63 protein-coding genes and 2 pseudogenes (2 of these 65 running past the window's edge) are annotated in these 55732 nt (G+C 70.4%); 33 read left to right on the top strand and 32 right to left on the bottom strand.

Annotated features, from left to right (window positions below):
- The 3 genes from ACTWJ9_RS07140 to ACTWJ9_RS07150 all read left to right on the top strand — a co-directional run.
- On the top strand, positions 1–1656 hold the 3' portion of the coding sequence (locus ACTWJ9_RS07140; RefSeq protein WP_443295400.1) for a relaxase/mobilization nuclease domain-containing protein. The gene continues 66 nt to the left of window position 1, outside the view; only the last 1656 of its 1722 coding nucleotides appear in the window; its start codon lies off the left edge, out of view; its stop codon occupies positions 1654–1656.
- A 53-nt stretch (positions 1657–1709) separates the two neighbouring features.
- Entirely contained in the window at positions 1710–2186 is a 477-nt protein-coding gene (locus tag ACTWJ9_RS07145) for a hypothetical protein (RefSeq protein WP_443295401.1), read from the top strand.
- Positions 2187–2264: 78 nt separating this feature from the next.
- Entirely contained in the window at positions 2265–2402 is a 138-nt protein-coding gene (locus tag ACTWJ9_RS07150) for a hypothetical protein (RefSeq protein ID WP_443295402.1), read from the top strand.
- Between the two features lie 65 nt (positions 2403–2467).
- Here ACTWJ9_RS07150 and ACTWJ9_RS07155 read toward each other — a convergent pair whose 3' ends face one another.
- Positions 2468–2695: a hypothetical protein gene (locus ACTWJ9_RS07155; RefSeq protein ID WP_443295403.1), complete on the bottom strand. Its 228-nt coding sequence runs from the start codon at positions 2693–2695 to the stop codon at positions 2468–2470.
- Positions 2696–2780: 85 nt separating this feature from the next.
- Here ACTWJ9_RS07155 and ACTWJ9_RS07160 point away from each other — a divergent pair, with 85 nt between their 5' ends.
- Positions 2781–4187 (top strand): hypothetical protein, encoded by a 1407-nt coding sequence (locus ACTWJ9_RS07160; protein WP_443295404.1) that lies wholly within the window; start codon positions 2781–2783, stop codon positions 4185–4187.
- Positions 4188–4343: 156 nt separating this feature from the next.
- Positions 4344–4565 (top strand): annotated as a pseudogene (locus tag ACTWJ9_RS07165) (hypothetical protein); the annotation flags it as partial.
- An 86-nt stretch (positions 4566–4651) separates the two neighbouring features.
- On the opposite strand, the gene ACTWJ9_RS07170 reads toward ACTWJ9_RS07165, so the two are convergent.
- The 25 genes and pseudogenes from ACTWJ9_RS07170 to ACTWJ9_RS07290 all read right to left on the bottom strand — a co-directional run bounded on the left by ACTWJ9_RS07170 (position 4652) and on the right by ACTWJ9_RS07290 (position 25366).
- Entirely contained in the window at positions 4652–5068 is a 417-nt protein-coding gene (locus ACTWJ9_RS07170; protein ID WP_443295405.1) for a GFA family protein, read from the bottom strand.
- Between the two features lie 214 nt (positions 5069–5282).
- Positions 5283–6104, bottom strand: a complete 822-nt coding sequence (locus ACTWJ9_RS07175; RefSeq protein WP_443295406.1) for a DUF317 domain-containing protein — start codon at positions 6102–6104, stop codon at positions 5283–5285.
- Between the two features lie 16 nt (positions 6105–6120).
- Complete coding sequence (locus ACTWJ9_RS07180) at positions 6121–6411, bottom strand: hypothetical protein (protein ID WP_443295407.1); 291 nt, start codon at positions 6409–6411, stop codon at positions 6121–6123.
- 107 nt (positions 6412–6518) lie between these two features.
- On the bottom strand, positions 6519–6872 hold the full coding sequence (locus tag ACTWJ9_RS07185; RefSeq protein WP_443295408.1) for a DUF317 domain-containing protein: 354 nt from the start codon (positions 6870–6872) through the stop codon (positions 6519–6521).
- Positions 6873–7121: 249 nt separating this feature from the next.
- Entirely contained in the window at positions 7122–8780 is a 1659-nt protein-coding gene (locus ACTWJ9_RS07190) for a UvrD-helicase domain-containing protein (RefSeq protein WP_443295409.1), read from the bottom strand.
- A complete protein-coding gene (locus ACTWJ9_RS07195) occupies positions 8777–10708 on the bottom strand; it encodes a hypothetical protein (protein ID WP_443295410.1) in 1932 nt (643 codons plus the stop codon). Before ACTWJ9_RS07195 ends, ACTWJ9_RS07190 begins: the two co-directional genes overlap by 4 nt.
- Before the next feature lie 70 nt (positions 10709–10778).
- A complete protein-coding gene (locus ACTWJ9_RS07200) occupies positions 10779–11963 on the bottom strand; it encodes a hypothetical protein (protein ID WP_443295411.1) in 1185 nt (394 codons plus the stop codon).
- Positions 11960–12259, bottom strand: coding sequence for a hypothetical protein (locus ACTWJ9_RS07205; protein WP_443295412.1), 300 nt, complete (start codon positions 12257–12259; stop codon positions 11960–11962). The genes ACTWJ9_RS07200 and ACTWJ9_RS07205 overlap by 4 nt, the downstream gene beginning before the upstream one ends.
- Positions 12260–12428: 169 nt before the next feature.
- A pseudogene (locus ACTWJ9_RS07210) lies at positions 12429–13466 on the bottom strand (SpaA isopeptide-forming pilin-related protein).
- Positions 13467–13501: 35 nt separating this feature from the next.
- Positions 13502–13990, bottom strand: a complete 489-nt coding sequence (locus ACTWJ9_RS07215) for a hypothetical protein (RefSeq protein ID WP_443295413.1) — start codon at positions 13988–13990, stop codon at positions 13502–13504.
- Between the two features lie 30 nt (positions 13991–14020).
- Positions 14021–14887 (bottom strand): DUF317 domain-containing protein, encoded by an 867-nt coding sequence (locus tag ACTWJ9_RS07220; protein ID WP_443295414.1) that lies wholly within the window; start codon positions 14885–14887, stop codon positions 14021–14023.
- Positions 14888–14915: 28 nt separating this feature from the next.
- Positions 14916–15545 carry an HAD family hydrolase gene (locus tag ACTWJ9_RS07225; RefSeq protein ID WP_443295415.1) on the bottom strand — a complete coding sequence of 210 codons (630 nt, stop codon included), beginning with the start codon at positions 15543–15545 and terminating at the stop codon, positions 14916–14918.
- Positions 15542–16693, bottom strand: coding sequence for an MFS transporter (locus ACTWJ9_RS07230; protein ID WP_443295416.1), 1152 nt, complete (start codon positions 16691–16693; stop codon positions 15542–15544). The genes ACTWJ9_RS07225 and ACTWJ9_RS07230 overlap by 4 nt, the downstream gene beginning before the upstream one ends.
- Complete coding sequence (locus tag ACTWJ9_RS07235; RefSeq protein WP_443295863.1) at positions 16690–17916, bottom strand: ATP-grasp domain-containing protein; 1227 nt, start codon at positions 17914–17916, stop codon at positions 16690–16692. The genes ACTWJ9_RS07230 and ACTWJ9_RS07235 overlap by 4 nt, the downstream gene beginning before the upstream one ends.
- 255 nt (positions 17917–18171) lie before the next feature.
- On the bottom strand, positions 18172–19311 hold the full coding sequence (locus tag ACTWJ9_RS07240) for an MFS transporter (RefSeq protein WP_443295864.1): 1140 nt from the start codon (positions 19309–19311) through the stop codon (positions 18172–18174).
- 65 nt (positions 19312–19376) lie between these two features.
- Positions 19377–19853: a hypothetical protein gene (locus ACTWJ9_RS07245; RefSeq protein ID WP_443295417.1), complete on the bottom strand. Its 477-nt coding sequence runs from the start codon at positions 19851–19853 to the stop codon at positions 19377–19379.
- Positions 19850–20692, bottom strand: coding sequence for a winged helix-turn-helix transcriptional regulator (locus tag ACTWJ9_RS07250; RefSeq protein WP_443295418.1), 843 nt, complete (start codon positions 20690–20692; stop codon positions 19850–19852). Before ACTWJ9_RS07250 ends, ACTWJ9_RS07245 begins: the two co-directional genes overlap by 4 nt.
- A gap of 42 nt (positions 20693–20734) precedes the next feature.
- Positions 20735–21148, bottom strand: a complete 414-nt coding sequence (locus ACTWJ9_RS07255) for a hypothetical protein (RefSeq protein ID WP_443295419.1) — start codon at positions 21146–21148, stop codon at positions 20735–20737.
- A 13-nt stretch (positions 21149–21161) separates the two neighbouring features.
- Complete coding sequence (locus ACTWJ9_RS07260) at positions 21162–21611, bottom strand: hypothetical protein (protein ID WP_443295420.1); 450 nt, start codon at positions 21609–21611, stop codon at positions 21162–21164.
- On the bottom strand, positions 21608–22069 hold the full coding sequence (locus ACTWJ9_RS07265; RefSeq protein WP_443295421.1) for a hypothetical protein: 462 nt from the start codon (positions 22067–22069) through the stop codon (positions 21608–21610). The genes ACTWJ9_RS07260 and ACTWJ9_RS07265 overlap by 4 nt, the downstream gene beginning before the upstream one ends.
- 57 nt (positions 22070–22126) lie before the next feature.
- Entirely contained in the window at positions 22127–22474 is a 348-nt protein-coding gene (locus ACTWJ9_RS07270; protein WP_443295422.1) for an SH3 domain-containing protein, read from the bottom strand.
- A 151-nt stretch (positions 22475–22625) separates the two neighbouring features.
- Positions 22626–23345 carry a hypothetical protein gene (locus ACTWJ9_RS07275; RefSeq protein WP_443295423.1) on the bottom strand — a complete coding sequence of 240 codons (720 nt, stop codon included), beginning with the start codon at positions 23343–23345 and terminating at the stop codon, positions 22626–22628.
- 57 nt (positions 23346–23402) lie between these two features.
- Positions 23403–23885 carry a hypothetical protein gene (locus tag ACTWJ9_RS07280; RefSeq protein ID WP_443295424.1) on the bottom strand — a complete coding sequence of 161 codons (483 nt, stop codon included), beginning with the start codon at positions 23883–23885 and terminating at the stop codon, positions 23403–23405.
- Entirely contained in the window at positions 23882–24427 is a 546-nt protein-coding gene (locus ACTWJ9_RS07285; RefSeq protein ID WP_443295865.1) for a DUF4913 domain-containing protein, read from the bottom strand. Before ACTWJ9_RS07285 ends, ACTWJ9_RS07280 begins: the two co-directional genes overlap by 4 nt.
- Positions 24428–24610: 183 nt before the next feature.
- Positions 24611–25366 carry a DNA-methyltransferase gene (locus ACTWJ9_RS07290; protein ID WP_443295425.1) on the bottom strand — a complete coding sequence of 252 codons (756 nt, stop codon included), beginning with the start codon at positions 25364–25366 and terminating at the stop codon, positions 24611–24613.
- Positions 25367–25884: 518 nt separating this feature from the next.
- Between ACTWJ9_RS07290 and ACTWJ9_RS07295 the strand changes: the two genes are divergently transcribed.
- The 7 genes from ACTWJ9_RS07295 (at position 25885) to ACTWJ9_RS07325 (ending at position 33121) form a co-directional block, all read left to right on the top strand.
- On the top strand, positions 25885–27000 hold the full coding sequence (locus ACTWJ9_RS07295) for a C40 family peptidase (RefSeq protein WP_443295426.1): 1116 nt from the start codon (positions 25885–25887) through the stop codon (positions 26998–27000).
- An 81-nt stretch (positions 27001–27081) separates the two neighbouring features.
- On the top strand, positions 27082–27390 hold the full coding sequence (locus tag ACTWJ9_RS07300; RefSeq protein WP_055607579.1) for a DUF6112 family protein: 309 nt from the start codon (positions 27082–27084) through the stop codon (positions 27388–27390).
- On the top strand, positions 27390–28076 hold the full coding sequence (locus ACTWJ9_RS07305; RefSeq protein WP_443295427.1) for a hypothetical protein: 687 nt from the start codon (positions 27390–27392) through the stop codon (positions 28074–28076). The genes ACTWJ9_RS07300 and ACTWJ9_RS07305 overlap by 1 nt, the downstream gene beginning before the upstream one ends.
- A gap of 17 nt (positions 28077–28093) precedes the next feature.
- A complete protein-coding gene (locus ACTWJ9_RS07310) occupies positions 28094–29494 on the top strand; it encodes an SCO6881 family protein (RefSeq protein ID WP_443295428.1) in 1401 nt (466 codons plus the stop codon).
- A gap of 81 nt (positions 29495–29575) precedes the next feature.
- Positions 29576–31048, top strand: coding sequence for an SCO6880 family protein (locus ACTWJ9_RS07315; protein WP_443295429.1), 1473 nt, complete (start codon positions 29576–29578; stop codon positions 31046–31048).
- A 71-nt stretch (positions 31049–31119) separates the two neighbouring features.
- Positions 31120–31575 carry a DUF6238 family protein gene (locus ACTWJ9_RS07320; RefSeq protein ID WP_443295430.1) on the top strand — a complete coding sequence of 152 codons (456 nt, stop codon included), beginning with the start codon at positions 31120–31122 and terminating at the stop codon, positions 31573–31575.
- A gap of 31 nt (positions 31576–31606) precedes the next feature.
- Entirely contained in the window at positions 31607–33121 is a 1515-nt protein-coding gene (locus tag ACTWJ9_RS07325; RefSeq protein ID WP_443295431.1) for an ATP-binding protein, read from the top strand.
- A 122-nt stretch (positions 33122–33243) separates the two neighbouring features.
- On the opposite strand, the gene ACTWJ9_RS07330 is transcribed toward ACTWJ9_RS07325, so the two are convergent.
- The 4 genes from ACTWJ9_RS07330 to ACTWJ9_RS07345 all read right to left on the bottom strand — a co-directional run bounded on the left by ACTWJ9_RS07330 (position 33244) and on the right by ACTWJ9_RS07345 (position 37206).
- The gene (locus ACTWJ9_RS07330) at positions 33244–33939 is read right to left on the bottom strand and encodes a hypothetical protein (RefSeq protein WP_443295432.1); all 696 of its coding nucleotides are present in this window, start codon (positions 33937–33939) and stop codon (positions 33244–33246) included.
- Positions 33940–34041: 102 nt separating this feature from the next.
- Positions 34042–35799 carry a hypothetical protein gene (locus ACTWJ9_RS07335; protein ID WP_443295433.1) on the bottom strand — a complete coding sequence of 586 codons (1758 nt, stop codon included), beginning with the start codon at positions 35797–35799 and terminating at the stop codon, positions 34042–34044.
- Positions 35796–36122, bottom strand: coding sequence for a helix-turn-helix domain-containing protein (locus ACTWJ9_RS07340; RefSeq protein ID WP_443295434.1), 327 nt, complete (start codon positions 36120–36122; stop codon positions 35796–35798). The genes ACTWJ9_RS07335 and ACTWJ9_RS07340 overlap by 4 nt, the downstream gene beginning before the upstream one ends.
- Positions 36123–36126: 4 nt before the next feature.
- Entirely contained in the window at positions 36127–37206 is a 1080-nt protein-coding gene (locus ACTWJ9_RS07345) for a tyrosine-type recombinase/integrase (RefSeq protein ID WP_443295435.1), read from the bottom strand.
- Positions 37207–37698: 492 nt separating this feature from the next.
- Here ACTWJ9_RS07345 and ACTWJ9_RS07350 point away from each other — a divergent pair, with 492 nt between their 5' ends.
- From ACTWJ9_RS07350 to ACTWJ9_RS07390, 9 genes are all read left to right on the top strand, one after another.
- Positions 37699–38253 (top strand): hypothetical protein, encoded by a 555-nt coding sequence (locus ACTWJ9_RS07350; RefSeq protein WP_443295436.1) that lies wholly within the window; start codon positions 37699–37701, stop codon positions 38251–38253.
- Between the two features lie 319 nt (positions 38254–38572).
- On the top strand, positions 38573–39355 hold the full coding sequence (locus tag ACTWJ9_RS07355; RefSeq protein WP_443295438.1) for a hypothetical protein: 783 nt from the start codon (positions 38573–38575) through the stop codon (positions 39353–39355).
- Positions 39356–39363: 8 nt separating this feature from the next.
- A complete protein-coding gene (locus ACTWJ9_RS07360) occupies positions 39364–39912 on the top strand; it encodes a hypothetical protein (protein WP_443295439.1) in 549 nt (182 codons plus the stop codon).
- 77 nt (positions 39913–39989) lie between these two features.
- Complete coding sequence (locus ACTWJ9_RS07365; protein WP_443295441.1) at positions 39990–40220, top strand: hypothetical protein; 231 nt, start codon at positions 39990–39992, stop codon at positions 40218–40220.
- Positions 40213–41313, top strand: coding sequence for a hypothetical protein (locus tag ACTWJ9_RS07370; protein ID WP_443295442.1), 1101 nt, complete (start codon positions 40213–40215; stop codon positions 41311–41313). Before ACTWJ9_RS07365 ends, ACTWJ9_RS07370 begins: the two co-directional genes overlap by 8 nt.
- A 35-nt stretch (positions 41314–41348) precedes the next feature.
- Positions 41349–41804 (top strand): hypothetical protein, encoded by a 456-nt coding sequence (locus ACTWJ9_RS07375; protein WP_443295443.1) that lies wholly within the window; start codon positions 41349–41351, stop codon positions 41802–41804.
- Positions 41801–42133 carry a hypothetical protein gene (locus tag ACTWJ9_RS07380; protein WP_443295444.1) on the top strand — a complete coding sequence of 111 codons (333 nt, stop codon included), beginning with the start codon at positions 41801–41803 and terminating at the stop codon, positions 42131–42133. The genes ACTWJ9_RS07375 and ACTWJ9_RS07380 overlap by 4 nt, the downstream gene beginning before the upstream one ends.
- Before the next feature lie 112 nt (positions 42134–42245).
- Positions 42246–42743 carry a hypothetical protein gene (locus ACTWJ9_RS07385; protein WP_443295445.1) on the top strand — a complete coding sequence of 166 codons (498 nt, stop codon included), beginning with the start codon at positions 42246–42248 and terminating at the stop codon, positions 42741–42743.
- A 104-nt stretch (positions 42744–42847) separates the two neighbouring features.
- A complete protein-coding gene (locus ACTWJ9_RS07390) occupies positions 42848–43282 on the top strand; it encodes a hypothetical protein (protein ID WP_443295446.1) in 435 nt (144 codons plus the stop codon).
- A 280-nt stretch (positions 43283–43562) separates the two neighbouring features.
- On the opposite strand, the gene ACTWJ9_RS07395 is transcribed toward ACTWJ9_RS07390, so the two are convergent.
- Positions 43563–43775 (bottom strand): hypothetical protein, encoded by a 213-nt coding sequence (locus tag ACTWJ9_RS07395; protein WP_443295447.1) that lies wholly within the window; start codon positions 43773–43775, stop codon positions 43563–43565.
- Positions 43776–44178: 403 nt separating this feature from the next.
- Between ACTWJ9_RS07395 and ACTWJ9_RS07400 the strand changes: the two genes are divergently transcribed.
- The 12 genes from ACTWJ9_RS07400 to ACTWJ9_RS07455 all read left to right on the top strand — a co-directional run bounded on the left by ACTWJ9_RS07400 (position 44179) and on the right by ACTWJ9_RS07455 (position 55508).
- Positions 44179–44925, top strand: a complete 747-nt coding sequence (locus ACTWJ9_RS07400) for a hypothetical protein (RefSeq protein WP_443295448.1) — start codon at positions 44179–44181, stop codon at positions 44923–44925.
- A 116-nt stretch (positions 44926–45041) separates the two neighbouring features.
- Positions 45042–45425, top strand: a complete 384-nt coding sequence (locus ACTWJ9_RS07405) for a hypothetical protein (protein ID WP_443295449.1) — start codon at positions 45042–45044, stop codon at positions 45423–45425.
- On the top strand, positions 45422–46225 hold the full coding sequence (locus ACTWJ9_RS07410; RefSeq protein WP_443295450.1) for a DUF317 domain-containing protein: 804 nt from the start codon (positions 45422–45424) through the stop codon (positions 46223–46225). Before ACTWJ9_RS07405 ends, ACTWJ9_RS07410 begins: the two co-directional genes overlap by 4 nt.
- A gap of 31 nt (positions 46226–46256) precedes the next feature.
- Positions 46257–46613 (top strand): hypothetical protein, encoded by a 357-nt coding sequence (locus ACTWJ9_RS07415; protein WP_443295451.1) that lies wholly within the window; start codon positions 46257–46259, stop codon positions 46611–46613.
- On the top strand, positions 46610–47419 hold the full coding sequence (locus ACTWJ9_RS07420; RefSeq protein WP_443295452.1) for a DUF317 domain-containing protein: 810 nt from the start codon (positions 46610–46612) through the stop codon (positions 47417–47419). The genes ACTWJ9_RS07415 and ACTWJ9_RS07420 overlap by 4 nt, the downstream gene beginning before the upstream one ends.
- A complete protein-coding gene (locus ACTWJ9_RS07425; protein ID WP_443295453.1) occupies positions 47416–48045 on the top strand; it encodes a hypothetical protein in 630 nt (209 codons plus the stop codon). The genes ACTWJ9_RS07420 and ACTWJ9_RS07425 overlap by 4 nt, the downstream gene beginning before the upstream one ends.
- Positions 48046–48278: 233 nt before the next feature.
- A complete protein-coding gene (locus ACTWJ9_RS07430; RefSeq protein WP_443295454.1) occupies positions 48279–50066 on the top strand; it encodes a type IV secretory system conjugative DNA transfer family protein in 1788 nt (595 codons plus the stop codon).
- Positions 50063–51334 (top strand): DNA cytosine methyltransferase, encoded by a 1272-nt coding sequence (locus ACTWJ9_RS07435; RefSeq protein WP_443295455.1) that lies wholly within the window; start codon positions 50063–50065, stop codon positions 51332–51334. The genes ACTWJ9_RS07430 and ACTWJ9_RS07435 overlap by 4 nt, the downstream gene beginning before the upstream one ends.
- Positions 51334–52452, top strand: a complete 1119-nt coding sequence (locus tag ACTWJ9_RS07440; RefSeq protein ID WP_443295456.1) for a DnaB-like helicase N-terminal domain-containing protein — start codon at positions 51334–51336, stop codon at positions 52450–52452. Before ACTWJ9_RS07435 ends, ACTWJ9_RS07440 begins: the two co-directional genes overlap by 1 nt.
- Positions 52453–52517: 65 nt before the next feature.
- Positions 52518–53882, top strand: a complete 1365-nt coding sequence (locus ACTWJ9_RS07445; protein ID WP_443295457.1) for a DUF317 domain-containing protein — start codon at positions 52518–52520, stop codon at positions 53880–53882.
- Positions 53883–54126: 244 nt separating this feature from the next.
- Entirely contained in the window at positions 54127–55350 is a 1224-nt protein-coding gene (locus ACTWJ9_RS07450; protein ID WP_443295866.1) for an IS701 family transposase, read from the top strand.
- Positions 55347–55508 carry a hypothetical protein gene (locus ACTWJ9_RS07455; RefSeq protein ID WP_443295458.1) on the top strand — a complete coding sequence of 54 codons (162 nt, stop codon included), beginning with the start codon at positions 55347–55349 and terminating at the stop codon, positions 55506–55508. The genes ACTWJ9_RS07450 and ACTWJ9_RS07455 overlap by 4 nt, the downstream gene beginning before the upstream one ends.
- A 17-nt stretch (positions 55509–55525) precedes the next feature.
- On the opposite strand, the gene ACTWJ9_RS07460 is transcribed toward ACTWJ9_RS07455, so the two are convergent.
- Positions 55526–55732, bottom strand: partial view of a MarR family winged helix-turn-helix transcriptional regulator gene (locus ACTWJ9_RS07460; RefSeq protein ID WP_443295459.1) — the final stretch only. The gene runs 252 nt beyond the window's last position; 207 of the gene's 459 nt are visible here — the last part of the coding sequence; its start codon lies beyond the right edge, outside the window; it ends in the stop codon at positions 55526–55528.

Here is a 55732-nt window from a genome sequence, read left to right on the forward strand (position 1 = left end):
GGCAAGCACGAGGAGCACACCGACCCCCACCTCGTGGCCTCCTTCGACGGCATGTCCCCCGACCCCGGCCGCGACCCGAAAGCCACCCTCAAGGACCTCCAGCAGCTCCTCGACCAGCCCGTCCAGGCTCTCCCCGAACACGCACGTCCTGCCAAGCACGTCTGGCACACCTCCGTGCGCGCGACCGCCGACGACCGGATTCTCACCGATGAGGAGTGGGGCGACATCGCCCGACGCATCGTGGCCGCCACCGGCATCGACCCCGGTGACGGACGGACCGGCTGCCGGTGGGCCGCCGTACGCCACGCCGAGGATCACATCCACATCGTCGCCACCCTGGTGTGCGAGGACGGCAGCCGCCCCGACGACTTCCGCTCCGGCAAGCGTGCTCAGGCCGAATGCCGCCTCATCGAGAAGGAACTCGGCCTCCACCAGGTCGCGCCGGGAGACGGCACCGCCGCCCAGAGACCCACCAGCGCCGAACGTCACAAAGCCGAGCGCCAGGGCCGCGAGCGCACCGCACGGGAGGAGCTACGCGAGACCGTCCGGCGCGCGGTGGCCGGCGCGACCAGCGAGGAGGAGTTCTTCGACCGGCTGGCCGCCGCCGGCCTGCTGATCCGCAAGCGGGTCGCCCCCTCTGGGGACCTGCTCGGCTACAAGGTCGCTCTACCCAACGACCGTAACGCCCAGGACGAGCCGGTGTTCTACCCCGGTGCGCGTCTCGCGCCGGACCTGTCCCTGCCCCGGATCCGAGAACGCTGGTCCGCCGAAAGCCACGACCAGGACGCCGTGCCGGCCGATGCGAAGGTACGTACGGCGCCGAGCGGACCGTCCGTCGCCCGTCGACGTACTGCCTCCGCGGCCTGGCAGGCGGTGCACGTCATCGAGCGCGGCGGTGACGCGGTCGCCGCCGCCTACATCGCCTCGGCTGGTGAGGTCCTGGACGCGCTGGCGAAGACGTCCGCCGCGCACACCCGCCGCGAATTGCGTGACGCCGCCTTCGCGTTCGAGCGCGCCTCCCGCTCCCACGTCCGCGCCGAACGCGGCCACGACCGGGCACTGCGACAGGCCGCCCGCGACCTCGTCCAAAGCGGCCCCTCCCTCGGCCGGGGCGAAGACGGCGCGTCGACCGCCATGGCGATCGACATGCTGTTCTTCCTCATCACCGCCGCCGTCCACTGGCATGCGAAGAAGGGCCACGCCCAGCAGGCCGCCGCCGCGCGCCGGGCCGCCGCACATCTGCGCGCCGCCTACCAGTTGGCTGCCGCCCAGCCGCTCGGCGCCCTCTACCAGCGCGGCCGGCGCCTGGGCCGCCCCCTCCTCCAGCGGCAGACAAGGGCACTGCGCGAGGCGCTGCCGGAACTGGCGGAGCAGATCCTTGCCGAGCCCGGCTGGTACGCGCTCGCCGCCACCCTCGCCGACGCCGAAGCCGCCGGCCACGATCCCGCTGCCCTGCTTACCGACGCCGTCGGGCGACGGGAACTCGACACGGCAGAGTCCGTCAGCGACGTCCTGGTGTGGCGACTGCGCCGGACCGCGGACCTGCCCGCCGATACCAGCGACATGGTCGGCAACGCCCCCGGGGCGGGCCAGGCCGCACGCCGTGCGGGCCAGCAGGCACCGCAGCGGTCCGGGTCCCGGACCAGACGGGCGTGACTGTGGAGTTTGTGAATTGAAGCAGGTCGGGGCCCAGGGCACGATCATGACGCGTGCAGGACGAGACGAGGGAGAACGTCAGGGTGTTCCAACGGATACGCCGCCGTCGCGGAGCGGAGATCAGCGAGATGCGCCATCTCCACGAGACGATGAGGGCTCGACTGGACGGCTTGGTGCCGTCGGAAGTGGAACGGATACGGGGCGCGATGCGGGCCGACGAACCTGTCCCGGTGGTGGACGACTTCCTCCCGCCGGAATTGCGTGTCCCGAGCCACGATCAGCTCGACGGCCGGATGATGCCCTGGCCCTGGCCGATCGTCCTCGACGGCGAGATGGTCGACTGTGCCACATGCGGCGCATACCGTGACTGGCTTGTCCTCTCCACCCACGACCAGGTCTGGCTGCGCTGCCGAGCAGGCCACCAGCAGCACGAGAGGCGTCTCGACACCGTCTGGTACAACCGGCACGCCGGGCCGGCGGACGCGACGCACGCCACCTTCGAGGACTGCCTGCGACACCTCGGCCACTGACCCCCACTCCTACGACCCCACCGGGCCCGCGGGCCCGCACTGACCACTCGTCGCCTAGCACCAAGGGCTCAGTCCGACATGCGCGTTCGCATCGCCGCCACCGCTCTCGGCCTCGTCACCGTCGCGTCCCTTGCCCTCCCCACCGACACCAGCGAGCCGAAGCCCGCCGCATCATCTTCCGCCCACCTCGAGCGCACCGCGAAGCTCCCACGCTGACCCGTCGCACACAGCACGACGGGCCCGCCCAGCGCTGTGGTTCGGGCCCGCGCCGTGTGTGCTGCTCAGGCTGTGGCCGCGGCGAGCTCCGGCTCGGCCGACTTCCGGGCGGCGAGGTAGCACTCGGCGTCCAGCGCAGCGGCGGCGCCGGTGCCGGCGCCGCCCTCGCGGCCCCTCTCGGCGGCTACGGCCCCCTCTTTGGCCTCCTGGCAGCCGTCTCCATGGCCGCCGCGCTCGTCGCACCATGGACAGCCGCCAGCACAGCAGGCCACCAGGCACCACGGAGCTGACATCGCCTACGCTTTATACGGGCGTCCAGTGTCTCGTCTGGCAGCGCAGACCGCTGACTGGGCGACGAGGCTCTGGAATCATCGACGGATGGTCGACAGCAAGGATCGCTCGGCACTTCGGCAGCTGGTGAGTGATGTCGTCTCACCCCTCGGCGATGAGAACACGCACCCCACGCTCAACACCGCATTTGCGCAGCTAGGCATGCCGCCGGTCCCCGAAGACGAAGGGTCGAAGCGCGTACGGGTCGAACGCAGCCTCGCCCAGGTATCCGACGGCGACCTTCCCCGAGTCGCGGAACACATCCTGGCCCGAAGGAACCTGACCCCCGCGACGCGCAACGCGATAGAGGACCTGCTGTGGGCGGAGACTTCACCGCCGGAGATACCCAAGAGGGTCCGCCGCGAGCTGGCACGCGCCCTGGACCTGACGGACATGGCCCGAAGCGAAGCCCGGTTAATGGCGCTCCTGGAGCGCTTCTGGGTGCTCGACCGCGAGGAATCCCTCGCTGACTTGCTGCTGCCCAGCGCCGACCGCACGCCGAGTTTAAGACAGCACATCCAGCAGCACGTCTTCCGCAACCCGGAGGACTGGTCGGCCGAGGACCTCTTCGAGCACCTGGGGGCGTTCGAAGCCAGCGACGCACGGCTCGCCCGGTTCCTCGAGCAGGTGGTCTCCGCAGATGTCCTCCTCGACGAGCCCGCCCAGCGTCACCTCGTGAACGTGTTCAACAAGCACATCCGCAACGCAGGGATCGAACTCCGCGAGACCGGATCCGACGGCGGCTATCCGCGCTTCACCATGGTCTCCACCCGCCTCGCCGACAACCGACGGCCGAAAAACGTCATCTTCGCCTCGCTCACCAAGCCGGACATCCGCTTCCTATCCGCAGTGGACAACGACATCGAGATCGTGGGCGACCCCGACAACGTCCTCGTCTACGACCGCCAGATCACGGGGGACGGCATCCGCTGGCGAGACCTCCAGAGCTGGTGGCAGAACAGCCAACAACTCCCCAGCGAAGCCGAAGCGAAAAAGACCCTCTACCACCGGCTTCGCCGCAGCCTGCCCGACAACTCCCCCGGCCAGCGCAATCTCTTCGAGCTCTACCACCAGATCTTCGGGCCCGCCGTCTACGACCTCCCGGCCCTCCTGCCCGAAGTGTGGCTCCACTGGGACCATAAGACCGTCCGCGAGCGGGGTCCCGAAGCGCTACTGCGCTCCCGCATGGACTTCCTGCTCCTGCTGCCCCACGGGCAGCGCGTCGTATTCGAGGTCGACGGGTCCCAGCACTACACCCGAGACGACGGTCAGGTCCCCGACAGCTCCAAGTACGCGGAGATGGCGGCCGGCGACCGCGACCTCAAGCTCAGAGGTTACGAGGTCTTCCGGTTCGGCCACGACGAACTCAGGGACTTCGAATACGCCCGGGACCTCCTGTGTGAGTTCCTTCCGGCCCTGTTCCAGCGTTTCGACGTGAACGGCTGGACCAGCTGACGCTGAAGTCCCGGCGCGGAAGGGCAGCGCCCAGCGGGAGGCCGGTCGCGCGACGGCAAGCAGACCCGAACCCGCACAAAGGGCCCCGACGGTAGGGAAATGACGTACGGGTTCGGTGGGCTTCGGCTGCAGGATTCCGCGAACCCGCGCGCTTCCGACATGGCCACGCAGAAGATGGCCCCGCCCCCGCTCGGTGACGAGCAGTGGAGCCATCTGCTGACCTTCTCCGCAGGTGGACGCGACACGGTGGTGAAGCAGACCGCGGTCCGCGACGGCAGCGTGCTGCTGATCGTCTCCGGCTCACCGGCCCTGGTGGACCGGCACCTCAACAAGACCATCGCCAAGGCCACAGCAGCCCGCTGGCAGTCAGCCACATGACGACGCCGGGGCTTCCCCGGCCATCGCGGTCGGGGGCGCCGCGCACGTGGTCTTTGCGATGCTCCACGGCGCCCAGCCCGGTGCTGCTACGAGTGGAGCGGGTCGGGAGCGAGGGTGACGGTCATCCACGGCACGGCGTGCTGACGGAAGCTGTGCCCCACGGGCTCCAAGCCGTCGCTCTGCCCGGTGAGGCTGAACGTCGTCACCATGACCATGTCCGAGCCGTCGGCTACGGAGACGAGGTGGGTGCCGCAGCGCGCGCAGTGGCCGCGGCGCAGGGTCGGCCAGGTCGAGTACCACGTCGGCTCCCCGCCGCGGCCGGTCCAGATCAGCGTCTCCCGACGGAACCCGACCCACGCCATCGCCGGTGAACCGGACAACAGAGTGCAATGGCCACAGGAACACAGGTGCGGATCGTCCGGAACGCCTGCCACCTCGTACGCGATATCACCGCACTGGCAACGGCCCGTCCGCAGATCAGGTGCGGTGGTCGATTCGGTCACTGCGACATCTCCTTCGACGCGACGTGCATTTGCGGTGCCAGTGTGCTGCCCCGGAGCAGCCCGCGCTGGTGTTCGGGGTTCCGCGCCCCGTGTGGAGAGGCACGTTCACCTCTTACGGTGAACAGCAGCCCAGAACGCGTGAAGCTCGGCCGCCCCGGATCGGGCTGGCCGAGCTTCACGTGTGGCGGGCGGGTGGAGCGGCCGGCCTCGGACCTCAGTCGGCCGGAGCGCGCAGGAGCCGCTCCCGCGTGCTCTCGGGCAGCACCCGGCGCAGGACCGGTGCGGTGGAGCTGAGCGCGTGGGCGAAGCACGCGACGAGGTCGTGCGGCACGCCGGCACCGAAGGATGCGGCCCACAGGCATGGTGAACCCGGCGCCGGCTCGGCCCACGCCTGCCACCCGCCGGGTCCCGCCTCCTCGGCCACGGCCGTCAGGGCGCGCGGGTCGGCGTCCTGGATGAGGGGTGGCACCTCGCCGAGGCTGATGTGCGAGGTGAAGGTCGGGTCCATCGCTCCCGCATGGGGCTGGTCGATGTCGCGGAACCAGCCGTGCGCGGTGACCGCGTCGAGGACCAGCTCGGGGCCGCCGAGCGGGACTCCGGGCTGCTCGCGGGCGTCGAGCGCGACGAGGAAGTCGACGAGGACCTCCCCCGGGATGTCGGGGGTGAAGTAGGCGGACCACTGCGCGAGCGGGCTGCTGGTGTCCACGCGTGCGGAGAGCTGCCAGGCGATCGGCAGCTCCCCCAGATGGAACGGCTCGTCCGCCAGCACCCATTGGGCCCAGCGGAGGGTGTCGGGGCTGATGTGCAGGACGGTGCTGCGCAGGACCTGGCGGTCCTGCGGCGCCTCGTCCGGCTCGTGCCGTCCGCGGACGGTCGTCAGGCTCGTCCAGCCGAGGCCGACGAGCGTGTCGGCGACGGCGTCGTAGAGACGTCCGTCGTCACCGGCCAGGTGACGGGGGCCGACCCAGTACGCGGGCGGGGCGCCGTTCGGGGTGGGCGGGTCGAGCGGAGACTCGGGATGCAGGGACGCCTCCAAAAGGCGAGATGCGGTACTACTTGCCGCCGGCACTGCGGCGGGGGCGGCGCGGGGGCGCCTGGACCGGAGACTGCCAGGCCAGCTCGACGGCGACCTCGGGCGGCAAATGACCGAGCTGCGTGTTCGCGTCCCGCCCTTCGGCGAGGTAGACGACGGGCCGACCGGTCTCGTCCACGACCTGGACGACCTGCGCGAGGCGGTGCGCCATCGGGAAGAACGGGTTCATCGCCTGCCACACCGGAGCGCTCTGGTCGCAGGCGGACAACAGGTCGATGAGATCGCCGACGGTCAACTCCGGGTGAGTCACGGACAGAGTCTCCTTGTATGGGGGAACGCGGTGAGCGGCGGCCTGTGATGCCGCCGGGATACGGAGGGCAATCTCCAGTGTCGGCCTTCCGGCTCGAGCCTCCGGTGCTACGGGCGCCGGGAGGTCTCCAGCACACGCGCCACGGCGGCGGCGACGATATCGGCCGGCGTCTCGGTATCGAAGGACAGGCGGTAGCCGCGTACCTTGGCCGTGCCGGTGACGGCGATCTTCCACCCCTCGCCGTCGGTGCCGGGGCGCCCGAACGGGAACCACCCGAGGTAGAAGCGGCCGTCCTTGCTGCTGACGTGCACGTCCGCCCGATCGTCCACAATCAGGTGGAAGTCCTCGGCGGAGAACTGGTCCATGACGAGCGTGGGCTGGCCCGGGCCGAGCTGCCACTCGCGCCGCCGTAGGGCTTCGACGGTGGTAGAGAATCCGGGGTTGACGGGAGCCACGGTCACGGGCAATCACCTCTCTGACCTGGGGGTTTCCTGCAAGGTCGTCTACGTTGACATGCCCCTGCCCGCGTTGGCCAGTCTTTCGAGGATCTTTCCTGTCTGCCCCCGGCGAACTTGTCCCCTGCCATCCAAGCAAGGCGTTTGACAGCGAACCCAGTCGAAGGACTGAATCGCCCACGGCAGCCATGCATGTCGATCCGCCGCACAGCTGTGTTCCACCAGTCAGCTACGGGCCAGAAGACCGCAGCGTTCCTACCGTAGGGCGGCAACGAGCGGTTGCCAGAGACCGTGCACCAGATTGGGAACAACGAGATGTGCCTTCTGCCGGGCGCGGGTCATCACGACGTACAGCAGCTTGGAGCCGGTCGGGTACGGCTCTCCTTCGGAGCCATGGAACTCGTTGCTTCCGAGGAGCAAGATCGTGCTGTCGGCTTCTCGACCCTTGGTCTGGTGGAGGTTCATGACTTGGATCGGAGCTCGTCGGGCTGCTCCTGCCCCGACCAGAGCTTCGTTGCGTGCCCGGAGCAGCTCCTGCTCGACTGCGGCAGCGTCGAAGCAGTCCTTGTCGAAGTGGCGGAGCGCAATGCGCGTCTGACGGGCCGCCTGCATCCAGGTCTCCTGGCCGCGGGCGGCTCCAACCGTGCTGTAGGCGTTCGTGACCACCTCTGCGAGCCTCGCAATGTCGGGCTGGTCACCCTCACCGACCGAGGCTCGCAGGTCCCGTGCGAGTCGCTTCAGTGCGTTGTGAAGGGGCGGGTTGGTCGTAGGGTCGAGCATCTGCTGGGCGAGCGGCACCACCTTGGGCCCCTTCCGCTCCGTGGCCTGGACGTAGGCAGCCAGCGCTCGGCGGGCCCGCGAGTCGGGGATTTTCAGTGCGACCTTCACCAGGGCGAGTTGTGCGGCGAGGGCTTCACCGTATGCCTCGGTGAGGCCGACCTGCTCGTGCACGAGGCCGTCGTAGAGGAGGGCGTCGGACAAGCTGGAGGTCGCCACGTTGGTGTGGGTGAAGATGCTGACGGTGTGGCCATCCTTCCGAGCGCGGCGCGCGAGGTCGATGACCTCGGCATGTCCGTGGCCGTCGACGTAGTCGGTTACCGAGATACGCCCCGCAGCGGCGGCCGCGCGGATGGCGTCGTGGGTGAAGTCGCGTCGCAAGGCGGCTTCTGCTGCGGCCGGCAGGGTTCCGCTCGGGTCGCGGTAGCTGAGCGGCGGCAACATGATCTTGTTGGAACCAGACAGTCGCATCGCTGTGGCGATCCGGGCGTCGGCATCAATGTGCTTGAAGCCCGCGTAGATGCACTGGTTGGCGTCGCCCAGCAGGATGCGGCGCGCGGCCGGTGCAATCTGCTGGAGGAACTGCCATTCCTGGTCGTCGGTGTCCTGGAACTCGTCGCAGATCACGAGGCCGTACCGGCCGTTGTAGTGGTCGCGCACCTTTTTCAGACCGAACAGCTCCATCGCCGCAGGGACCAGTTGGTTGTAGGTGAGGCCGGGCTGGGCTCCCCCGACGAGGCGCTGCGCTTCGCTCAGCACGGCAAGGGGCTGAGGGTATCCGTGGTGTGGGCCGAAGCTGTTGATGATGCGCCACGCGAAACCGTGGAAGGTGGCGACTTCCAGGCGGGAAGCCAGCGGTCCGATGACATTGGACGATCGATCGATGATCTGTGCCACCGCGGTGCGGGAGAAGGAAAGGAAGAGGACCCGCTCAGGGGCGGGAAGCCTCGTCCTGCGTCCGGACTGATGAGCCGTTCGGCGCCGGAGAGCCAAACGTTCGTCGGCGTCTTCGAGGTGGCGGCGCGCTGCTGCAACGGCGGTGGTGGTCTTGCCCGTGCCAGCGCCCCCGAGTACGACGAGCACCGGCGCGGTACTCTCGATGACGTCTCGCTGCTCCCCCTTGGCCTCGTACGTCACGCTGCGCCCTCGTCAGGACGGCTGACATCCTCAAGGTCGATCGTCGTGGGGCCGTTGTAGCTGAAGCTGGCGGCCGTGGCGATGGCGTCCAGAATCGCCACCAGGAGCGGCGGGTGCACCACGGGCTCCTCCTCTTCCGACTCCTCCCCATCATGGTCTTCCGCGTCTGCAGGTTCCGGCTGCAGCTCTCGATAGAGGGCGTCGAGGAAGGGCTCGTGCAGGCTCTTGCCGTGGAGCATCACGCAGAGCTTCGTGACGGTCCGCTCGGTGGCTTCGGCGGATAGGGGATCCTGCTGCCCGAACGCGGTAAGGACCGAGCTGGCCGCAGCGAGGTGAGCCAGCGAGACGCCAGCGGTGATCGCACGTTCGACCGCAGTCTTCTCCGGAAGCCTGATCACGACGTCGCACGACTTCTCAACCTTGTCGAGCTGCGCAGCCGACTGCTGGGACGGCTTGTCGGCGTCGACAACGCCGACCACACGGAAGCCAAGCTGCTTGGCAAGGTCGGCGATCTGAGGGACCTGGTCGATGCCGCCGTCGGCACCCGTCCCGGCGGCGACGAGGCGGACACCGTAGGCGGACAGGGGCAGCCTGCTCGGAGGGTACCGACGGTTGGCCATTCCGAGGACCGCGACATCGTGCGGGCCCTCGGTGACTGCGATGACGGGCGCGGTGAGCGCAGGGAGCAGCTGAGTGTGGAGCTGGCGGTGGGCGACGAGCTGCTTGCGGTCACTGACCTGCGGAAGCTGGTGGTGCACTCGCTGGCCTCCGTGGCGGACGAGGCGGACCACCTCGCCTGGTTCGAATGCGCGCGCCACTTCAGGCCGGCGGGTCGACAGCCAGGCTTGTCCGGACCGATTGCGGATCAGTGAGGCCAGATGCTCGGCGGTGGCAGCGTCGAGCTGATCGCCGAAGTCATCGGCGAGTACGACCGCACCGGGAACATCCGCAAGCAGCATGGCCTCGGCCATGGAGAGAACGGCGGTCACCGTACTGCCGTGGTTCGCCAGGGCCAGCGGCCCGGCGGCGTCCAGCCGCAGCGCGGCCCGCAGAGTACGCAAAAGGGCGCTGACGGATCCGTCCTCGGCGAGGAAGCCGATGTCCCCAGCGGTGATCGGGCGGTCTCCCAGCCGCTTGCCGGTGCCACCCACGGCCAGAACAGCGTCCACGGCCTCGGTGATGGCCAGGTCCGCGGACAGATCGGCCACGGCCTGGCTGACCGCGTCGCGCAACACTTCGAACGCGGCGACGGCAGCCTTGGGGTCCCGCTCCTCGACGTACCGTCGCAGGTTCCCGCCTGCTCGAAGCTGCAGGGGAACGCCCGCATTGAGGGTGATGACCGGAAGCGCCCGACGTACGGCAGCCGGCACCCGCGCAAACTTCCCGGTCTCCGGGTTGCTGCCCGCTGGGTAGTAGACAACGGACTCCAGCGCCTCGGTCTCGCGGTCGTAGCTGAGCCGATAGGTAAGGCGGACGCACTGGGGAGCGGAAGGGTTCGCCTCATCGCTCTCGGAGGCGGACCCCCACGCGTCGAGCGGCTGGAGGTGGCCGTCAACCAACTGCTCGACCTCCGGGTCGAGATCAGAAAGGGTGACCTCCACCTCGGCCGTGGAAACCCAGAGCGACTCTGCCGACTCAAACAGGGCCCCCTCCAAGCCATCACCGGACTGGGAACTCTCGCCTTCGCCCTCTCCTTCCACAGGCACACTTTGATGGAGATCCGACAACGACGGAGCATGCGCAGCGTCCGGGTCGAGCACGCGCGCCAGCGCCTCGATGACATCGCTGCGGCCAGCGCGGGGCACGCCAGCCACGACCGCGTGATCGCGAGGGCGCAGGTCGAGGGACTTCCAGCCCCGGAAGTCCGATATCAGCAATCGAGTCACTCGCACCGCACCATCATCGCGGACAACGCCCTGGTACAGCATGGCATTTACCGCAAGAAGGCTAGAATAGGCGTGCGAGGCGGAACTGGGCCGTAGCTGATCGGCGACCTGCCTACCCCAGCAGCTCTGATTGGATCCGGTCCCAGCTCGGCCGCGGGCTGTCGACCGGTTGCACGACGGTGAGCAGGCGGCCTTCAAGGAACACATCGAGCCGGTCGGCCTCTTGAGAGGCCAGAATGTGGCGCTGGGCCCGGTGGTCCACTGGCACTCGCTCTTCCAGGACGCCGAGCAGCACTTCGTGGCGTGCCTGGCCGACGGCATCGCCGCGGATCCACCGGCCACGGACTGGTACGTCGGAGAGCGTGCCGAGTGTGTCCTCCTCATGATTGAAGGACCGGTTCATCGCCGCCTCGACCAACGACTCGGCCCGGTTGATCGCTGCCCTGATGTGGGCCCCGGGTGAAACTGCCGAGCCCTGGCCGCCGGACTCTGGCGCGGGAGCGGCCTGGGACACGACTGGTTCTTCCGGGTCCAGGTCCGCTTGCCGACGGGCATCGGGCCGCGGAACACGGAATCGCCAGGGCGGCGTGCTTCCCGGCGTGTCAATCCATCCGGTCCTGAGCCCGACCGCGGCCGGGGAGTCGTCGGGCAGGAAGATGTCGACGTAGACGCCGCCCTTGCCGAGCCAGACCCAGCTCATGAAGTAGGCGTGATCGTCGTGGTCGATGGACCACTGTGCGAGCTTTGCCAATCGTGTCTTCTGCGGCTGAGTGCCTTTGCCGGCCGGGAACATCTGCTCATGGTCCCGGCGGCGGCCCCGCGCCTCCCCGGCGAGCGGGCCGGCGGCCAGGTCATAGAGCAGATCGGGCCGCACACCCGTCTTCGTGTAGGTCCCGACTAGTTTTCCGGGCAGGACGTCGAAACTGCTGAGGCCGTTGGCCCCGGGCTCCCAGTCGAATAGGGCCTCGCTGGTGGCGGTCATTACCCCGAGCCCGGTGCACTCGCTGACGAAGCGCCGGATATGGCCGGAGCTGGAATCGAGGGCAGGGCAGTCGACCCCGAGCGGACCGGTGTCCGGGATGCCGGCGATATAGCTGAGGAGGAGGCTAATCTCGTGGTCGCGCACACGCTGATCGACCGTCTTGCGCAGGTCGCAAGCAAGGGCATTGATGTTGATCACAGCGGCCAAGGACACCGGCAGAGGGCCTTGCCCGATCTCAACAGCCTGGACGGCCTCAGCACCGGCCTTTCCCTTCTCGACCGTGAAGCGCCACACCCGGGCGCGGACCAAACTCATGGGGGAAGCCTATGACCGCTCTCCGACAGCACGGATCGCTCCGGTTCCGCGCGGCCCTTCGATACATCGAAGGCGGTGGCTGCGAGGGACCCGAGCCTTCTGAGGATCCGCTGCGCCGTCAGCAGGCGGTTTCTGGCGCGGTTGCCCTCTCCGATCTGGAGTTGCGTCATGGGCAGGCTGAGGGTGAAGGACCACTGCCAGCCGCGTTCCAAGGCCAGGCCGACCTCCTCGGCAACAGCGCGAACACAGTGATCGGACCAGTACAAGTACCGTCCGACGTCGTCTCCTTGCGCCACGAACCCTTCCTCCGCTTACTGTCCTCCCTCAACTTCACCGGGCTCTAGTTTTGTCCGACATTGCGGCGGACTTGACGGAAGGCGTGACCGCAGCCTGCAGACGGCGGTATACGCGGCAGGCCCCCGGGAGAGTTTCCCGGGGGCCTGCTGGTCGAGGAGTGAGCGTGAGTCAGCTGGTCTGGCCGTTGTCGTCGTGCTCGGGCTCGGCCGCCGTGCGGCGGCGGGTGGCGACCACGGTGCCGATGCCGACGGCGACGAGGAGTCCGGCGCCACCGACGATCCACGGGGTGGCATCGGCGCCGGTGTGGGCGAGGGAGCCGACCGGAGCCTTCGGCGTCGCGTCGTCGCCCGGGTCGGCCGCCGGGACGGGCGACGAGTCGGCGTCCGGCGTGCTGGTGCCCGTCGGGGCGGGCTTCGACCCGACGGCGCCTCCCTCGCTCGGCTTGTTCCCGGGGGTGGCGGTGGGCTTGTCCATCGGCGTCCCCGACGGGTCGGGCTTCGGGGTGGTCACGGTCTTGGCGTTGGCGACGGTCACGGTGACCGGGGCGCCGGGGCCGGCGATGAACGTCTTCGACGGCTTGTAGAGGTCGTAGCCCTCAGGCGCCTTGACCTACTTGACCCAGAACTCCGTCTTCCGGCTGGACACCGGGAGTTCGCCGGACACCGTGCCCTTGGGACCGGTCGTGAGGGTGAGCAAGGTCTTGTCGCCGCTGCCGATGTTCACGGTGGAACCGGGCAGGAGCTTGCCTGTCTTGTCGTCCTTGGCCTTCAGGACGACCTGCGCCGCCTTGAACGGGTCGGTGATCGTCAGGTGGGCGGTGGCGCCGGGGGTGACGATGACCTCCTGGTCGGCGACGACGTCGTGGAGCGGGCTGCCGCTGGAGGTTTCCTTGAGCCGGTACACGCCCGGGGCGAGGTCGGGGAAGGTCAGCTTCCCCCGGGCGTCGGTCTTCCCGCGACCGACTTCCTGGTCGGCGGTGTCCAAGAGGAGGAACGAGGCCTCTGCGAGGGGATCGCCGGCCGGGTCCGTCTTGGTGATGGCGACGCTGCTGACGTCGGGTGCGGGAGTCTCGGGGAGAGCTGTGGAGGCAGAGGGCGTCGGCTCGGCCGACTGAGCAGTCGCGGTGGGTGCCCAGGTGAGGGTGCCGGTCACCGCGGTGGCGAGGGCAGCGGATCGGACGGCGCCGCGGACGATGCGAGCGTGCACGAGAAGAAGGGCTCCTTGATCAGGTGGTGGGGAGGTCATCGGGTCCGGCCGGGACCTGGACCCGGAGGAGGCGGGATGGTCTTGTGAGCGGTACGGCCCGCAGCGCGGCTCGGCGTCGGCGCCTGCCACGCGCCGGGGAACCAGACGGCGGTGTACTGCTCGATGGCATCGCGCAGCCCGGTGGTGACGGCGCCCTCCCACGGCGGCCAGCCGGGGCGGTGGTACTTGTCGAACGTGCCGTACTGCTTGCTGTTCGCGGAGGTGTGGTGGGCTTCGTCGCGGCGGTGGAAGGTGCCGTGGTCCACGAAGCTGAGAGCCACCGCATCGATCTCGCCCCGGCTCGCGTGGACGACCGCCAGGCGCAGGCCGCCGTAGGTGTCCGCGTGGATGGTGCCGGTAAAGCCGATGCGCAGCCGCAGCGGTGCGCCCGCGACGGGGGTGGCGTAGTAGGTGTTGCCCACGACGGTGCTGTCGGTGAAGGGGAGGCACAGTTCGGCGAAGAACTCGGGGGCCTGCAGGGACAAGAGGGGTCTCCGGTCGAGGACGTGCTGGCGTTACCGGCGGGGGCCCCGCAGGGCCGGTCGGCTGGTGGTGCTCCAGCGCGGGACGCTGGCGGCGGGGAGGGCGGCCGGGCGTCTGGAGACGGCGCGCTGGACGTCGAGCGGCGTCGGGGCCGGTGGGCGCGGCGGGAGGATCGGGGTGAGGCGGGCCATGCCCTCGACGTAGCTGTGGGTGTCCTCGCGCCATCGGGGCAGGGGGGCGGGGTCGGAGACGCACTTGGTGACGGCCCGGACGAGGGCGACGGGGGTGTCGGTGCTGGCGGTGGCGTACCAGGCGGGGCGGTCGAGTGAGGTGCCGGCCCACAGCTGCCAGCGGGCGTCGCGGGTGGTCAGCTCGGCCTCCGGGTCGAGGTCTCCGGTGGTGAACTCCAGCCCGGCGAGTCCGTCGGCGGACCGGACGGCGAATACTCCCCAGCGGGGGCGGTCGATCTGCCAGCCGCGGTTGATGAGCGGTACGACCGCGAGGAACGGGTCTCGGTCCTTGCTCCTGGGATCGGGGGCAGCGAGGTAGGCGTCAGGGCCCTGCTCGTACGCCGCGGCGAGCGCGGTGGTGAAGGCGGTGACGAACTCCGTCGGACAGGAGTCGTTGAAGCAGACGCCCCAGGCCGGCGGTCCGAACGGGTCCTTGTAGGCGTTGATGCGCCACAGGCCGTCGTCCTCGCCTTCCGGCAGGTAGCCGAGGCGGACCTTGCGGTCGGGAGCGTTCAGGTAGGCGTTGCCGAGGTCGTCGTTTGCCAGTTCCCAGCCGAGGTCGCGGAGCGGGGCGAAGCCAGGGTCACCGATCACGGTGCTGCCGGCGAGGTAGCGCGGGGAGACGTAGACGTCCCCGTCGATGGTGTGAAGGTCGTCGTAGGGTGGCACGCGGCTCCTGAGGGTGAACGGCGATGGGTCAGCCAGCGGTGTGCAGCAGGGCTGCCTCGATGGCCTCGGGCCGGCCGGTGTAGTGCAGGGCGCGCAGCCCCAGGCGCCGGGCGGCATGGCAGTTGTCAGCGCGGTCGTCGATGAACAGCACGCGCTGCGGGTCGCTGACGCCGGTGGCGGTCAGGGCGTGCCGGTAGGCGTCCGGGGCGGGCTTGCAGATTTCCAGCCGGGCCGAGTAGAAGGCACGGGTGATCAGGTGGCGGCACCAGTCGGTGGTGTCGAGGACGTCGCTGAGGTAGTGCGGTGCGTTGGACAAGAGCACCATCGGCAGCCCCGTCTGATGGGCGCGGTGCAGGACATCCAGAACACGGTCGTCGGTAGCGGTCCACATGTCGGTGTCCACAGCGCGCAGCTCGCGCAGCAGGCGGGGGCCGGGGTGGGCGCCGAGGACCTTGGCCCAGTACGCCAGGTCGCTGAGCTGACCGGCGTCGTAGGGCTCGCGTGCGCTCCAAAAGGCGTGCTGGAAGCCGGTGAGGTCGTCCTCGGGCCAGGATGCGGTGCGCGCGAGGCGGAGCCACTGGCTGCAGGTGGGCTGGAGGCCGATGACGCCGTTGTAGTCGAGGATGACGGCGTCGAGGGCGGCGGTGTCCGATATCACGGGGTGGGTTTCTCCAGGGCTCGGTGGGCGAGGGCGGCAACGGTGGCCGCGAGCAGTGCGGGCAGCAGCAGCGCCGTGGGCAGGGTGGTGATGCTGGCGATGGCGCCGATGAGGGCGGGCCCGGCGAGCAGGCCCAGGTAGCCGGTGACGGCGACCGTGGCGACGGCGCCCGGGCCGCCGACGCTGGCGGCACTGATCAGGCAGGGAACCGTGGTGGACAGGCCGAGTCCGAAGAGTGCCCAGCCGGCCAGGGCCACAGAGGTGGTGGAGGCGAGGACGCCGGTGGTCAGCCCGGCCGCCGCGAGGACGGCGCCGGCCCGCACCACCGCAGCGGGCCCGAAGGTGGCGGTGAGCCGGTCGCCGGTCAGCCGTCCGGCGGCCATGGCCGCGCTGTAGAGGGCGAAGGCGGCGGCGCTCACCGCGGCGGATGCGTCCAGGCTGTGCAGATGGACGGCCGCCCAGTCGGCGGCTGCTCCCTCGCCCAGCAGGCTGGCGGCAGCCAGCGCCCCCAGCAGCCACAGCTTGGCGGACGGCAGCGACGCTCCGGTCTCGTCCTGTCCCGTGGGCGCCGGTGGCCGGTCGGTGCCTGTCAGCGTCCGGGTTGCCGGGGTGGCGGCCAGCGCGGCACCGGCCAGGATCAGGCCGGTCGTCAGGAAGAGGGTGCGGTGCGCGGCGTGGGCGGTGACCGCGGCCAGGGCGGCACCGGCGAGGGCGCCGAGGGAGTAGGCGGCGTGCAGGGACGACATGATCGGTCTGCCGTAGGCGTTCTGGCAGCGCACCGCCGCCGAGTTGGCGGCGACGTCCAGCACGCCATGGGTGACCCCGAAGACGAGCGCGGCCACAAGCAGCGAGGGGAGATTGTCGCAGCGGCCGAGGAGGGCCAGGCAGCCGGCGAGGCCGGCCGCGCCGCAGGTGAGCAGCGCGGGCAGGCGCTCAGGCCGGGTGAGCCGGCCCCCGGCCTGCAGCCCCGCCACCATGCCGAGTGCGGCGGCCAGCAGGACCAGGGACAGTTGTGCGGTGCTCAGGTGGGCAGCCTGCTGAACGGCCGGCATCCGTGCGCCCCAGACGGCCATGATCGCCCCAAGGCCGAAGAAGTAACCCGTCAGCAGGCCGCGGCTGCGGCGGACGGATTCGGCGGTTTGGTTCATGCGTTCGGGCCGCTGCGGGAGGTCTCGCCCGCGGCGCGGGGAGAGATCTGGATGCCGAGGGCACGAACGGCCAGTTCGGCACGGGACTGGGCGAGGTCTGCCATGGGCGCTGTGGTGATCACGTAGCCGATGCGCGCGGTGAACATGTCGCCGCCGTCACCGGGCAGGACCAGCTCGTCGCCCGGATGGTGCTGGAAGTGGACACGCTCCAGCCACTGCGGGCGGGGCCCGTCGAGGCGGAGGCGGGTGAGGATGCCCGAGGTGCCGGGGTAGATCAGGCGGATCGCGGCGGCGGAGGACCTGCTCGGGGTGAGGTCGGGGCCGCGATCGCAGGCGATGTCGGCTGCGGCGCGCGGCAGGTCGATGCCGGTGGCGAGGCGGACCAGGTGGCCGATCATGTCCCCGGCCAGTCGGCCGTTGACCTCGACGAGCCGGGGCCGTCCGCCGACGAGGCGCATCTCGACGTGGCTGACGCCGTCGGTGACCCCCAGGGCCCGGATCGCGGCCCGTGCGACAGGGGCGACCTGGGCGAGGAGCGGGTCCGCGGCGTCGACGGAGTGCGCGAGTTCCTCGAAGTACGGCGGGTCGCTGACGGTCTTGCGGGTGACGGCGACGACGGTGGTCTCGCCGCGATAGGTGACGCACTCGACGGAGATCTCGGGGCCGTCGAGGTACTCCTCGACCAGCACGTCGGTGCTCTCCAGGCCCAGGCCGGCGGCCCGGTCGGCGAACGGGTAGGCGGCCGTGAGCTGGCCGGGGTTGTCGACGCGGATCACGCCGATGCTGGCCGCGTGGGCGGCCGGCTTCAGGACAACCGGGTAGCCGATCCGCTCGGCCGCAGCCCGTGCCTCATGGAGGGTGCGGACGCTCACCGATGCGGCCGACGGGACATCGTGGCGGGCGAACAGGCTCCTCGCGGTCGCCTTGTTGCGGCATGCCTGCATCGCCTCCGGGGCGGTGGTCGGCAGGCCGAGTTGGCGTGCGAGGCGGGCGACGGGAACGAGGTACCACTCGGTCCACGTGAACACCCCGGCGAGATCGTGGCGTTCGGCCAGGTATCGGCCTGCGGCGGACAGTGCCGCCTGATCAGTCGGGTCGGGCACGACCATGCAGTCCCGGATGTACGGGACCTCCCACGACGGCTCCTCGTCGGTGATGAGGACGACGTCGTAGTCGGCAGCGACGCTTTCGAGGCAGTAGCCCCGGTAGCCTTCGGCTTCCATGTCTGCGGAAGCGACGAGCAGAACAACGGGACGGTCGGACAAGAACAGACTCCTTGAGAGTTCAGGGGGTGGAAGATGTCTGCCTGCTGCCGTTCACGGGCTGTGCCGGCGGCGGACCTCGATGGCGGAGGCCCACTCGGGGTGAGCGGCGAGCAGCCTGCGGGTGATGGCCGGCCCCCAGAGGGAGGCAAAGGTCGGGCAGTCCGTCCTGGCTGATGGTGGGCATGAGGGACAGGGACCCTGCCGTGCAGAGGGTCAGGGCACCGGTTTCGGTGGGGCTGGCAGGGTGCGCAGCCGGATGAAGGCGGTTGCGAGACCGGCTGCTTGGAGTAGCGCGGCGGCGGTGACGGCGTGCCCGAGCTGGGAGGGTGGGAGGGCGGCGACGAGCAGGCCGGCGGCGGGGAACGGCAGCAGGAGCAGCAGGATCGTCAGGCTGAGGGTGCTGCCGAAGACGTCGGCTGGGATCAGGTGGGAGCGCAGGGTGCGCAGGACGATGGTGAGGCCGCCTTCGCCGGCCATCAGGGCGGCGATCAACAGCAGGTAGCTGCGGTAGGTATCGGCCTGGGAGACGGCGAGGGTTGCTCCGGCAGCGAGCACGGCGGCTGCGGCGCCGACCGGCCATAGGCCCCAGCGGTCGATCGCCCGGCGGGCGGCGGTGATGGCGAGCAGGGAGGTGACGGCGGCGGCGGACCAGATGAGTCCGGCGTCCGCGCTGGAGCGCCGTAGTTCGGTGATCACGATCACCGGCATGGCCGCCTGCAGGACGGCGATGGCCGTGTTGGAGACCACGAGGCCGCCGACCAGCCAGGCCAGGGCGGGCAGCGAACGCAGTGTTGCCCATCCCGTCCGCAGTCCTCCCTTGGCCAATGCCGCGCTCGGCGGCGTGTTCCGTTCCCCGGATCCGAGGGCGGCGGCGAGCAGGGAGAAGGCCGCGAGCGTGCCGAGCATGGTGGCCGGCCCGCCGTGCTCCAGCAGCAGGCCGGCCACCAGCGGTCCGGTGAGCATGGCGGTCTGGTCGATGCCCAGCAGCACGGACTGCACTCGGTGGGCCTGAGCGCCCGCGCTCCGGCTCGCTGCGCCGCCGACGGTCTCGGCGGCCACGTAGCTGAACTCGGTGAGGATGCCGGTGGACGCGGCCAGCAGCATGACCGTGGCGGTCACCGCCGGTGACCCGGCGTCGAGCGCGGTCAGGACGCCGGCGGCGGCGAGCACGGCCAGGGCCCGCGCGAGGCAGGCTGCCCGGAAGACACGGGCCGTGCCGTGACGGTCGACGATGGTGCCCACCACGGTGAAGGCCGCGATGCGCGGAATCCATTCCAGCGCGAAGGCCAGGCCGGTCAGCGCGGCCGAGCCGGTCGCGGCGAGGACGAGAAGGGGGATGCCGTAGGTGGCCATCGCGAAGGCGGCACCGTCGGCGCTGCGCGGCAGGTAGATCCCGCACAGGAGGCCAGGGGGAGACGTCACGCGGCGACGCCGTAGGTGCTGCGGTTTCGCTGATGGGTGTGGACCCACTCGGCCATCAGCCGGTGGATGCGGCCGAGTTCGGCAACCTGCTCACCGTCGGGATCCTGCGTGCCTTCTGTCGGCATTCCCAGAAGAGCGAAGGTGTGCTGGATCCGTCCGGCGAAGTCGCACAGCGGAGCGGGATAGTTGTGGCGCCGGGCCCACCGCGCGGTCGCGTCGTAGACGTCGGCGAGATCCCGGCCGGCTGCCGAGAGGCCCACGCTGCCGGGGGTGCGGGTGAGGAGTCCGAGGGCATCTGCCTGCTCGATGGCCTGGCGGATCTGGCGGGTGGAGAGCTCCGCGAGGGTGCGTGCCAGGCCGCGCACCGGTATCGCTCCGTGGTCATCGATCTCGCTGACCAGGCGAATCAGGCTTGCGGAGGACAACGCCGTGCACGTGCCGCGGAGCTGCTGGTGGGAGAGAGCAGGGATCACCGGCGGACTCCACCGGTCGGCAGGGCGGCCTTCACTCGGGCGGGGATGGCATGGGAGAACAGCTCGCTGGGCTGCCAGCCGGGGCGGCGTGCGGGCTGCGTCGGTCCGGCGGGGGCAGGAAGCCCGGGCTGGTGGCTGGTCCAGGCGAGAGCAGGACTCGCAGGTCCGGGGGCGGGCCGCCCCCAGAGCGGATGCAAGGCGGCGTGGTCGAGTGATCGTCCGGCGGACCACATGGAAAGGGATCCGAAAACAGGGCCCAGAGCGTCACCGGCCCGCGAGAGGCGGTAAGGCTGCCCGTTGCCCGCAGTCATCACCAGGCCGTCATCGATGAGTTGACGCAGCGGCGGGTAGATGTTGGTCCAATAGCCGTCGGGGATGACGATGCGGGCCAGGGCCCGAGCAGTCACCTCCTGCCGTGACTTGAGCACCCACAGGATTACGGCAGCCTGTCGGCGGGCGAGGAGGGTGAGACTGTCCTCGACCTGTTCGATCGCGGACAGCGGCTGCTCCGGCTTCTCCAGGTGCTCCTCGGCCCAGGCAACCATCACGGGGAGCACCGGCAGGAGTTGTCGGCCCCGGGTGGTGAGGCCGTAGGTGACGTGCCGCGTGGAGTGTTCGGTGCGCTCGGCGAGGCCGGCGTCGCACAGCGAGCGGATCTTGGGATGCAGCTGGCCGCTCTGGAGGTACGGCAGCTTGGCCGCGATCTCCGTGTAGCGCTGGGGCGGCTGGTTCAGGGCCAGGAGGATCCGCACGTTCCAGCGCGGGGTGATCATCTGGAGGGCTTCGGTGACCCGGGCGACGTCGGCGTCGTCGGCGGGCGGCAGACCGGTGATGGCCAAGGGGGTGAACTCCTGGGATGCGGAAGGCCGGACGCTGTCGGGTCAGCGGCTCGGGGCGGGGCTCGCGGCCGGTCCGGGCGGAGCGGCAACGGCTGCTGCCGCCAAGGTGGTGGGCAACTCCGGTGCCGGCGCGCGACCGAGGCTGCGCAGGACCGCGTCGGCGGTTGCGGCTTGCGTGTCGCGGACGGCCACGGCTTCGGCGAGGCGGCGGGCGCAGTCGAGGATGTGGGAGACCTCGTGGGCGCCGATCTGCCGCTCGGGTTGGGTCAGGTGCTGCAGCCGCTCACGGTGCGCGGTGATGCTCTGTTCGGCGAACGCCAGGGTGTGGTGGCTGGCGAGGAGAGCGGCCAGCATGCCGGGGGTCTGGTCCTGGGCGTGTGCTTCGAGGCCGGGCAGTTCGGCGCCGTACAGGCCCTCGATCCGTGCGGCGATCTCAGCGGCGGTGGGAGAGGGCAATCGGCAGGGGCTCTCATCGTCGGCGGCTGCGGGCCGCCCCGACATGCGCGGGTGCCGGGGCGGCGGAGGCCGGGGGCAGGGTGGTGGTGACCGTCTGCTGGGCGAATCGGGTGGGTCGGGCCTGCGCGTGGAGCGGGGGCATGGTGTGCAGCAGGTCGCCCAGCGCGGCGCGGTAGCCGTCACGGGCGGACAGCGCTGCCTCCAGCCACTGCGTGTCCATCCGCAGATCAGCCGCGGACAGCTCGTCCATGTCGCGCTCGGGCGCCATCGCCTCGTGCACGCGGTCGCGGATCCGGGCGACCTGTTCCTCGGCCAAGGCAAGGAAGCTGCGCAGTTCCAGGGCCCGGGTGACGGCCGCGGAGGCGTCCGGGGCGGCGGCCTGCGTGTACAGGTCGGTGACCGGGACGCCGAAGACCTCGTGGAGTCGGGTGTCCTGGGTGCAGGGTTTGTCTCGGACGCTCATCGCAGGGCTCCTTGGCCGGTGGCCGTCGCCGTCGCGGGCCGGGCCGGTGCGCTGGTGGGCACGGCCGGGCCCGGTCGCTGACTGCGGTTGAGGCGGGCCAGCCGGTCTGCGGCGGGGCCCCGTTTGCCCGGTGCGTCGGGGTCGAGCAGCCACCGCACGACCATGGCACGCCCGTCACGGGTGGAGACGGCGGCGTTGACGCGGTGGGCGAGGTCCATGGTGGGGTCGTCGACCTCGTTGGGCTGCGTTTCCAGGGCGCGCAGGAGGTCGTCCTCCGCGCGCTCCAGTACGGTCTGGGATTCGGTGAGCAGGCCGTGCCAGCGCACGATGTCGGTGGCCTGGCGATTGGCTTCCGGGGCGGCTGTGACGGCGGCCTTCAACGTTCCGATGGACATGCCGAAGCGTTGCTCGATCTGCTCGGTGAGCACGCCCACGACATCGTCTGCCTCGTCGGGCACAGGGAATCCTTTCTGGCAGGCACGCGGGGTACAGGCAGGTGGAGAACGAACGCTGCGTCAGTTCAGGCACATGCGGACGTCGCGATACACGTAGGGGCCGGAGCCCCAGCCCCTCGAGCCGGTGGTCGTGTCCGTGATGAAGTGCCAGTTCCCTCTGGTCTTGTGGACGGTGAAGCGGTGGTCGCGGGAGAGGATGTCGAACCGGGTGGACTTGGCCGATGCCTTGGAGCGGATGGCGACGGCCTGTGTACCGATGTCCCAGGGGCCGGGCCGGTCGCATGTCCGGACGGCCGGCATCGTGCTCGGCACGGAAGCCGGAGCGGCCGTGGCCGCCGTCGCGGACACGATCGGCAAGGCGAGCACGCCGAGCACTGCGGCGGACAGCGCCATTCGGGATGAGCGCATGCGGAAGTAACCTTCGTACGGGAAAAAGGGGAATGCAGAGAGAGGCGGACCGGACGTTCGCCCTGTCGGCCGCTAATAGAGTCCGTGTATTCGCCGGTTTGGCTAACCGGCGATCGTCGTCTATGTTTCCGTCCGCTTCACAGGCTTGAGTTCAGCGGCTGCGGCCCGCGGGGTGTTGTGCGGGGGCCGGAAGGGAATTGGCCGGCCTCTGGGCGGACCGGACCGTGGGCTGGGCCGGCGGCAGAGGAGGAGCCTCGCCGCTGAGGGCGTCGTCGCACCACTGGAGGGCTTCTGCATAGGTGGCAAAGCCGCCCTCGCGCAGGGTGTGGGTCCAAGAGTCGGTGTCCACGTCCTCGTGGAGCACCCGAAACGGGAAAGGACTGCGCTCGTCCAGGGAGCGCAGGACGACGACGGTTGCGGAGTTCTCGGGATCGTCGTCGGTGTAGCTGTGCAGGAGGGCGAAGTGGTCGCCGTCGCTCATGAGCCGCTGTTCCAGCGCACGGGTCGTCTCGTCCGCCGGGGTGGTTCCCGTGCCGGGCGCCAGGCTGATCTCCTTGGGCGGGCAGCCTCGGTGGATGAGCCAGGACTGTGCCATCGCCGGCAGGGGCAGTGTTGCGTGAACGAAGCGGAACGTCTTCGTTGCAGGGTCGCGCTGCAGGTGCAGGGCGACGAGCTGCGGCTCCCCGGGGATGCCCCAGGTGACGGCACCGTTGTGGAGGACGTGGTAGCTCGCGCCGTCGGGTGTGTGATGCTCGGCCAGCGGGGTGAGTTCGGTCTGCTCGATCTGGATCGCGCGCCAGAACGCTTCCTGAGTCTGCTCGTCGGCGGCTTCGAAGCCGTCCAGACGGAGGTCGAGTTCGGGTGGGTACATAGGCCCTTTCGGTGAGCGGGGCTGAGGCTGTGGGGCTGCGCGGGGTACCTCTTCAGGTCAGCGGGCCTGGCGGTACGTGGGCACCTGAGCCGGACGGGGAAGGCCAGGCATCGCGGAGGGCAGCGGTCCGGGCTTCGGAATGGGCCCGCGGGTGGCGAGCTGTGGAGAACGGGAGCGGGCTGCGTGAGTCCGGGCGCTGAGCGGCCGGCGGGTCATCCCCAGGCGTTTGCCGACGGTGTCGTAGACGTCGTTGTCGGCCCGGGGCCGTACCGCGACGACGTGGATCTCCCGTCGGTGCGCGGACGTCTCGGGTGCCAAGCGGATGCCGTAGACGACTCGCCACTCCTTGCGGGAGTCCACGAACAGCTTCCGGTAGCCCTCCAGGTCACCGGTCAGTCTCGTCCCGAAGCGCTCGGTGTTCACGACCTCCTGCAGGTAGACGAGGGTGAGGTCGCGGATGTCGCTGGGGGCCTGGACGAGGTCGGTCAGGGCGCGTGGGTCGAAGCTGAGCCCGAAGGCCGGCCGCTGCCCGGCGCTCATGATGTCGACTCGCCCGGCACGCCGGCCTCCGACCCGTTCGCCTTCTCCGTGCGGGCCGAGGGCGGCGGGCCGGGCAGGAGGCGGTGCGCGGGCCGGTCCGGCGAGGTCATGCACGCCGACAGCGGACCGCCCGGCCCTCTGACGGCGACCATGGTGTGGGTGAGGAAGTCGCGGTGCCACACGAGCAGACCGCTCAGTCCGGCCTCGGGGTCCTTGTGCTGCTGGTAGGCGAGCCAGAGCGCGTGCAGCCAGGCCACGACGTCGCTGTGCTCCTGCCACTGCAGGCACCACGGGGTGGCCGTGGTGACCTCGGTCCCGTAGACGGGCAGCAGGAAGTCGTCCACCCAGTCCGACAGGGCGTCCAGTTCGTCCTCGTACTCCTCACCCTCCAGCTCCAGGACCGGCCGAGGCTCCGGCGGCGCCGCCAGTGGTCCGCCGAGGCCCGGCATGCCGAAGGCGGCGAACGGGGACGCGCCCGTGGGCGGTGCGGAGGCGGAGGCGAGGTGGTCGAGCTGCTGGGTCTGCTGGGCGGACTGCTCCATCAGTTTCCGGACGCTGGCCTCGATCTCTTCGAGGTGGGGATCGGGGATGCGCACCGGCTCCAGCTCGCCCTCATCGGGCGGGTTTACGGGTTCGGGCATGACTGGGCGGGGCCTCCTTGCGCCGTGGCTGTCGGGGGAACGCGGCACCACTGAGCCGGCACCGGCTGGTGGGCTGCGGTGGTGTCAGGCGGTCAGGACGACGTCGTCCTGGGTCAGGGTCTGACGGACGGTCTCGGTCAGCCGGTCGGCCGCGATGCCGGCGTAGTGCTCGGTCTTCTCCACGCCGATGAAGTCGCGTCCCTCCATCAGGGCGGCGACGCCTGTGGAGCCGGAGCCGGCGCAGAAGTCGAGCACCGTGCCGCCTGCGGGACTGATCTTGACCAGTTCGCGCATCACCTCGACCGGCTTCTGCGTGATGTGCTGCCGCTTCGAGCCCGACGGCTGGGAGGCGGAGTACAGGCCGGGCAGGTAGACCGGGTTACGGGAGCCGTCGATCGGGCCCTTCGATGCCCAGACGATGAACTCGCAGTTCTGGGTGAAGCGGCCCTTCTGCGGCCTGGCCTGCGGCTTGTGCCAGGCCAGTACCCCGCGCCACAGCCATCCGGCGGCCTGGATCGCGTCCGTGGTGATGGGGAGCTGACGCCAGTCGGTGAACAGCAGGGCCGTTCCGCCGGTCTTCGTCAGCCGGTGGGCTTCGGTCATGATCTGGGTCAGCCAGAATCCGTAGCTGCGCTGGTCCATGTTCTCGCCGGTGAAGTCCGGCAGGGTGTGCTTGGCGTCGGCGGAGGTGTACTTCTGCTTCGCCGAGCGGGACGTTCGCTCCTTGGCGGTCCTGCCCCCGGAGTTGTACGGCGGGTCGGTGATCACGGAGTCGACGTAGTCGTCCGGCAGCGTGGCCAGCACGCGCAGGGCGTCGCCCTGATGAAGGGAAAAAGGCAAAGAGATACCCCGATTCGGGTTCGGACGTGAGGGATTCGAGAGGTCACCCTTCGCTCAGGAGAATCCGGGCAGGCTGGAAATCGGGCATGCAGAAGCCCGGGAAACCGCGAACCGGAGAGCGAGGGGAGTCCCAAAACTGTAGGGGCGAATTGGCCGCTCACCAAGAAGTGCCCTGCCAGGGGTGTGGATTCCGATCCCTCCCAACGGTTTTTTGGTCAACCGCCGATCCGGGCCTACTGTTTTGGAACCGCCCCACGCATACCGCCGCCGGCGCCTTCCCACCACGCCTCGCGAAGGCACCCGCTTGCCCCGGCACACGTAGCTACCCCGGCCCGCAGACCGAGCGGCAACTCGCCCGCAGGCCAGCGCCTTTCGATCGACCACCCCGGCCGCCGCGCCCCTTCCACCCGTCTCCACGCGTACGCGGCACGCCGGACATCATCTCCGAAGGAGACCTTCGTGACGTCTCGTTACCCGCCCCTGCCCGCGCCCTCCGCTGTGCAAGGGGGCCGGGCAGGTTGAAGGCGCTCGCCGCCGGCATCGGCGTCGTCGTCCTCTCCCCCTTCCTCCTCGGCGGGGCGGCCATGATGATGGCCACGTCCAGCGAAGCCGCAGCACAGAGCAGCGCGTCCCTTCAGTGCCTGCCCGACCTGGACACCGACAAGGTCACCGAACAGGTCACCAAGATCCTCGACGGCGCGGACGCCTCCGACATCTCTATCGAGGGCCTGGACCTGCCCGGTGAGCAGATCCCGAACGCACAGACCATCGTCGCCGCCGGGATCAGTCTCCACGTGCCCAAGCGCGGGCAGATCGTCGCTCTCGCCACCGCCATGCAGGAATCCCGGCTGCGCAACCTTGCCTACGGGGACCGCGACTCCCTCGGCCTGTTCCAGCAGCGGCCCAGCCAGGGCTGGGGCACGGCCGAGCAGATCCGCGATCCCGTCTACACGTCCGAGAGGTTCTACAAGGCGCTTCTGCAGGTGAGTGGCTGGCAGCAGCTGACCGTGACCCAGGCCGCCCAAGCCGTACAGAAATCCGGCTACCCAGACGCCTATGCCCAGTGGGAGCCGCTGGCGACCGCGCTGCAGAAGGCCATCGCCGCCACCTTCCCCGGCGCCGGTGACGATGCCGGCCAGGGGGCCGACGGCGCATCCTCGCTGTCCGGCTGCACCATGGAAGACGGCTCGTCCTTCGGGAAGATCCCGGAAGGCGCCGTCCCGAAGGGTTACAAGATCCCCAAGGACGCCGACCCGCGTGCCCGCAAGGCGATCGTCTGGGCGATGCATCAGCTCGGCACGATGTACCAGTGGGGCGGCACCTGTACCGCGCCGCACGGCCCCGACCCGATGGGCCGCTGCGACTGCAGCTCGCTGATGCAGCAGGCGTACACCAAGGCCGGCATCCCGCTCACCCGTACCACGTACACGCAGGTCAACGAGGGCAAGGCCGTCTCCGGCAAGGCCATGAAGCCCGGTGACCTGATCTTCAGCCGCGGCAGCGCTGCTCGCCCCGAGCACGTCGGCATGTACCTGGGCGAGGGGCTCGTCATCGAGGCCCCGCGCACGGGCAGGCCCGTACGCATCACCCCGCTCAAGGACTGGAATGTCCTCGCCGTGCGCCGCGTCCTGTGACGCCGGCCTCCGCCCAGCCCACCCTTTCCGTTCCCCACGTCTACCCTCTGGCCTGCGTACGCAAGGAGCCTTGCCGCACCCATGACATCTCTCGCCGACCGGCTCTATCTCGCCTTCGACCCCGGGATCACTCCCAAGGGCGGTGGCCTGCCGGGGCTCTCCGTCCTGAAGAGCGTCGTCAGTTCCATCAACATGTTCGGCATCATCGCCGTGGTCGGCGCCCTCGCCGTCAGCCTGGCGGTGTGGGCCTGGGGCCACCACACCGGAGGTCACCAGGCCGAGGCGAACGGCAAGAAGGGGGCGACCGTGGCCGCGGGCGCCGCCCTCGGCCTTGGCGCCGCGAACGGCATTGTCGCCTTTTTCTCGGCGCTGGGGTCGCAGGTCCAGTGATGAGGAACCGATTCTCTCTGTCGGCCTACGGCGTCGGCTGGTCGGCGAACCGCCGCATCCTCGTGATCTCCGTGGTTCTGGCGTCGCTGCTGGCCCTGGCCGGCGTCACCGCCTATGTCACCGGCCGCCACGGGCAGCACGACGCGTCTGCCGGCCCGGCGCCGTCGACACCGCCCGGCTCGGCGCCGTCGAGCGCCGCTTCCACGCAACCAGGAGCCGAGGCGGGGTCGGTGCCCCGGCCTCCGCGGATCTCCGACCCCCTCGCCTTCGCTCGGGCCGCAGCCGAGATGCTGTGGTCCTACGACACCCGCGACACCAGCCGCGAGCAGCAGCTTGCCGGCATGGAGGCGTGGATGACGAAGGAGAGCGAGTACGGCGACTGGTCCTCGGTCTCCGCGCAGATGCCCGACCCGACCCTGTGGTCGCGTATGGCCGACCAGCGGCAGCATGCCACTGCCGCCGTCGCCGAGGCCCACTATCCGGCCGCGTTCAAGCAGGCCCTGGCCGAGGACCCTTCCGCGATCACCGAGGCGTACATCTACGCCGTGACCGTCACCGGCAAGCAGACCATCGCCTGGGCCAGGGGCGGCGGCGGGGCGGAGGGCTGGTCCATCACCCTCGCCGTGCAGTGCCGGCCCTCGACCGACTGCTCGCTCGTCGCCATCGCCCCGACCGTCGCGCCCTGACCGAAAGGAGTCCCCCCATGGGGTTTTGTGATCTCCCCCTCGCGGACACGCTCTGCACAGTCGGCGCAGCCGTGGATTTCGCCTCCGACCCGGGCAAGGCGATCGGCGACTGGATGGCCAAGAGCGCCGGCGAACTCGCCGCCGCTGCCGCCGACCTCGCGTCCAAGGCCGTCGACAGCACGACCAGGGTCGATCTCAACGCGGTCTGGTTCCGCGACAATTATGAGACGATCCTGCCCATCGGCCTGGTGGTCCTCGTGGCCACCTTCTGCGCCCAGCTCGTGCGCGCCGCGATCCGCCGCGACGGGCAGGCCCTGACGCAGGCGTTCACCGGCACCGCCTCCGGCGTGTTCTTCGCATTCGCCGCCATCGCCCTGACCACCGTCGCGATCGAAGTCGTCGACGCCCTGTCCGCCGGACTGTTCAGGGCCGCGAACATGGACATCGCCTCCGCGGTCCGTCGCATCGTGAAGGTCAATCAGATACCCGCGCTCGCCGGGCTCGGATGGCTTGTCGCCGTCTTCGCCGGCCTGGGAGCCGGCATCGGCGCCGTTCTCTACTGGTGCGTGATGATGGTCCGCAAGGTGGGCATCCTGGTCATGGTCACACTGGCCGTGTTCGCCGGGGCCGGCGGCGGCTGGGAAGTCGCACGCCGCTGGCGCAAGGGCTGGATCGAGGCCACCGCCACCCTTGTCGTCTCCAAGCTGCTGATGACGATCATCTTCGTCCTCGGCGTCGCAGCCATGGGCAAGACCGAGGCCACAGACGGCCTGGCCGCACTCGCCGACGTCCTTGCGGGCATCGTGATCATGATCCTGGTGCTGCTCTGCCCCTACGCGACCTTCAAGTTCGTGCACTGGGCAGCCGAAGGCTCCGACGGCGAGACCCTGCACCGCGCCGGTGGCGCCGGAGCGCAGCTCGCCAAGCAGCACGCCGAGCGCGCCGGGAGAAAGGCGGCCGCGATGGCGGCCACCGCAGGAACCGGCGGCGCGGCAGCCGGAGCAGGCGCGGGAGCCGGGGCCGCTCCTCAAGGGCCGGACTCGATCCCAGGGAGTGGCGGGTTTCCCGGCGACATCGCCTCCAGTCCGAGCAGCGGAGGCGCCGATCAGGAAAGCGGGCAGTCCGGCGGCTCGAGCGCCCCACCTGGCGGAGACGCCGTCAAGTCCGGCCTGGAAAGGGCCGTGCAGCCTGCGCCGACCAGCGTCACCGACGATACGAACGGCCAGGTCGGTGGCGACCCCGCCGGTGGCGGCTCAGGATCCGGCTCCGGTGCCACCTCCGGTCAGATCGGTGGCTGGATCTCCACTCCACCGTCCACCACGCCTCCGCCGCAGGGCGCCCCGCCGCCCTCTGGTTCCCAGGCGGCCGGTGCCGGCAGCGGCGCGGCATTCCCTCCGCCTCCCCCGACCAGCCTCTGATCGCCCTGGCCATGCCCGGGGGCGGGACGGGTACTTCGCTCCCCGCCCCCGGACCCCGCCAGCGTCCCTTGGACCAACCCCTTGTCTGATGTCTCCGTCGCCCCGGTCACGGTGAAGTTCCCACACCGGTCCCGCCGTGGCATCCTCCTCGGTCTTTCTCTCCCCCAACTCGTCCTCGTCTCCGGCGCGCTGGCGCTGCTGCTGATGACGGTGATCTCCACCGGGCTGCTCGGCGCCGTGGCACTGGCCCCGCTGTGGGCAGCCGTCGCCGCGCTGGCCGTGATCCGCCGCCACGGCCGGTCCCTGATCGACTGGGCACCGATCGTCACCCGCTACGCGATCCGTCGCCGCACCGGGCACACCCTCTGGCTCGCCCGGCCGGTCACCCGCCCGCAGCGGGACGGCATCCTGCACCTGCCCGGCACCGCCGCCTCCCTGAAGGTCGTCACCCCCGGCGACTCCGCCAACGGCGCCGCAGCCGTCCACGACCCGCACCGGCAGACCCTCACCGCCGTCGCCCGCGCCTCCTCCCGCGCGTTCGCCCTGCTCGACCCGGCCACTCAGAACGCGAACGTCAACGGCTGGGGCCGTGCACTGGCCGGCACCGCCCGCACCGGACACGTCGCCACCGTGCAGGTCCTGGAACGCACCGTCCCCGACTCCGGCGACACCCTCTCCCGGCACTGGGCCCAACACGGCCGGTCCGAGACCCCGGTCGCCGGACAGATCTACTCCGAGCTCGTCGCCTCCGCAGGGCCGGCAGCCGCCCCGCACGAGACCTACCTCGCCATCTCCCTCGATCTGAAGGCCGCCAAGCGGCTCATCTCGCAGGCGGGCGGCGGACTGCCGGGCGCCTTCACGGTCCTGCAGCAGACCACCTCCTCCATCGCCCAGGCCGCCCGCAACGCCGGCCTCATGGTCACCGGCTGGCTGACCGCCCGGGAGATCGCCGCCGTCATCCGCACCGCCTACGACCCCAAGGCCCTCGCCGCCCTGCAGCAGTGGTCGGACACCGGCCGGGCGGAGGCCGATCCGGCCGCCGCCGGCCCCGTCGTCCAGGTCGAGGAATACGACCGGCTCGCCACCGACACCGCGCGCCACGCCACGTACTGGGTGGAGAACTGGCCCCGGACGGAGTCGCACGCCGGGTTCCTGCACGGGCTGATGTTCACCACAGGCGTCCGCCGCAGCCTCTCCCTCATCTACGTCCCGCAGGGGCTCGAGTCCGCGCTCCGCGACGTACAGCGCCGCAAGGCCGCGATCATCGCCGACGCCAACGAACGCGCCCGCCGCGGCCAGGTCGACAGCGAGGAGGACTCCGTCGAATACGCCGACGTCAAGGCCCGTGAACGGCAGCTCATCGCCGGGCACGCCGACGTCGCCCTGACCGGCCTGGTCACCGTCACCGCCGAGACCGACGCCCTGCTCGACGCGGCCTGCGCACAGATCGAGACCGCCGCCGTCACCGCCGGCGTCGACCTGCGCCGCCTCAACTACCAGCAGCCCGACGCCTTCACCCTCGGCGCACTCCCCCTCGCCCGCACCGCCCTCTGAACAACGCCGTCCCCCGCCGGGACCATTCGCCCACCCTGCCCACCGGCCGGTGGCAGGAAGGACCGCCCTCTTTGACCACCACCTCTCCGGACGAAGCACACCCCTATCTCCGCGCCGCGAGCGCCGGGATCCGCCACCACCGAAAGATCGCGCAGACCGAGCGCACGGCGGTCGACCGCGCGCACCTCGACGTGTTGCACGCCCACCTCACCGCCGTGCACCAGCTCGCCGACCAGCTCGCCGGCACAGCCCGGCCCTCCCACCCCACCGCAGGCCGACACCTCGCCACCGCCCGAACCCGGCTCTGGCAGGCCACCGCAGAGGTCCATTCCGCCTTCCACCTCCTGCCGGCAGCCCTCTCCCCGACCAGCACCCAGACCACCGAGTGCCGTCCCGACCAGCTCCCCGAGGGACCATCGGTACTGACCATCTGCCAGCGCCACCTGGCCGCCGGACACATCGTCCGCCGCAAGAACACACCCACCGACCTCAACCGCCCGCCGCACACCACCGCGTGCATCCGATGAGCACTACTCACCCGCCGAATCGAGAACCCCGATGAGCCTCCGGCCCGCCCGCCGAGCCCGGCGCGCCTCGGCCTCTCCCCTGTTCACCCCGCACGGCACTGACCGGGCCGGCCGCAAGGCAGCCCGCCGTCGGCTCGCCGAGGCCGCCGCCAAGGCCCGTTCCGAAGCCGTCGGTCATGCGGCAGGCACGGCCCCCACCAAGCACGAGACCCCGGCCCCCCTCTACCCGCCCAGCGGACGGCCCGGCCCCGCATCGGCCCGCGGAAACCGACTCAGGCTCCCCGCGCATCGCATGACCACCGCCATCGCTGCCGGGGCGTACCCCTTCCTCGCCGAAGGCGGGCTCGGCGCCGAGGGCATCTACATCGGCCGCGACGTCCACGCCGAAGCAAGCTTCGTCTTCGACCCGTTCGCCCTGTACGGGAAGGTCGAGGGCTTCACCAACCCGAACGTGCTGCTGGCCGGGGTGATCGGACAGGGCAAGAGCGCGCTGGCCAAGAGCTTCGCTCTCCGCTCCGTCGCCTTCGGCTACCGCGTCTACGTGCCCTGCGATCCCAAGGGCGAGTGGACGCCCGTGGCCGCCGCGCTCGGCGGCACGTCCGTCGCGCTCGGTCCCGGACTTCCCGGCAGGCTGAACCCGCTGGACGCCGCACCGCGCCCCGCCTCCATCTCGGAGTCGGACTGGGCCGGGGAGATCCGCAAGCGCCGGCTGCTCCTGCTCGCTTCCCTGGCCCGCACCGTCCTCGGCCGGGACCTGCTCCCGATGGAGCACACCGCCCTGGACGTCGCCCTCGACGCCGCCGTCGCCCAGGCTGCTGGCTCAGGCCGGACACCGCTGCTCGGCGACGTCGCCGCTGCCCTCAACAACTCCGACCAGCTCGACGAGGCCGCCGGCCTCATGTCCGGACGGCTCGGAGACGCCGCACGCGACCTCGCCCACGCCATGCGCCGACTCGTCCACGGCGACCTGGCGGGCATGTTCGACGCCCCCAGTACGGTCGCCTTCGACCCCGACAGCCCGATGCTCACCATCGACCTCTCGCGGCTGGGCGGATCCGGCGACGACACTGCCCTCGTCCTCGCCATGACCTGCGCCTCCGCCTGGATGGAATCCGCCCTCACCGACCCGCGCGGCGGTCGGCGCTGGATCGTCTACGACGAAGCCTGGCGCCTCATGCGGCACCCGGGCCTGCTCCAGCGCATGCAGGCCCAGTGGAAACTCTCCCGCGGACTCGGCATCGCCAACCTGATGGTCATCCACCGGCTGTCCGACCTGCTCACCGCCGGCGACGCCGGATCACAAGGCCGCGCCCTGGCCGAAGGACTCCTCGCCGACTGCTCCACCCGGATCATCTACCGCCAGGAGACCGACCAGCTCCACGCCGCAGCCACCCTCCTCGGTCTCACCTCCGTCGAAGCCGAAGCCATCGCCCACCTCAACCGCGGGCGCGGTCTGTGGAAGGTCGCCGGCCGGAGCTTCATCGTCCAACACCTCCTCCACGCCCACGAGCTGGCCCTCTTCGACACGGACGCCCGCATGCACTGAAAGGTCCGTGAGTTGCCGACTTCTGCGCCCATGATTCCCATGAACCCACGGGTGGTATCCCGGTAATGAAGGTATCTCGACCGGAAGTTCCGCGAACCATCGACGCCACCGCCACCGAAGTCCTACATGCGGTCGGAGGCCAGCTGGGCGCTCTCGGGCTTAATCGCGGCGGTCATGCGGACCAATTCCGGGAGTCGGATCGTCTTGGCCGCCTCCCAGACGAGGCACTCGGTGTCGCCGTACTGCGGCAGGGGCACCTTCGGGCGCTGTCTCGGATACTGGCGCAGCACCAGGCGCTCGATGATCCGAGCCTGCCAGCGCGGCACCTTCACCTTCTGAAGGACGACGCCACCATGCAGCTCGTGGTCGCGCACCCGCTGGTCGAGTCCGATGCCGATCTTGACGAACCGCTCGCCGTACCAATCCGGGAATGCAATCAGGTAGACCCAGGTCGGGGTCTCATCGCCCAGGAAGAAGGAGCCCAGTTCGTAGAAGAGCCATCGGTCGGACCATGGCGCGCGCCCCACTGCCGTGTACCCGCCCGCGTGCCACAGTACGACGTCTTCCAGCGGGATCGTGTCAATCAGGGCTTCCAAACGGTCGATGAAGTGCATTTGCTGTTTGTGCGGGGTGTTGCGTTTGTGCCCACACGGGCACTTGATGCGCTTTCGCACCTCGGCGTACGGGTGCCAGCTGTATGCGCGGACCCGGCTGCATTCATCGCAGGTACGTATCTCAACCGGCTGCGGAATGCCCTGGTGAACCCGCTCGCTCGGCTCGCCGTGCCACACATCGATGCGCTTGGCCTGCATGCCCATTCGCCCACCCCCGGCGCGCATCGTACAGCCGTTCACACGGCGTCGGCGGGGCTCCCGATCAGGCGCGCCGCCTCCTGGGGAGTGACGGCATTTCACTCCTGGTCACGGTGCTTCTGGAAGCGTCACCTTCTGTGGGTTCGCGGTAGTCAATTCGGGGTGCTCAAGGGTGCTGGCGTAGCGGAGGGCCGCGTCGATCGACAACCCAAACAGGTCGCAGATGCGGCGCACGTCGCCGCCGGTCGCGTGGATCTCCTGGAGGATGCGGTCCTCACGAAGCGCCTGCGGTTTCAACTGTGCTTTTACCCAAGGGAAGTTGCGACTGACTGGTGTTGTACGGGGAGCCGTCTTCCGGTTGATGAACAGGTGCGGGTTCACGGTGTCCGGCCACGTACGGGCCCGGTGGTCGAGGTAGGCCCGGAGCCGTGTCCGCACGGGCCCGGCGAGCGGGATGACTCGGCCATCCACGTTGAGCCGGCCGTCGCGGACGTCGGTCAGCTGCAGCGCGGCCAGCTGCGGGCTGGTGAGTGCGTGGAAGGCGACCAGCGCGACGGCGAACGCGCAGGCGGGATCGGGCGAGTTGAGCGCGTTACGGATCGCCTCGGTGTCCAGCGGCATGGGGATGGTGGCGCCCACGGGGGTAACCCGCAGGCCGCGGGTGGGGTTCATGAAGATCTGCTTGCGCGCCTTGAGGACGGTGAACAGCGACCGGAGGCCGTGCTCGGCGAAGTTGCGGTGCGCCCCGCGTTCCGGCAGCGCGGCCACGACCTCGCCCTTGGTGATCTCTGCCAAGGACTGGTGTCCCTCGGCGGCCCACGCTCGCAGGATCGGTGCCATGCCGAGGATGTGGAGGTGCGCGGTCTGCGGATGGCGGGCGCGCCGACGGGGCGCCTGACGGCTGCCGTCGATCATCACGTCGAGCCAGATCTGGAGCTGGTCGGTCATCTTCGGTGGCAGGTCGGCAGTGTGCTTGGCGAAGTAGTGGCGAACGGCCAGCGTGCGGTCGTCGATGAGCAGGTCGGCGGCGTCGAGGATCTCCAACGTGGACAGGGCGGTTCCGCCCAGGCGGGGCAGATCCAGGACGTCGCTGGCGTGGATCTTGGCACCGGGAGTGTCCTGGAGGGCCTGCAGGAGCTTGAGGGAGCGTTTGACTTCATTGGTGAGCTTCTTGCTCCAACCGTGCCGGGTGGCGTGGTCACGCAGGATGCCGTCGCAATAGGCGAGCATGTCCGTGTCCGGGACCGTGATCTTGCGCTTGAGTGCAGTGCGGTCGGCGGAGTGGGGCGGCATGCGGAACAACAGCAGCTGCCGCCAGCGCGTCGGGGTGAAGTGGTCGCGACGAGGCAGCTGTGGTTCGGGACCAGGCCGTTGTCGCGCGGCGAAGGCGCGTCGTGTTTCCCCACGGGCGTAGGCGACGTGAAGGTTGGCCAGGTACAGCTGCTGGCCGCACCGGGCCACGGCGTCGTAGTCGATGGCCCGGCCGGGCTCCTTGGTCCTGCGGCCTTCCACGAGGCACAGTCGGCAGGTGCCAGCATCGCCGATCGGGGTGTACCGGCCGCAGACCATGCACTCGCCTTCGGGGTAGTGCGTGTACCACCAACGGCAGCTCCAGCAGTGCCAGTTGTTGGCGCGGTGGACGCCCCAGGCCAGGCATCCACGGCACGAGCCGGGGTGCAGCGGGGCACCGGGGTGGCACACGTCGCACAGCCCCTGGCTGAAGTAGTCGGCCGAGCCGCACCCGCGACACGGGGGCGGGGTGACCGGTCCGCCCGGCACACACGCGTAGCAGAAGTCCATCCGCGGCTTGGTCCAGGCGACCCGGTTGACCTGGCACACGGCGCACTTCGACGGCGGTCTGGTCACAGCGGCGGCTCCGACCGTGGATTGCCGAACCGTGGCTTGATGACCACCGGCGCCTCGGACTCCCCGGACGCCACCTTCTCCTTCTTCGGCCGCCGAGCCGCCACCTTCTCGGGTTCGCGGATCAGCAGCGCGCTCGGATCACAGTCCAGGACCGCGCAGATCACGTCCAGGTCGTCCAGGCGGATCGTGGTCGGCGTGCCGGTCCACAGGGCCGACATCTTCCCGGTGCTGATCTCCAGGCCGGCCTCGGCGAGGAGTCTGCGCATCTCTGCGGACTTCCAGATGCCGCACTCGGCCGCCTTCATCCGCAGGTTCCACTGCACCGCGTCACACCTCCAGTCCGAATCGGGCCTCCAGCCGCTGGTTGGCCTGCGCCCAGGACCGCTCGATGTGGTCGCTGCGGACGTGGATATACCGGGTCGTCGTGGACAACCACTCGTGACCCAACAGCTCCTGCAGTGCCTTGAGATCCATCCCGTCGCCGTACAACGAGGAGGCACAGTAATGCCGCAGCACGTGCGGCGTGAGCCGTCCGGCCCACGCCGGCAGCCACAGCTTCGTCTGCTGGGTGAGCGCGGCGCGCAAGGCGTCGTCCCCGACGCGGCGGCAGCGGTTCAGGTCCGCATCGTGCCGCTCGCTCGGCAGCATCGGAGCGTCGGGGTCGGACCAGTCCGAGTCGAACTGGTGGCGGACCTCGGCGAGCCACCAGTCGATCAGTCGATCCGCGCCGTTGATCGCGGGCACCAGTCGGGGTTCGGGTCCGCGGCCTCGGCTGCCCTTGCCGTAGCGGACGTGGAGCTTGCCGAACTCTCCCAGGTCCGGCCGCCAGTCCCGGATGTCGAGCATGACGGTCTCGTTCATGCGCAGGCCCAGCCGACGCCACAGCGACGCGGCGAAGTAGTTCCGCGCCGCCGGCAGGTACTTGCGGGCATCGACGACGGACGCGCGCCACTGTGTGAACAGCTGATCAACTTCGGCGTCCGACGGCGGGATCCGCACCTCGGCCTGGTGCCTGCCGGGCGGCCGGTTGAACTCGTCGATCGGCTGCTCGACAACGCTGCCGGTCAGAGCGTGGATATCGCCCTGGTAGCGAGTGATCAGGAAGTCGTAGAACTGGGCGATCAAACCGGCCTTGCCAGCCCAGGTGTTGGCGCTGTTCCCCTCGCGTCGGAGCCCGGTCAGGAACCGGTCCGCGTCGTCACACGTGGCCGTCCAAAACGGCCCCGGCAGCGACCGAGCGAAGTCGATGACCACGGTGCGGGCATTACCGACATGCCCGTCGGTCAGGCCAGCCGCGGCCATGGACAAGGCGTACTGGTCGACGATCTCCTGCTCAAAGTCTTCGGTCTCCTGCTGCGTCCGCAGGCCCCGCGGGGACGACAGGTTGCGCACCACGGCCAGGGTCATGGGCGCCTCGGTTCAGGGATCCGGCGCATGTGTCAGGGATACCGGCGAACCTTCATGAATCCCGACGGAACGTCGAGATTTTCACCCCCGCGAGTGAACCCTGGCCGACCTGCACCTCCAGCTCAGGGGACTGCCCACGCGTCGAAGAAACACACGTCCATAGAGACAAACGCCAGGGCGTTCACAAACACCGATCCGCGCTCTCGGCCGTTCATCTGCCCCACAACCGCCGACGGTTCCCTCCCTGGCCGATCACTGCCCCCCTACCTCCAGGAGGCCCACCTGTATCCGAGCCGCGCCAGTGCCTTCGCCACAGCACTCGCACCCCATCTGCCCGAAGGGTGGTGCCGCAAATACATCGGTTTCCGGCTCCCCAGCGACCCTCATATAGCCGACCAGGTCTGGGACCGCGGCCCGACCCATTCGGCCCTGCTCGACTGGCCCAACACCCGTACGGGCTTCGTCAGAGGACCAGACGGCGAGGAGCTCTGTGTGCTGGAGCGCCCCCGCCACCCCCGTCAGTACCTGGTGGCTCCCCTGCAGCCCGCAGGGTTCTTGCCACACCACTTCAGGGGCGTCGACGAGCCCACCGGAATCGCGGTCCCCGACGATCCGGCCCGTGCCGCAGCCGCCGTCAGCCGACGGGTCCTGCCCCGCCTCCGGATCGCCCTGGCAGCCGTACGGCACAACGCAGCCGCCCAGCCCGAGCCTCCCCACCGGCCTGAGCCGCCGCAGGTGGCGCGCGTCGTCACCCTGACTTGGTACCAGGACGACGCCCTCGGCACGCCGTACAACAGCGTCCCCGAGGACGCCCGCACGGACCTGTACGTGCTCGGCTTCCAGTACCACCCCCACCAGGCAGCGTTCCTGCTCCCTGCCACATACGGCGAGGACGGCCGCGACCTGCGTCTGCGAGCGCTGGTTCACCAGCTCGCCCAGAAGGGCATCGGCGTGAACCTCCGCCACACCCCCACACCCGCCATCGCCACAACACGCCCGGCCGCCCCCGTACCGACCAGCCCCTCGGTGACCGCCCACCGTCGGTGAGCCGACCGCTCACCGCGCCCCTTCCCGTCCCCAGCCAGGAGGAGCCCCCATCCGCCCCACCCGCCGCACTCTGCCCCTGATCACCGCCGTTGTTTGCCTCGCTCTCGCCGCGACCGCCTGCTCCAGCGACACGGACGGCACCACCCCTGCTGCCGCAGACCAGACGAAGGCGCCCAGCGCCGCACCGAAGCTGGCCCCCGCGCTCACCCCGGTCGAGGCCCGTAACGCCATCGCCGCCTACTCGACGACGAACAACCTCGCCCACCTCAAGCGCGACCGCGCGCTCCTCGATTCCGTCGAGGGCGGCCCCCGGTACGCGATGTCGCTGGCCGGCCTCAAGGAAGACGAGGCCCTACCGAAAGCGGACCGCGAGCCGTACCGGCCGTGGTCGTACGACCTCGCCGCAACCGACCTCTACATCCCGCGCCTGCAGCACCGGCAGCAGCGGTGGTTCGCCGCCGTCACCCGGGCCGGCAGCAAGAAGCAGTACGCCCGCGTCCTGGTCCTGGCCGAGAACGCGAAGTCGAAGCGGTGGGAGATGGTCGCCACCGTCGACCTCGACAACCCCTCCCAGCTCCCGAAGATCGTGCTGGACAAGGACGGCTACGCCACGGCAGTCGACCCCGCTTCCACGTCCCTGGCCACTCCCGTCGACCTGCTGCGCTCGGCCGTGATCGACAATTTCGCCACCGGCGGCGACCTCACCGGACGCAAGGTGCTGGCCCCCACCGAGGCCGCCAAGCGGCAGGTCAAGGGCCACCACGACACGATCCACAAGTTCGGTACCCGAGGCACCACCCAGTTCGCCTCCGCGGCCACGCAGTTCCCCGACAGCTACGCGTTGAAGACCTCCACGGGCGCGCTCGTCGTCTTCTCCCACAACCACACCCAGCACGACGCCGTCGCTGCGCCGGGTCTGGAGATCGTGCCGGAGAAGCGGGACCGCGCCTGGCTCGGCACCACACCCCGCCCCGCCTTCACCTACACCTTCACCTGCTCGGACGTCGCCGCCGTCCCGACTGCGCCCGAGCCGTCCCGTCTGCTGGGCTACGGATGCCGCCGCACGGACGCCGAGGCGAGCGGACCCAGCGCCGCCGTCTAGGAGACCGTATGCAGCATCCCGACTTCGAGCTGTACGACAATGCGGGCCGCGACGGCGACCAGATCGCCGCCGCCCACTTCGGCATCGCCACCCGCGATGACCTGCTGCGCTGGGCACGCCGGGACGCCGGGCCGTTCCTCGCCCAGCATCCGCTCCCCGCCGAGCCGCTCCCGGTGCCGGATCCGGCCCCGTATCTCGCCGCCCTCGCCGCAGCCGAGACACCCGCCGAGGTCAGCGCCGTCACCCAACGCCTCCTGGACGCCGCCCAACCCGCTCTGAGCGCAATGAGTGACCTCCTCGTGGCCATTGCTCGGTGGGGCGACCGCCACCGGTTCGCGGAGCAGGGGTCTCCGCCCAAGCTGCTGATGGAAGCCGCCGGCCGCAGCCTGTCCGTACTGGCCGTCGCCGACGAAGCCGACCTGGCCGTCCTGCGCGCCGAGTACGACCCCGCACCGGCACCGCCGAAGGCACCCAACTCCGGCCGTCCCCAGGCACCGTCTGGCCTGCCTCCGAATCCACCGCCCGCACCGCGCACCGGCCCCGCACCCGGCCGGTAGCCGCTTGACACCCCGGGAGGCCCACCCTGTCGACCCGATCGTTTATCGCCCGCACCGAGCTGGTGCGGGCGGCCCCGATGGGCGGCCTCGTCCCCGGCAAGGACTACTTGGTGGCGGCCGTCACCATCACCAGCCCCGCCTTCAAAGTCCTGCGCCCGCTGTCGGCCCACCGTTCCCGCAAGCATTCCAAGCAGGTGATCGCCCAGCACAGAGACAACCAGCTGGAGACCGCGGCCCGGCCACACACCTGGCGGTACCGGCGTGCCCTGTGTAGCGCCTCCCACCGCCGAGTGCCGGCCCATGGCTGACGCGCAGATCATTCTCGCCTACGGCCGCGATACCGGGATCGTCGCCATCGGCCACGGCGAGAGGTACAAGGCCGCGCACCAGGCGCTCGCCGCAGCCGGCTTCCGCCGTGGCGACGACTGGGTGTTCCACCTGCCGGGCGTGGACGAGGACGCCTCGCGTGCCACCGTGGCCAATCTGGTCCGTCACGCCACGGCGCACGGGGCGAAAGTGATGACCAGCAGTCGGCGGTTCATCGGCGACACCGCCCGGGACATCGCCCGCCTGCTGCCCGGCCAGTGGAACGCACGCATCGAGCTCTACTCCCATCCCGTATGGCAGCAGGACCTGGTGCCGTGGCTGTGGGACAGCGGCGAACTCGTCCGCGCCGTCCAAACCCAGCGGATCCCCTACGCCGCCACCCTCACCGACACAGCCGGGACGACCCTGCTACTCGTCGAACGTCCCGGTCACCAACCCGGCTACCTGATCGGCGCCTTCGCACCCGAACCGTTCGAGGAGGGATACGGCGACCCGCACGCCCCGCACAGCATCGCTCTGCCACCGTTCGCCGGCCGCGCGGCCCGGGGCATCGTGGACCGTTTCCTGCCCGCCTACGAACGCGCCGTCCACGCCCGCCGGATCGCAACCGTCGCCGAGGCCCTCGACCGCATTCACGCCGAGCAGGACGCCTGGGCCGCCATCATTGCCTCGGACCGGTACAGGAACGCGCCCCCACTTGGCGACACCGCACTCGGCGAGGCGGCCGAGACGTTCCTGAACCGGGCCTGGGCCGAGTTCCTCACCGTCGCCCAGCATGCTCCCGTCCTCCTCGACCGGTGCCGCCCTGCTGCCACCACCTGGCCCGGGGACGCCCGTGTGCTCGCCGAGCTGGCCGACGCTCTCACCGATGCCGCGGCCCTGGACGGGGATGCGTCGCTCACCCGAACGGAGCGGGACGCCCGGCTCCGGGCTGTCCTGGGCACCTGGCTCACCCACAGCGAGCCGTTCCTTCGCCAGGCTCGCGCGGCAACTCCCCCTCGGCAGCGCACAGTCCCAGCCTCCGCCCTACCGCACCAAGCCCTCTCACACGGCCAACACGCGCCCCGCCGCTGACTCCTCCCACTGCCCACCGTAAGGAGATCTCCTCTTTGGATCCTGGCACGCACTTCGTCTTCGGCACCCACAAAGATCATGGTTTCGTCGCCTCCACCACCGCCTTGATGCCCGCCCATCTGGCCCACTGGTTCCTGGTGCGGGAGCAGTTCGAGCCCGTACCCGGCTCGCCGGGCCTGTACCGGCTCACCGAGCCCGAGCGTGACGGACCGCGCCGCACCCGGCAGGCCACCCAAGACCTGCGCCGCCACGGCTACGCCGTGCACGTCGACGCCGACGTCGCCCTTGCACCGGCCAACCCGCCACGCCCGCACCGGCCGAACGGACTCACCGAACGTCGCAGCCGCATCGCCCGGGCCGCCGCCAGCCAGTCATCGCAGCGCCGTGCGGCGCCGACGACCTCGCCGCCGTCCGCACGTTCGATCCCGTCGAAGCCCACCTACGCGCCGACCGTTCACCTGACCGCTTCCACCACTGGACGGTCCCGGTGACCCCCGACACCGAGCTGATCCGCATCACCCGCGGGCCAGGGGGCGAAGTCGAAGCCGAAGGCCGCTTCGACTCCCTCGCCGCGGACATCCTGCGTCACGCCGGCTTTCTCTTCGAGCCAGCCCTGCGCGGCCACTGGATCCGGCTCCCCTTCGACATGGGACGCGACTGGGAGAACCAGCACGCGACCTGGGCCGCGGAGATGCTCACCGCCGCCCGCTACCCAGTGCATCTCGCCCCCGACCTGCGTCCAGGCGCCCCCAAGTCGCCGACGCCACGCTCACCGGCCATGACGGTGCAGGCTCCGCCTGGGCGACGGCCGCGCCGCTGACACCGACCACCAGGAAGACCCGACCTCGAATACCACGCCCCCCGGCCCCGCCGCACCGGGCCCCGGCGCCCGCACGCCGCCCGTAGCGCCCCCGAACCTAGGAGATCTCTTCATGGCTGTCCGCACACAGTGGACGATCACGCACGACTGCGGCCACGAGGTCGTCCACGACCTGTCCGACCGCCCCGCCGACAAGCGGGCCGGATTCGCCCGCTGGCTCGCAACCAAGAACTGCACCGACTGCTGGAAGACTGCCCGCGACGCCGACACCGAATCCAAGGAGCAGTGGCTCGCCACCAAGCGGGCCGAGGAACGGCAGGCCGCCGCCGAGTGGACCGAACGATTCGACATGCCGCCGCTGGAAGGCCCCGAGAAAGCCCTCGACTGGGGTGAGCGCTCCCGCCACCAGTTGATGATCGCCGCGCACACCGCGCTGGTCGTCGAGGGCGCCTGGGACGAGAACGACTGGGCGGAGCTGGAAGAGAGGGCCCGCGCGATCACCAGGGCCGGCTGGTGGATCGACCAGCGCGACGCGGAAGGCTCTGACCTGCTCGAACTCCTCGACGCCGCCACCGAGTCGGACCGCGGAACCGAGAACCCCTACCAGTAAGGACGGCCCGGAACGTAGCCGAGGATCGCCGGTTGGCCAAACCGGCGATCCTCCGGACCATTGATCCTCCCGCCGCCACCCGCCCTGCGTGGATAGGACCTTCCGTGACCGAGCCCTGCCCGCCCCCGCCCCCTCTGGCCTTCGTGCCCACCCCCGACCCGCTCACCCCCTCCCGGGACGTCACCCACGCCCACTTCGAGGCCGGCGACCAGATCGTCGTCCTCAAGGGAGTCACCGGCGGAGAGCTGTGGGGAGACGCCATGCGTGTCGTCGCCCCCTCCTGGCACACGCCGACCGACGAGGACGGGTGGCGGCTGCGCGACGCCACCGGCGGAGCCCAGACCTACATCACCGGCCACCCGCGCTACCTCGTGCACCTCTCGCGCCGCTGCCCGGACTGCCTGATCCACCTGCGCGCCATGGAAGACCACCTTCTGCCGAAGTACGCAGGGCAGGACGCACTGATCGACTGCGGCTGGTACACCACCACAGCCCTCGGCCAGCTTGTGCACATTGCCGACATCAGGCGCGGCCAATGAGCCTGCCCGTCTGCCGCCCCGGCGCGCGAGCGCTCCCTGATCACCACACTCCGCCCGCGACCTCCGCCACCCAGGTCGCCAAGGCCATCTGAGTAACACCGCCATGATCCCCCGAGTCAGCGCCCGTACCCACACTCCGCGCGGCCCGCTCTGCGAGGCCCTGGGACGAACCGGTGTTGCCACCGCCCCACCCACGGTACGAAATACCCCATGACGATCACCGTAGGAGATTCGTCCCGTTGCCTCTGACCGACCGATTCCTGGCCGTCCGCCGTGCCCCTCACTCCGACGTGAGGTCCTCGCCCGGGGCAGCGCCCCCGAGGCCCACAGCATTCTTCAGCGCGCAGGGCTCGTCCCTGTCGTCCAGCTCCACGAGACCTGGCACCGCGTACCCATCGATCTCACGGTGGACGAGGAGATCCGCCTCGCCACCAAAGCCGTAGCCCGGCTGCGAGCCGTCGGCTACCACGTCGACTGCGACAAGGACTTCCACACCGCCCGGTGTCCCGCCTCGCTATCTGCCGCTGGGCTCCCAGGTCGCACAGCTCACCGAGTGCATCCGCAAGGCCACCACTGACGAGGGGGCCGAGGTCCTCACCGAGCTGACCGCCTCCTACGACGAGACCCTCACCGCCCTTGAGGAAATCCTGCAGACCACCGCGGACTTCCACGACGGCATGGACGAGGCCGCCGACCCGCGTGTCGCCTGCGCTACCTCGCAGAGCGGCACACCCAGCACCCCGGCCACAGCACCTACGCGGAAGAGATTCCCGCCACAGAGCGCGAACGCTCCACCATCTGCGCCTGCCCGACCCACCACGTGCCGTACCAGTACCGCCTCCACCCACCGTCGTCGGACTTCGCCGCTGACGCCATCCCACCTGATCAAGGAAGACATGCACGACCACGACTCCGGACGCCTTGTCTCGTTCGCCGATGTCCTCGCCGGTGAACTGCCCGATACCTGGACCAGCAGTCACCACCCGGCCGAGAACAAGGACGACCTCGCCGAACTCACCGACCGTATCTGGGACATGGACCTCGTCGCCCAAGCCCTCGTCAAGCACCCGCTCCAGCAAGCGGCGGTCCTCACCCGCCAGGACGGTGCGCAGCTCGTCGTCCTCGACCGGCCCGGACGGGCCGGATTCCTCATCGCCGCCGTCGCCCCCAGCAACCTCCCCACGGAGGCATTCCGGGGCCTACGTGAACCAGACGGGATCGTCCTGACCGACGACCCGTTCCACAGCGCGGAGCTGGTCACCGGCGACCTACTGGCCCGCTTCGACACGGCCCTCGCCCAGGCCCGCTACAACGCGGCAGGCATCCAGCCGTCCCAGCCGAACCGGGTCGTCCTGACCTGGCAGCCGGACAGCAGCCTCGCCGCCACCCCTGTCAGCGAGAAGGCCGCCGAAATCCTGGCCGCCAACGGGTTCGTCCGCGACGAGAGCGGCACCTACCGCCTCAGCGGCGACGACACCACCGCCCAGGCACGCGCCGTGCGAGCGATCGGTCCGCAGCTCGACGCGCACGGCATCGCCGTCGCGCTCCAGCACCCCTCGGGCCGGATCCCGCCCACCGCCACCCCGCCGACGCCTTCGCCAGTCCCGGCTGCCACCAGGGCTTCCGCCGGGAGGAGGCGGTGACGCAAAACATCGGCGAGCACACCGGTCCGCCGACCGCTCCCCGGCACGGGGGTCCCCGGCCCATGTGGATCTGCCACCGCCACCACCACTGACCTCGCCCCTCGCTCGGGAGGACCATGCCCCGCGCCGCCCCCTACCCGATCCGGCTGGCCGACGAGATCGCGCGCCAGCTCGGCCGGCTCACCGACCATCTCTCCCAACTCCCCGCGCATGAGGCCGCTCAGGTCATCGCACGGGTCCTCGAACCGCAGGACGGTATCCTCGGCCGCGTCACACACCTGGTCGTCACCGGCTCCCACTTCGCCAAGGACCAGGCCGAACGCGGCATCCTGCCGGCCGAGGTCTGGCTCGCCCTCGGCCGGGCCGCGAACGAACTGCACGACATCGCGCTCGACCTCGGTGAGCACACCGACGTGCTCACCGAACTGACCACCCGCCCTGCCCCCATTCCCGCACCGCCCCCGAACGCCGCACCACTCGTCGTCCGGCGCCGCCGGTGAAGAAAAAGCAATGGCACAGCTGGAGTCCAGGCGAGCAGGCCGAGCAGCACTACCTGATCAAGCCCCGTGCCCTCGCAGGTGGCGGAGACATCCGCCACGTCTCCGAATTCCTGCGCGCCTGCGGGTGGCGGGACCGGTCAAAGCCCGGCGGGCCCCTGCTCATGGACAGCCCCGACCGCGGCATCCGCATCGGGTACGACCCCTTCGTCCAACCCGGCGGATGGACCATCCACGGCAAGGCCACCGCCCACCAGGAGGAATGGACAGCGATCCTGGGCCGCCAAGCACCGGTCGAAATCGTCGCCGGGCTCACCGACACGCTCACGCGCCCCCGTTCCGCACACGCCCCCAACGTCTGGGCTCCGCTGCAGGAACAGCGCTGGCACCTCCCACCCGGCGACGGCCACCTCACCGCGGTGAGCCCCGACCGCTCGGCCTGGATGCAGTTCCACCAAGCCCCCGACGGCCACACCATGTGGTGGTCCGGAGCCCAGGACCACCAAGGCAACGGCTGGACAGCCCAGTTCACCGCCACCACCCCGATGCACCTCGTGCAGAGCTACGCCGCCGCCCTCGCCAGCCCCGAGCCCGTCATGCGCCCCCGCGGACGCGTCCCCCACAGCGCCCAGATCCGCACCACCTCCGTCTCGGTCCTCCCCTCGCAGCTCAGCGCCTGGCAGCAAGCCCGCATCACCGCCGCCCGCGCCACCGCCTGGGCCCGTACCTCCTGGCAGACCAACCGGCCCCCCACCACCGCGCGCCCCCGCGCCACCCAGCGCGGCGCCCGCGCCCACCGCTGACCCCTCCGTCCCCCACCCCCCAAGGAGTCCCGTGCCCGCACCCACCCCTGGCGACATCCACGCCGCCGCCCAGACCCTGGCCCGGCTCACCGAGTACCTGCGCGAGAACCCCGAGCCCGCCGAGGCACTCGGCCTCATCGAGCCGCTGCTGGACGAATACACCGGTGTCCCCGTCCAGCTCGCCGACGCCCTGCGCGCCCTGGCCCGAGCCGTGCAGGAGCACCCCGCCACCCCTCACACCATCGAAACCGACCTCCTGATCAAGGAGTTGCGCACCGCCGCGTGGGAGCAGGCCGACCAGCACGTCCTCCATTACGTCCTGGATGACCTGCGCGGCCTGTACCGGAAGGCGCCCGAGACCATGCCGGAGTGCGGCCCGTGCCCGTGAGCGAACGGCAGCTCGCCGCCTTCGCCGACACCCACGCCTGGCGCGTCCCGTTCGACACCAGTCCGCGCCACCTGGCCGGCCCCGGCGACGGCCGGCACGTCACCCACGGCCTGGCCGCGGCCGGATGGACACGCACGTCCGACCCGCTGAGTCCCGAGATCATGCTGACGAGCCCGGACCACCGGCACAGCCTGCAGTTCGACCCGCAGTCCGCCACCACCGCTCGATGGCGGCTGCGGGCCGAGCCCACCAACACCGAGCCCGGCTGGTACGCCGAATTCGGTGAACTCGTCCCCGCCGAGGTCCTGGGCGCTGTCACCGACGCCCTCGTCACCCCCTCGGCCGCCGAGCCACGAGACCCCCTGGACGCGGCGGACACCGCAGGCTGGCTCATCGATGCGCGCGGCGTAATCAGTTCGCCGGACGCCGCGTGCCGCGTCGAACGACGCCCCGAACGGAACGCCGCCGTGTCCTGGCACGTGGAGGCGCACGAGCCCAGGCACGGTCCCCGCGGCCCCCGGCTGTGGCACGCCTGGTTCGATGCCCGGACGCCCACCCGCCTGGTGGACGCCTTCGTCACCGCACTCGCCGACCCCGCCCCGCTCCAGCGCGGCATGTACGACCGCACCGCGCACGGCGCCGTGCAGGAGCCAAGTCCCCTGTCCCCGCAGCACGTGGTCGACGCACACACTGAGCGACTCCGCGCCCTTCGTGCCCGGACCCGTGCCGCCCGGCAGCGTCCTCAGCCCGAGACGGCCAAGGCCCCCGCTCCGTCGCCATCCCTGCCTGCCTCCCTGCGGCGATGACCACCGAACGCGGGACTCCGAACATCACCGCCCCTCAAGGACCCGTCATTTCCGCCATACCTGCCTCCCACCGCGCTGCGCTGAAGCAGCTCTCCGCCTTCCTGCGCGAGAGCACCTTCATCCTGGCCAACTGGGACTACTACTCCGAAGAGAACACCGACCTCGACGGCTGGCCGTTCGACGAGCACGCCTACGGCCTCCGACAGCGCCAGCGCGACCGCGAGACCGCCGAAGCATTCGAGGCCGTCCGCCCCACCGCACGGCAACTCCTCGCTACTGCAGAAGAACAACTCGCCCAACTGCCCGCCCGTGCGGTCCAGCCCCGCTGGGCCTGGCAGCTCGGCACCCTGCGCGACGCGCTCGACCGCCTGGGCACCCTGCACCAGGAGTGGCAGCAGACCTGCGCCGGCCTCCCCCTCACCGCCCGGCCCGGCACGCCAACGTACGACGACACGCTCGCCGACCACGACGCCGAGGCATGGAGCTACCTCGACGACTGGGCCACCCACGGCCACGCCGCCATCGACATCAACACCACCGCCCGCAGCACCCGGTCACACCTGGCCCCGCAGCCGACAGCGAAGCCGATGCCCGTGGCCGACCGGACCACCCCGGTACGGAGGTAGTGGTGCCCCCGCCTCCCGAGACCGTCGACCCGAACCGCATCACACGGACCGAGGCGAACGGGCCTGTCGACCTGATCGCCTTCGCCCTGGAGAACCGCATCCGCACACTCGCCACCCGCCGTGGCGTACCTCCAGTGGCCCCGAGCACCCCACGATGCCCGTCGGCCCACCCAGGCCGCACCCGCTGACCCACGCCTCCCGCCCTCTGTCCTCCGCCCGGAAGCGCATCGCCCTTGCCCCCTTCCACCAGCAAGCCCTCCGACGGCTACGACATCGCCTTCCGCCTCCTCCTGGGCGTGGCCGCCATCGTCGTCCCCCTGGCCCACCTCGCCTGGCTGTCCGGCAACATCACCGCCTGGCTGGCCAGCCAGCCCTGGGCCGCATACGCGCCCACCACCGCTCTGCTCCACCCCGACCAGCTCTGGCCCCACGCCGGAAAAACATCCCTGCTCATCGGAGCCCGCATCGTCCCCGCCACCGCGCTACTCGCGCTCGCCACCGCGGCCGTCATCCTGTGGTCGCGCCACAAGACCGGTGGAGGACGGAAGAAGAAGATCGTCGGCATGGCCAGGCCCCGGGACATCGAGCCCCTGATGGCCAAGGCCATCACCGACAAGGCCCGCTCCCTGCGGCCGAGCCTGAGGACCGCCAAGCGCATCGACGCCAAGGACACCGGCGTCCTCCTCGGCAACCTGCAGGGCACGAAGCACGAGGTCCGCATGGGGTACGAGGACGTCGCCGTCGCGATCATGGCCCCGCGCTCCGGAAAGACCACGTCGCTGGCGATCCCCTCGATCCTCAACGCGCCCGGCCCGGTCCTGCTGACTTCGAACAAGGCGGCGGGCGACGCGTACACCGCGACCATTGACGCCCGGAACACGGTGGGGCGGGTGTGGTCGATGGACCCGCAGCAGATCGCCCACGCGTCCCGCGAGATGTGGTGGAACCCCCTCGCGGACGCCAAGACGCTGGACGGTGCCGGCCGCCTGGCCGGGCACTTCCTCGCCGCGAGCGTGGACGCCTCCCAGCAGGGTGACTTCTGGTCCAAGGCCGGATCCAACATCCTGTCCCAGCTCTTCCTCGCCGCAGCCCTCGACGACCGGCCCATCCCCGACGTCATGCAGTGGCTCGCCTTCCCCGCCGACCGCACCCCGCTGGACATCCTCCGCGACCACGACTTCACCGCCGTCGCCGCCCAGCTCAAGGGAACCGTCGAAGGCCCGCCCGAGACCCGCGACGGCATCTACGAGACCGCCCGCCAGTACGCCGCCGCCCTGCTGAACTCCGAGATCGCCGCCTGGGTCACCCCGCAGAAGAACGTCCCCGAGTTCCGCCCGTCACAGTTCGTCACCTCCACCGACACGCTCTATCTGCTGAGCAAGGACGGCGGAGGCGGAGCGAGCGCGCTGATCGCGGCGTGCGCGGACTCCGTGATGCGGGCCGCGACCGCCCAGGCCGAGCGCGCCGGCGGGCGCCTCGACCCACCGATGCTCGCGATCCTCGACGAGGCCGCCAACGTCTGCAAGATCAGCGACCTGCCAGACCTGTACTCCCACCTCGGCAGCCGCGGAATCATCCCGATCACCATCCTGCAGTCCTACCGCCAGGGCCAGAAGGTCTGGGGCGACGCCGGCATGGACGCCATGTGGTCCGCCTCCACCGTGAAGGTCATCGGCTCCGGCATCGACGACCCGGACTTCGCCGACAAGCTGTCCCGGCTGATCGGCGACCACGACGTCGAGACCACCTCCACCTCCCATTCCGAGTCCGGCAAGTCCACCTCGGTGTCGATGCGCCAGGAGCGGATCCTGCCCGCCGACGCCATCCGCGCCCTGCCCAAGGGCACCGCCCTGTGCTTCGCCACCGGCATGCGCGCCGCCATGCTCGACCTGCGCCCCTGGTACCTGGAGCCCGGCGCCGGCGAGCTGTCTGCCGCCTCCGCCCGCGCTTCGAAGGCCATCACCACCCGCGCCGTCGCCAAGCACGTCCCCGCACAGGACGACCTCGGGCTGGCCTCTTGATCCTCGACCTCTTCGCGGGACCGGGCGGATGGAGCCGGGCACTGACCGTGCTCGGTGTGCGGGACGTCGGCCTGGAATGGGACGAATGGGCCTGCAAAACCCGAGTGGCCGCAGGGCAGTTGACGATCCGGACCGACGTGGCGATGTATCCGACGTGGCCATGGGTCGGCCGGACACGCGGGCTGATCGCATCCCCGCCGTGCCAGGCGTGGAGCATGGCTGGCAAGCGCCTGGGTCTTGTGGACCAGCCGCTCGTGCACGAGGCGGTCGAGAATCTCGCCGCCGGACGCGACACCCGCGAACGGCTGCTGGCCGCCTGCCGGGATGAGCGTTCGCTGCTGGCCGCCGAGCCCATGCGCTACCTGCACGCTCTGAACACGGTCGGCGAGCCGGAGTGGGTCGCCATGGAGGAAGTGCCGGACGTCCTGTCTCTGTGGAAGCAGTACGCGGCCGTGCTACGTCGCTGGGGCTTCTCCGTGTGGTGCGGGATCCTGAATGCGGCCGACTACGGGGTGCCTCAGACGAGAAGGCGAGCGATCCTTCTCGCCTCCCGCGTCCGCACGGCCCAGCCGCCTACTCCGACGCACGCCCAAGCCGCTGAGCCCGAGAGCCTGTTCGGTCCGGGTCGCGCCCGCTGGGTCAGCATGGCCGAGGCCCTGGGCTGGGGTGCCACCGACCGCCCCGTCCCCACCGTCTGTGCCGGAGGCGGACCCGGTGGCGGACCCGAGCCGTTTCCGTCCGGCTCCCGGAAGTCCCTCGTCAGCGCCCGTGACCGCGGCACCTGGACGCCGCAGCCGGACGGGGTCCTCCTGCGGTCCCGCCGGGAAGGAGCAGGTCGGGCCGCCCGGCACGGCACCCGGGAAAGCAGGGACGCTGACCGCCCGGCGCCCGCCTTCGTCTCCGAGGCGCACCGCTGGGCTTGGTCCCTGCGGAGCAACAACCAGACCAACGCCACCGTCAGGTCAATCGAGGAGCCAGCGGGGACGCTGTTCTTCGGGCACCGCGCGAACGAATGCACCTGGATCGCCGAACCTCCCACCGCCCAGCGAGAGGACCCGGCGTCCCGGGCCGTCCCCGAGCCGATCCGGATCACCGCCCGCGAGGCCGGGCTCCTCCAGACCTTTCCCGCCGACTACCCCTGGGCCGGCAACAAAGGCCAAACCTTCAGCCAGATCGGCAACGCCGTCCCCCCGCTACTCGCCGGCCACCTCCTCGCCCCGCACCTCGGCGTCGCCCTCAATCCCGACGACTTCACCCTGGCCGCCTGATGAACCGCACCTCCGATCCCGACGAAGACCAACTCGATTCCATCCCGCCACCGTCACCGGTGTTCCACGTCGAGCAGGCCCTCCTCGGTGCTCTTCTTCTCGATCCGCAGCGTCTCAGCAGGGTGACCGGGATCGGCGCAGGCTCGTTCTCCACCGCCACGCACGCCGCCCTGTTCGCCGCGATCAGCGCCCTGCCAGCCCCCGACCCGGTCGAGCACGCGAGGAACACAAAGTGGCTCGACCAGGTGCTCGCCGCCGCCCGCGACGAGGCGCGTGGTCTGACCGCCTCCTACCTGCACACCCTGATCCAGGTCTGCCCGTGGCCCCGGCACGCGCCGGCATACGCACGGATGGTCGAGGCCGAGCACGCCCGCCGCTGCCTGCGGGCCGCCGCCGAGCGCCTGGTCCAGACCGTGCGCGACACATCCCTCCCGCACCCCGTCCACACGGTGCTCGCCGAGGCCGACACCCTCGCCGCCGTCGTGGACGACATCGCCGCCCGCTTCCCTCCACGCGCCGGCGCCCTACCCCGCACCACACCACCACCGCCGACGCCGGTACCCGACCACGACCAGGCGGTCGAGGAGGAACAGCTGTTGCTCGCCACCGCGACCGCCCACCCCGCGGACATCGAGTCGATGCGCTGGCTGACCCCGGGGGACTTCACCCATCCCCTGCACGCCGGACTGTGGCAGTGCCTCTCCGCCCTCGCGCGCCGCCGCGATCCCGTCGATCCCGTCACCGTCCTGTGGGAAGCCCAACAGCGCGGCCTGCTGGACGACGGGAGCGAACCGGGCGAGGTGCTCCGCATCCTCGCCGAACCAGCCGGTTCCGCTGAGCACTGGGGCGAGCGCGCCCTCCAGCGCTCCCTCCTGGCCACCGCCGCCCACACCGGACGACGCATCGATACGTACGCCGCCGACCCGGCGACAACACCATTCCAACTCGTCTTCAGCGCCCGCCGCGCCCTAGCCGACCTCGACGCGATACGGACTCGCTGGCAGCACGCCACCGGACTGGTGCAGCCGCAGCGACCGCATCCGGCGCCCACCACTCGCGCCGGCCCGCCGACCACCACGGCCGCCCACGCAACCCGCACCGCCCGAGCAACCCGATAGCGCCCCGAGTATGCCGGTGGCCGGACCCGAAGGTCCGGCCACCGGCAGGAGAGACCACACCCACCGTGCCACCCACCTCCATCGACGCCCACGTCCGCCTCGACACCCACCCCACTCACCCCAGCGCCGTGACCGCGGTCCTGACCGGATCCCAGGCCCACGTCCCCCACGTGGGCCTGGAGGCCGCCGACTGGACCGTCGTGGCCAAGAACGTCCTGGTGCTGGTCCGCATCGACCACGAAGAGCCGTACTGGGCCGAGAAGGCAGCCCAGCACCTGATGGCTGACGGGATCACCGTCGAGATCACCCCCCGGCTGCGGGAAGCCATGGACGAGGAATGGACCTGGGCCAGCTACCCGATGCCCTGGTGCACCCGCACCGAGATACGCGAGGTCTCCAACGAGGCCCAGAAGATCTACGACGACATCCGTCACGGCCAGCTCCTCATCCACGCCCACGCCGAGGACGGCCACACCACCGTCGCGGTCGGCACCGACATCGGCAGCGGCAAGAGCGTCTACCTCCACGGCGAGGACCACCTGCGACAGGTCGCCGACACCTTCGACTCACCCGCCCAAGCCCTGGTCGCCTTCGAGAAGCTCCACGGTGCCGACATGCGTCCCGGCCCGGCGCCCATGACCGACACCGAGCGCGCCGCCACCGAAGCCCGCGGCACCCTCCCCACAGCTGCACCTGAGCCCGCCCGCCCGGAACCGGAGGCCGTCCCGGCCTACACCGCAGATCCCGGCGACCACGACGCCGCCCTCGACCAGTTCCTCAACGCCCACGGAGACTGGGAGAAGTGGCGGACCTGGTCCGACGACACCACCCACGCCATCCACGAATCCCAGACCCTGCGCATCGAGCGCGTCCACGAAGCACATCCCCGCGAGACCGCCTGGACCGTGGCCGCCTACGAAACCCCCGTCTCCGACCGCATGTGGCACCTCACCATCACCGGTACTACGCCCGCACCCATGCTCCAGACCCTGCTGGACAGCCTCGCCGAAGGAGACGCCTGGGAGACCGCCATCGGCAGCCCCGCCACGGAGAAGACCGTCACCCAAGCCACCCGCGCCCTCACCGACGCCGGCTGGCGACACACGGTGGACGGGCGCTGGATCCGCTGGGAGACCACCCAGGGCGACGCAGGCGTCCAGTTCGACGCCTTCGCCGCCCAGAGCCCGCACAGCACCCTCGTCACCTGGACCCTGTGGGCCGGGCCCAGCATCGGCCAGCCCGCCTGGGCCATCCACGCCTCGCCGTACACGCCCGCCCCGGTGATCGCCCGCCTGACCGAGGAACTCGCCCACGGCACCGGTACCCGTCAACGCAAGACCACCACGCGGCCACAGCGTCCTCAGCTCAATGTCACGCTGCCCGCGGTCACTCCGCATGTCCCCAGGACACAGCCGAGCCCACACCGCTAACCGGCGCTGGCACCCCACCAGCTCGCGGCTACGCACGGGACCCCGCGAACGGGGGATATCGCGGGGTCACGTCCGTAGCCTACCGCGCGCGAGCCTCACAAGACCTGCGCTACGCAAAGGCGTCACCGAGTCCTGCCTGCGGCTGGACAGCCACTCAGCAAAGTCTTCATGAGCCTTCTAGTACTACAGCCGGTGGTTCACGTGACGTGACGGCGAGTGCCTCGTTGCTCCATTCGTGGGACTGATGTTGACGCTGGGCGTGGTGCGGACGGGCGAGCTGAACGAGTTCGAAATCCGGTCGCTGGATGGTGAGTTGGAAGCGCTGTGCGCCTCGGTGGACGATGTGTTCGCGCGTCCAGCCTCGCGGGAGAACCTGCGGGCGATGGTGCATGGGCTGCTGAGCGAGGTGCCGCGCAAGAACATGTGGCAGCTGGCGGAGGCGGCCGGGCACCCCAACCCCGACCGGCTGCAGGGCTTCCTTGCCAAGGCGGCCTGGGACGCCGACGAACTGCGTGACCGGGTGCGCGGCTTCGCGGTCGCCGCCCTGGCCGCCGACGACGCGGTCCTGATCGCGGATGAGACCGGCGATATCAAGAAGGGCACCAAGAGCGTCGGTGTGGCCCGCCAGTACACCGGCACGGCCGGCAGGATCGAGAACGCCCAGGTCAGCGTCCACCTGTCCTACGGCTCCAGCCGGGGACGCACCCTGATCGACCGCGAGCTCTACCTCGGCAGGCACTGGGCCGGCACCACCGCCGAGCATGAGCGTCGCTGTGCCGAGCAGGGCATCCCGCCCGAGAGGGCCACCGCGGTGGCGACCAAGCCAGAGCTGGCCCGGTGCATGCTGGAGCGCGCTCTGGAAGCCGACGTGCCCTTCACCTACTTCCTTGCCGACGAGGCGTACGGGCAGTGCCGCGCACTGCGCGCCTGGCTGGAAGAGCGCCGTGTGCGCTACGTGCTCGCGGTGCCCAAGGACGAGGTGGTTCCACTGCCGGACGAGCGCACCCGCCAAGCCCGCGAGCTGTACGCCCTCGTGCCCGAGGAAACGTTCGAGCGCCGCTCGTGCGCCGACGGCGCCAAAGGCCCTCGCGACTACGACTGGGCCACCGTTCACCTCGCACCCACCGTCCAAGGACTGGAGCGCCACCTGCTGATCCGCCGCTCCACCGTGCTCAACAAGAAGGACAAGAAGACTGGCCAGCTCGTGCGCGAGATCTCCTACTTCCTGTGCCACACCGGCCCCGGCGCCACCCTGGCCGCGCTGGTGACGGCCGCCGGGCAGCGCTGGATGGTGGAGGAGTCGTTCCAGGTGGCCAAGGGACAGGTGGGGCTGGACGAGCACGAGGTGCGCAAGTGGTGCTCCTGGTACCGGCACACCACCGTTTGCATGCTCGCCATGGCCTTCATGGCCGCCGTCCGGAGCCGGCTAATACCCCGCCAGCCGCCGACACCCAGCCTCCGACCGTGAACGAGATCCGCCGCCTGTACGACCGGATCGTCCTCGCCCCCGCCCGCGCCGCACGGACCTGGCTGGCCATGCACTGGCACCGCTGGCGCACCCGCCACCAAATCCGGGCCCGGACCAGCCACTACCGTGTCCGAGCTGCACGAACTCACTCACCGTGAAACCACCGGCCGTAACACTAGTGGTGCCAAGCTCGCCCGCCCGTGTTGTGGATGAACCGCTGCAACACCTTGAGGGCGGTCAGGTACTCGTCATCGGAGATACCCGCGTGCCGTTCCGCCCAGAGCTCGTTCTGAAGGGCTGCGGCCTTGTCGTAGAACGCCCTGCCCTCAGCCGTGATGCCCAGGCGTCCCTCGGCATCCTCGGTGATCCAACCCTGGGCGAT

It is taken from the genome of Streptomyces sp. GDS52, from assembly GCF_052246875.1.
Lineage (GTDB): Bacteria > Actinomycetota > Actinomycetes > Streptomycetales > Streptomycetaceae > Streptomyces > Streptomyces cathayae.

Excerpts from the sequence above, each read along its gene's own strand:
- ACTWJ9_RS07150 (WP_443295402.1), top strand. The coding sequence starts at position 2,265 with ATGCGCGTTCGCATCGCCGCCACCGCTCTCGGCCTCGTCACCGTCGCG.
- ACTWJ9_RS07155 (WP_443295403.1), bottom strand. The coding sequence starts at position 2,695 with ATGTCAGCTCCGTGGTGCCTGGTGGCCTGCTGTGCTGGCGGCTGTCCA.
- ACTWJ9_RS07160 (WP_443295404.1), top strand. The coding sequence starts at position 2,781 with ATGGTCGACAGCAAGGATCGCTCGGCACTTCGGCAGCTGGTGAGTGAT.
- ACTWJ9_RS07195 (WP_443295410.1), bottom strand. The coding sequence starts at position 10,708 with ATGCTGTACCAGGGCGTTGTCCGCGATGATGGTGCGGTGCGAGTGACT.
- ACTWJ9_RS07200 (WP_443295411.1), bottom strand. The coding sequence starts at position 11,963 with ATGAGTTTGGTCCGCGCCCGGGTGTGGCGCTTCACGGTCGAGAAGGGA.
- ACTWJ9_RS07230 (WP_443295416.1), bottom strand. The coding sequence starts at position 16,693 with ATGAACCAAACCGCCGAATCCGTCCGCCGCAGCCGCGGCCTGCTGACG.
- ACTWJ9_RS07235 (WP_443295863.1), bottom strand. The coding sequence starts at position 17,916 with ATGGAAGCCGAAGGCTACCGGGGCTACTGCCTCGAAAGCGTCGCTGCC.
- ACTWJ9_RS07240 (WP_443295864.1), bottom strand. The coding sequence starts at position 19,311 with ATGGCCACCTACGGCATCCCCCTTCTCGTCCTCGCCGCGACCGGCTCG.
- ACTWJ9_RS07260 (WP_443295420.1), bottom strand. The coding sequence starts at position 21,611 with ATGAGCGTCCGAGACAAACCCTGCACCCAGGACACCCGACTCCACGAG.
- ACTWJ9_RS07270 (WP_443295422.1), bottom strand. The coding sequence starts at position 22,474 with ATGCGCTCATCCCGAATGGCGCTGTCCGCCGCAGTGCTCGGCGTGCTC.
- ACTWJ9_RS07275 (WP_443295423.1), bottom strand. The coding sequence starts at position 23,345 with ATGTACCCACCCGAACTCGACCTCCGTCTGGACGGCTTCGAAGCCGCC.
- ACTWJ9_RS07280 (WP_443295424.1), bottom strand. The coding sequence starts at position 23,885 with ATGAGCGCCGGGCAGCGGCCGGCCTTCGGGCTCAGCTTCGACCCACGC.
- ACTWJ9_RS07285 (WP_443295865.1), bottom strand. The coding sequence starts at position 24,427 with ATGGAGCAGTCCGCCCAGCAGACCCAGCAGCTCGACCACCTCGCCTCC.
- ACTWJ9_RS07300 (WP_055607579.1), top strand. The coding sequence starts at position 27,082 with ATGACATCTCTCGCCGACCGGCTCTATCTCGCCTTCGACCCCGGGATC.
- ACTWJ9_RS07305 (WP_443295427.1), top strand. The coding sequence starts at position 27,390 with ATGAGGAACCGATTCTCTCTGTCGGCCTACGGCGTCGGCTGGTCGGCG.
- ACTWJ9_RS07310 (WP_443295428.1), top strand. The coding sequence starts at position 28,094 with ATGGGGTTTTGTGATCTCCCCCTCGCGGACACGCTCTGCACAGTCGGC.
- ACTWJ9_RS07325 (WP_443295431.1), top strand. The coding sequence starts at position 31,607 with ATGAGCCTCCGGCCCGCCCGCCGAGCCCGGCGCGCCTCGGCCTCTCCC.
- ACTWJ9_RS07330 (WP_443295432.1), bottom strand. The coding sequence starts at position 33,939 with ATGGGCATGCAGGCCAAGCGCATCGATGTGTGGCACGGCGAGCCGAGC.
- ACTWJ9_RS07345 (WP_443295435.1), bottom strand. The coding sequence starts at position 37,206 with ATGACCCTGGCCGTGGTGCGCAACCTGTCGTCCCCGCGGGGCCTGCGG.
- ACTWJ9_RS07355 (WP_443295438.1), top strand. The coding sequence starts at position 38,573 with ATGTCGCTGGCCGGCCTCAAGGAAGACGAGGCCCTACCGAAAGCGGAC.
- ACTWJ9_RS07360 (WP_443295439.1), top strand. The coding sequence starts at position 39,364 with ATGCAGCATCCCGACTTCGAGCTGTACGACAATGCGGGCCGCGACGGC.
- ACTWJ9_RS07365 (WP_443295441.1), top strand. The coding sequence starts at position 39,990 with ATGGGCGGCCTCGTCCCCGGCAAGGACTACTTGGTGGCGGCCGTCACC.
- ACTWJ9_RS07370 (WP_443295442.1), top strand. The coding sequence starts at position 40,213 with ATGGCTGACGCGCAGATCATTCTCGCCTACGGCCGCGATACCGGGATC.
- ACTWJ9_RS07385 (WP_443295445.1), top strand. The coding sequence starts at position 42,246 with ATGGCTGTCCGCACACAGTGGACGATCACGCACGACTGCGGCCACGAG.
- ACTWJ9_RS07400 (WP_443295448.1), top strand. The coding sequence starts at position 44,179 with ATGCACGACCACGACTCCGGACGCCTTGTCTCGTTCGCCGATGTCCTC.
- ACTWJ9_RS07405 (WP_443295449.1), top strand. The coding sequence starts at position 45,042 with ATGCCCCGCGCCGCCCCCTACCCGATCCGGCTGGCCGACGAGATCGCG.
- ACTWJ9_RS07425 (WP_443295453.1), top strand. The coding sequence starts at position 47,416 with ATGACCACCGAACGCGGGACTCCGAACATCACCGCCCCTCAAGGACCC.
- ACTWJ9_RS07440 (WP_443295456.1), top strand. The coding sequence starts at position 51,334 with ATGAACCGCACCTCCGATCCCGACGAAGACCAACTCGATTCCATCCCG.
- ACTWJ9_RS07450 (WP_443295866.1), top strand. The coding sequence starts at position 54,127 with ATGTTGACGCTGGGCGTGGTGCGGACGGGCGAGCTGAACGAGTTCGAA.